Here is a 42,997-nt window from a genome sequence, read left to right as displayed (position 1 = left end):
AGTGTTTCTTTAATTCACGAACTGCCTTAATGGATTGGTTTTTATTGAAAAACTCACCTTTCCAATTATTTTCAGTCAGTTGACCGTTCTGCACCATTTCATTGACGATGTACCAATAAGCATCTTTCCCTTTTTGTTTTCCAACAAAATAGTTGTAAACAAAGCGAGAACATCCAATTGTTTTGTTAATCAGTTCCATTTGCTTTTTACTTGGATAGATTCGGAACTTGTAGGCTTTTTTCACAACCATTAATTTTCCACCTCCTTCATTATGTTGGATGGAAACGAATGGATTACTTTATAGAAAAAAGGTTTTACCACTCGTACCTAAGCTATTATTTATCTCATCAACACGCACTCGAACAGTCGGACAAACGAGATGGCAAGTAAGCCATCCCTTGTCCGAAGAGGATTCATCCCCCACTTACTCATTGGGCTTTACCCTTCTCATTCCTTGAAGATGGGGGTTTTCTCGCCTATTTCAGATAAAAAACCATCATTAAAATAGAGTCATTGTCATTGTTGATGTCTCCCTAAGATGGTTTTACCGCTAACAAATAGAAAAGTTTTAATATGCTGTTTATTTATTTCATACTGTTCATAATAATACATTTATTTTCAATTGTAAATAATTTTTAGTTTATATTGTTTGCTGTATGAAAGTTGTTAACAAAAAAAGAACTCCCCCTTTATGGAAGTTCTGAATATATTTTTAATCGCTTATTAAACTACCGAGATATTTATTCCGTTCTCTCTTTCACACCTACTTTTCTAGTAAACCACCACTTAAGCGATATAGGTACTAGAAGTACAATTATTAGTATTCTAGTTATCTGTAGGGCACTTACAACAGCTGGATCTCCACCTACATTATAAGCGGTTAACACCATTTCAAAGAACCCTCCAGGTGCAATTCCGAGCATAGCTGTTGCATAATCTAGCGAAGTAAAGGCAGCAAGTAATATCCCTAATCCAAATGAAATAGTAATAATCGTAACAGAAAGACCAAAATATACAAACGTATATTTACCACCAATTTTCAAATGGTCAAATAAGATATTTTTCCCTAAGCTTGCGCCAACTGCTACCTGGCCAGCATTCATGACAATTGATGGCACCGAATTTAAATCAATCGGACTAATATTCATAATGGCCGTAACACCAAGGGCACCAATGATAATTCCAGCTGGTATTTTCTTTCTTAAAAAAATGGCAGCGGCAATCGGAATCAGGAACCATAAATAACTACTCCATCCAATGCCTAATATCATATCCCCTGTTACACGTTGGAAACTCCCACCACCGATATTACCAAGAAAATATACCATAAATGGGGGAATAGTAAATAATACCGTAATCAATCGGATAGTCTGAAAAATGACGACTAAAGAAGGATTTGCCTTTAATGACTCGCTGGCAATAGCCATTTCCGAAAGCCCTCCAGGAATACAGGAGAAAACACTAGTTACCTTATCAACATGAATCCATTTTGTTACTAGTGTACCAAGAATTATACAAGCTATGATTAATATACTGGTAGCAACCATGTATGGGAGAAGGTAGGGAATTACCGTTAGTAGTGTTTGCTTTGTGAAATATAAGCCAAAGTATACTCCTAGAATAATAAAACCTGTATCTCGTATAGAATTGGGAATACATAAAGTCCGTTTTGTAAGACCTTGCCATAGCATCACAAATGTCAAGGATCCTAATACCCATGGAAGTGGCGCGTTTACCAAATAAAACAATGAACCACCTAAAACCGCAACAATAGTAGCTTCAATAAGTGAATAATAATCTTTTGAAGACATGGTATGTACAAACCCCTTTGGATGTAATAGTAAACTCTATCTACTAATTTACCATTTAATCTTAAATAGAACTAGATATGCATTTCTCAACTTTCCTCTGTATTAGGTGCTGGTAGAGTTGAGTATGATGCGCCCTTTTCATTTTCAGATGCGACCAATTTCGTATTTGATGCTCCCTTTTCGTTATCAGATGCAACCATTCTCGCATTTGATGCTCCCTTCTCATTATTAGATGAGCCCTATTTCGTATTTGATGCTACCTTCTCATTTTCAGATAGGTCCTATTTTAAATATGATGCTCCCTTCTCGTTATCAGATGCGCCCATCCCTGAATTAGATACTCCCTTTTCAACACCATATGCGCCCACCCCCTCAGCAATATATTGCACGCAATATCTCACAAGAAGTGACAGAAAACCCTATTATCCGATATAATAAAAGAAAAATAGTAAATGAGGTATGCATGATGAATTTAAAGGATTTCTTCATCGGGATGTCACAAAATCAATTTTTAAACAATGCCGCAAAAAAATATGGTTTAAAATTAGGTGCTCAGTCCGTTGTAGCCGGTACCAATATTGAAGAAATGATTCAAAGTGTAAAGGAATTAAACCGTCATGGCATCTCCGCAACAATTGATAACTTAGGAGAATTTGTTACAGAAAAAGAAGAAGCATTAAAAGCGAAGAATCAGATTCTGGAAGTGATTGAAGCTATCCGAGTAAATGAAGTGGATGCACATATTTCATTAAAGCCTACTCAGCTTGGACTGGATATTGATTATGAATTTTGCAAACAAAATCTAGTAGATATTGTATCAAAAGCAAATGAGTATGATATTTTCATTAACTTTGACATGGAGGACTATGGTCACTTAAAGCCTTCCTTTGACCTAATTGATGAGCTTTCTACAGATTTTGATAACATTGGTACAGTTATCCAAGCATACTTTTTTGAGTCCGTTAAATACATTGAAAAATATAAGGATTATCGCCTACGTATAGTGAAAGGTGCTTACAAAGAGCCTGAAACTGTTGCATTCCAGGATAAGAAAGATATTGATCAGAACTTTCTTAAATTAATCGAATATCACTTATTAAGTGGGAAATTTACATCAATCGCAACGCATGATCATCATATTATTAATCATGTAAAGCAATTCGTAAAAGAAAACGACATTCCATTGGACAAGTTTGAATTCCAAATGCTTTACGGCTTCCGTAAAGACATGCAATTGGAATTAGCAAAAGAAGGTTACAACTTCTGTACGTATGTTCCATTCGGAGATGATTGGTATGGTTACTACATGCGTCGTCTTGCAGAGCGTCCTCAAAACATGAACTTAATGGTGAAGCAAGTTTTCAACAAGAAAACCAATACAGTACTTGGGGTTGCAGCAGGTGCATTTATTCTTGGCAGATTAAGTAAACGTAAAAAGAAATAAATAGAAAAATCCTTTAGCCATTTTGCTAGAGGATTTTTTAATAGATTGTAAATGGAGTAGCTTATTCCGTTAGTTTCCCGCATAGATAATTAACTTACCACTTCAACCTTTCCTATTCGGCACTATTTATTCAATGCCATAGAAAATGGAAAAAGAGAAATTATTACTTCTCCTTGGATAGTGCTTTTATGGATCGGTCCCACATTACTACTCCTACTATCTAAGCTTTCACCAGGAGTACGATTATCTCCCACTACAAAATAAGTATTCTTAGGAACCACTACCTCTTCCATATCATTAGAAGCACCCACCCTATATGGTTCGTTCATCATCTCGCCATTTACAACTATCGAACCATCCTGAATCATAATGCGATCATTAGGTAAACCGATTACTCGTTTGACCACATCAAATCCATTATGGTCGCGATAAATAATAATATCATGTCGATCCACAGTATAAAAGAGATTACTTGATAATACTACATTTCCATTTTCTAGTGTCGGGTTCATAGAATCCCCAGAAATAACAATGAAACCAATAACATACCGAAAAACTATAAAGGCGATTACTAAGCAAAAAATAAAGCCGATCCATCCTAACCTGCTATCATTACGTTCCGCTTCACTTTCATTTTTCCTATCTTCCATTACGATACTTGTTTCCAATAGCATCACCTACCAATGGTGAGATTCTTATTCCCCTATCAAAGAGGTTCTTGAACATGTTTCATAGCATTGAATTACAAAATTAATTAGCATCATCCACTTGTAATTCTCCACAATCGATAAGTTGACTAGTATCTTTCTTGCCTAATACAATGTCCATTTCTATTTCTGTCTTTGTTATGAGACAATTTAATTTATCTAGTAATACTTGGTCCGCTTCCATACTAACATCATAATTGGAAATTAATTGATCCGCATAATCTATTAATTCTTGTTTCCGTTTTGTTTTCTCTTCTTCTAGGAATGCTTCATACTGGCTTTCTGCTGATTGAATCGCTTCGTGTATTTCGCTCTTTAGACGAGTTGTCTGCTTTTCTTTTTCCTGAGAAATCGTCCTCTCTATTTCCTCCATAGAAGCGGACTGCTTATCATCAAGCCAATTCTTTAACATATAGGTAATATCCTCGTTAGCAAATACTACCTTCACACTACTTATCATAATAATTAGGACGATTCCAATTCCGATTATTGGTAAATATAATTTGTTGTCTTTCTTCATATATATACCTCCTTAGAAAAACTCGCATTTGCTCGTCCTTTAGCGAATGTATTCTTTGTTTACGTTGGCTGTAAAAGGTTTCTACCTTCCTATCTGCCAATAAAAAGGGATGTCCCGTCCGTCTAACCCTCTCTTTGGAGTGAGACCCAATTCTTGAGACATCCGTATTTTTTAAAAATCTTGCACTCGCTTTTCTTATCCTGGCAGGAAAGGATTTTACTCTTTTCTATCTGCCTTGAAGTTCTTTCTAATTGATACCATTCACTACATCGTCAAGAGCGGCTTTTGCTTGATCTTCCAATTGTTGTGCGTGAGCAATTATAATTTGTTCTTGTTCTTCTACTAATCCATCAAGTAATGATGTTACCGATTCTCTTAAGTCCTCAATAGCCCAATCAATTTGATTTTGTAAATTTCTAACGGTAATTTCTTCTTGCGTATCTAATGCTTGAGCAAGCTGTTCTTGTGCCTGCTGTATAGCTTCTTCTAGCTCTTGTACAGCCTGGTCCCTAGCAGTATTTATATCTGATGTCATGGTCGCCATCGCTTCTTGTCCAATTTCCCCAGTATAAGCGGTTAAATCATTAGTCGCATAATCTAACCCCTCCTGCTGAACACGTTGGATTTCAAAATAACCATCTAGAAATACATTGTAGAACTCTAGCCCGATTCCCGCTAAAATTGCTTGCTCTTCTTCGCTCAACGATTCCAAATGACTTATTTTCGCATTAATGATTTCTGATAAGGACTTACCTGTTTCAAGTTCTCTCGTTAAATCAATATCCATTTGTGCTGTAGCTTTTAATTGTTCATATTCTGCTTGTAATCCTGGGAGCTTGCTTTGACCATATTCTTCTACACTCGCTTCAATATTCTCTACCGTGTTAGAAAACATTCCTTCATACCAGGCACGAAGCTGTGCACCAGCATCCGTATTAGCAAGTGCAATTCCTGATCCTGCAACGATTCCAACCGCAGCTACCCCTACTAATAATTTCTTTTTCAACCCTTTACGTACTTTCATCATTAATCTCCCCTTTTATTCTAAAATAGTTGAATGATTGCTTTTCTGATTCCGAACTAATAATTGACTCAAATAATCGACTACTTCTGCTTCAATCTCTAGACTTAATTCATTACTCTTTTCTTTCGACATCTGTTTATATGGTTCATCTAAAGATATAGTTAGCGCATCGATTGCCGAAAGATAGCTTTCCTTATATTGTTGTACGCGTACCGCCGTCATGTTCGATGTATCTTCATGCAACTCGGTTAGTTTGTCCTTTATCTGATTTAGATGCTGTTCTTGTTGATCCTTTAAATGGTCCGTGATGGCAACTTTCCTTTGGAACATCCTATTTTCTAGGTTATGGATAGCCGTGCTTACGTTCTTTTTGTCAAAAGAGAACGCCCCATATACGGATACTTGAAATGCTGCTATCAAGGAGATCATGACAAGGAAGCTGACTAGTATTTTTTTCATTTATCACCCGACCTTTCTATTAAGAAACTACTATATTTTTATACTCCTATGACTCAATGTCCTTATATTAACAGAAAAATTAGAATAGTGAATCGTTAGAAAATACCATTTACTAGATAGTCTAATAGCTTTATTTAGACTGCCGAAAAATAGAAGATCATGTTGAACATAGCGTAGATCAAGAAAAAATTTGTAATGTTTTCTTGTATATCGAAGAAAAAGGAATATATATTTAGCTTTCCTAATTCGAATGAACTATGCCACTAGCCTAAACTAATAAAATGCTAATAGATAACTTGCCCTAACTCCTTTATAATTGTCTACTTCATTATCCTAGAGCTTATGTCCTATCATGTTATTTTTTGGAATTTTATCGTTGTTATCTCATGTTTTACAGCGTTTTCGACAGAACTTGTATAGCGAACGTTACCATTTTATATAAAGCTGTTAGTAAAATATGGACTAACCGTGTTCAACCACTCCTACATAAGTAATAGTTCCACTTAATAGAGCAAGTCTAATTAACTAGGTAAGAGAGACGTTAAACCACTTCTTTTCACCTAAAAAAATAAAAACTTACCCATTTATGTTTAAATCTATTATTTTCTGACCATCCTTTCTACTAGATTCATAATTTACGAAAGGGATTGAGAGAATATGAGAAAAGTTGTCAATACTATTTGGATGACAGGGTTTATGCTTATGTTATTTTCTTTTATATCCGTAACAAATGCACATGCAGAAAGTGCCGAGAATGACCATGTTAAATTATTTGAAGTTCAAGCAGAGTCCATTATGAGAACCGCTCCTAATCATGATGCTGATGTTATCGGAACATTAGTGGAAGGAGATAGACTAAGAACATTCGAAGAGCAGAATGGATGGGTCAAAACTTTCTTCGATGGGGAGCCTGTTTGGGTATATGGAAAGGAACTTCTATTAATCGAAGAAACGATAGAAGTGGAAAATGATGATAGTTTACTAGAAGACAGTGACACGATAACAGAGGAAGAAAGTGAAATAGAAGAAAAAGAAACAGAAGAAGTGAAGGAGGAATCTGAAGAAAAAGCAAAAGTTAAGGATGACATGAAAGAGACAGCCGAGGAAGATGATACATCCACACAGATAGAGGATAATTTTAATCACTATACACTTGACCATGTCACGGAAACATTAGATTATTTGCCAATGGGATATATTCAACAAAATCACATGCAGATTTCAGAAGACACCATTACCGTTAGAAAACATCAATTAAATGGCTATAACATTTTGATTGATCCAGGCCACGGTGGCAAGGATTCTGGAGCAGTAAATGATGGCGTACGTGAAAAAGATTTGACCCTATCTACTGCAACAAAGCTAGCCAATCACTTAGAAGCAGAAGGGGCAACGGTAAACTTCACTAGAGCAGACGATACGTTTATTACGCTTGAAAATCGAGCGTATCAAAGTAACACCCATGAAACCGATGTATTCATCAGTCTACATTATGATTACTTTAACAATCCAGAGGTAAATGGTATTAATACGTATTACGCTAACACGAATACAAGTAAGGAGCTTTCTGAGAAAATTCATTCCGCATTAGTTGGAGAACTAGATATGACAGACAGAGGGATTAGGCAAGAGGACTATTATGTTCTAAAACATAATCAAAATCCCGCTGTACTGCTGGAACTTGGTTTTATATCAAACCCAAGTGATTTGGAGAAGGTTCAAACCGACGAATACCAAACAGAGGTTGCCGAAGCAATTACAAACGGTTTAGTAGAATATTTTGATGCTCAGAATGAGTGATCTATATCATTGCACTGGATTAGGCGCACGCTTATAATCTCGTGATATAATAATCATTCACCTAGCCCACTTCGGAAATACATTTTCCTATGAGGGCTAGGTGTATTAATCATCTATAAGGTTCTGGATTCTCCTTAATTTCCGCTACTATCACGATACAATTACATAGGGAATGCCAGCTTTTCAAAGCGAAACGCTTCTAGCGCTTCTTCGTCCACTTCATAACCAATACCAGGGGCTGTTGGTACTTTGATTACGCCATTTTCCACTACAACTTCCGGTTTAATAATATCTTTCTTCCAATATCGTGAGGACCCTGCGGTATCCCCTGGTAAAATAAAGTTAGCTAAAGTCGTAATCGCCACATTATGTGCTCGCCCAATACCAGCTTCTAACATTCCGCCACACCACACCGGGATTCCATGTTCCTCACAATAATCATGAATTTTGATTGATTCTGACAAGCCCCCAACACGGCCTACTTTTATATTGATAATTTTGCAGCTTCCTAGTTCAATCGCCTTTTGAGCATCATACAATGAGTGAATACTCTCATCTAAACAAATCGGGGTTTGTAATTCCTTTTGCAGCTTGGCATGGTCGATAATATCATGATGCTGTAGGGGCTGCTCAATCATCATTAAATTCAGATTATCCAACTGCTTCAGCATGTCTATATCATCTAGCGTATAGGCGGAATTTGCATCTGCCATAATGGGTGTATCTGGAAAAGCCTTTCGCACCTCATGAAGCATATCCACATCATGACCAGGCTTAATTTTCAACTTTATCCGCTTATACCCTTGCACAAGAAAATGCTCGATTTTATTCAATAATTCTTTTACACTTGGCTGTATGCCAATACTGATTCCCACATCAATCTCTGTCTTTTGGCCACCGAGAGCTTTTGCTAGCGGTATACCCTGCCGTTTCGCATAAAGGTCCCATATCGCTCCCTCTATAGCAGCCTTAGCCATATTATTGCCACGTAATCGTTCGAATAACGGAAACACCTCATTTGGATGTTCAATTACATTATCTCTTAAAATAGGAATTAAACAGTCTTCCATGATAGCTAAATTAGACTTTATCGTCTCTTCTGTGTACCAAGGAATAGAAAATGCGACCCCTTCTCCGTAACCATGATTCCCGTCTGTATCCACCACTTCTACGATATAGAATTCTTTGTCCTGCATGGTGCCGAAGCTTGTGGCAAATGGATCAATCATTCTCATATTGAGTCGATGGATGATGATGTTTTTTATTGGAATTGTCATGTTACACCCTTCTTCCTAATCATTTTTCAAAGTAATAATAACTGACATGTTCATCTCTAATAAAATCTTTAGCCGTATAACCGTTTGAAAATAATAATTGAAATAGTTCTCTAGTACTCTTGCGCCACCTAATAGCACGTTCTAAATTGGTTGCTTTCATATCTTGAATATTAGCCGGAATGGCAACAAACCACTGTTCACTATCACCATCAAATTCCACATCTGTTCGCCTTGGCTCCATCTCCTGTCCCATTTCCAATAGTAATTGCGAGAAATCAATTGTACCATCGAATGGCTCCTTATCTTTTTGAAAATTCCATTCCATTACCAATCGATCAGAAGCAAGTCCCTTATTTAATCCATCATCCATTGTCCCATAATAATTTTCTTTATAGGCAGTTGCTATCCCACCCAATTTATGTAAATTCAAATAAGCATTGACACTCTCAAGCGGATCATATGTCCAAATCATTTTATCATATCCCTTATCCGCTGCTATCTCTCGTTGCTTACGTTTTATTTTCTCTCCAAGTCCAAACTTACGATATGCTGGAAGAATTCCTAGTTCGTGTGAAACTAAATACACCTCTTGTCCATCAAATCCTGGAAAACTATACTGGAAGCCAATCATATTCCCTTCTAGAAAAGCTCCTATTAGCACACCACCATTACGAAAGGCGGTTAATGTTTGGTGAATCGGAATCGGTGTATCCTGCCAGACGATTTCTTCGATTTTTTGTATTTGATACAGTTCCTCCAATGTTGTTATTTCTCTAATTTCTATCCCCATAGTCTCCCTCCTAACCTTGATACTTTCTTACAGTCCTTCGTAATGCCGTTACTAAGATCTCCACACTTGGCTCGATTGCTTGATAATTAAACGTCATTTGAGGGTGATGTAGCCCTGGATCTAAATCACAGCCAACTGCTAACATGGTTGCTTTTAAAGCTGGTCTCTTAATGGTATAAAAATGAAAATCATCCCCTCCAGTTGTTGTAATCATCGGTACTAAGTGGTCTTTGCCAACTGTCTCCACAATCGCCTCTTCCAATAAATTACTTGCTTCCTCATTGATTACTGCGGCGGCAACACTTGAGCTTATCGATAGATCAATTTTTACTCCATGATAGTTGGAAAGCATATTAGCAATTCGCTCCACTTTCTCCAAGAGCTCCTCCATCGCTTCATTAGTTTGAGCACGCATATCAATAGAAAACGTAGCATTCCCAGGGATAATATTAGTGCTCTCTCCTCCAGCATGGAAGCTCGTCATCTTTACCGAGTGCGGAATCATCGGATCCATATACAGGTTATTCAAATGCTGAAAAAACTCACTCCCCACTTGAATTGCATTAGCGTTAAGATGTGGTCTAGCACCATGGGCATCTTCCCCTGTAATAACGCCATCAATTGACCAAGAAGCCCCATGCCTAATTGCTGGTGAGAACTGACCGTGCTTTAATTCTTGAATTGGCCGCAGATGAAGACCATATAGGAAATCAACATCATCCACCACCCCTTTTTCTACGAGTGTTAACGCACCATCTCCCTTTTCTTCAGCTGGCTGGAATATAAACCGAAACGTTCCTTGAGCCGGAATTCCCTCCTCAAGAAGTGTAAACAGCACACCTAATACAATCGTCATATGAGCATCATGTCCACAGGAATGGTTTGCTTTAAATTCACCGTTAACCTCTTGCCAAAGTGCATCCATGTCAGCCCGTAGTGCTACAACCGGCTTCCCACTACCAATTTCTACTACTAAACCAGTTATTTCTGGGAAGCATTGAATGTTTACCTTCTTATTCGCAAGTAACCCTTTAATATATTCCGTAGTATGAAATTCTTTCCAGCTGACTTCTGGGTTTGCATGTAAATAATCGAAAATCTCTTTTAATATTGGCCTTAGCTTTTTACTAGTTGTCTTCATGATGTCTACAATCCCCCCTATTTCTATCCTATGCCATTATCATCCTTTTTCTATTCCCAAATACGCTTGAGATCAATCTTTTTCTTTTGTTGTAAAGCTTAGAATATAAAAAGAATGGAGTCAATGCGATACCTATGGATAGTGAGCATTAAGAGGCTGGGACAAAAGAATTAACTTAAAGGAAAAACCGAATGATGAGCAAAGACCCCGCTCCGGAAATATACTTCGCGGGCGGCTGCCTGAGCCTCCTCGTGCTTCGCACTTCGGGGTCTCACCGATGCCTTTCCTCCCGCAGGAGTCTACGTATATTTCCGGAGCTAGTATCCTGTATCATTCGGTTTAACATTTAATTCTTTTCGTTTTGTCCCAACCTCATCCTACTCGTGTCAAATCAACACTGGCTCAACTATCTCTCCATCTCTCATCCGAATTAATCGATTACCATATTCAGCCGCTTCTTCGGAATGTGTCACCTGGACAATCGTAATGCCCTTTTCCTGATTAATACGATGGAAAAGCTCCATAATGGCTGTTCCTGTCTTACTATCCAAATTCCCAATTGGTTCATCTGCTAGTATGAGTGCTGGACTTAGGATTAACGCTCGAGCAATGGCAACCCGTTGTTGCTGTCCTCCAGATAATTCTCTTGGTGTATATTTCTTCCGTTCTGAAAGACCAACAATTTCTAATATCTCATCCAGCTGCTCTTTATAATCAGCTGGCTTCTTCTTATCCATCGTAACTGGAAGTAAAATATTTTCTTCTACTGTTAAGTTTTGTACTAAATTATAAAACTGAAACACAAAGCCCATCGTTCTTCTTCGTAGAATACTTTTCTGTTTATCCTTCATTTTATTAATATCTTGATTTTGAATGAACACTTTTCCAGAAGTTGGTTGATCAATCCCTCCAAGTAAATACAATAACGTACTTTTACCAGATCCGGATGGCCCCATTATGGAAACAAAATCGCCTGATTCAATCGAAATCTCAATGTTTTTTAACACTGGGATATCATTTGCTCCCACTTTGAAATTCTTACATAGCTTTTCTGTCCGAACAATACTCTCCAACATCTCCATTAGCCCCCTTGATAACCTTTACTCATATCGCAATTCTTTCATTATATGAAGCTTAAAAACCTTTCGAACTAGTGAGAGAGTTGATATAGCTAATAATATTGCAACCACCCCACATAACATGCCATAAAGTTCGAACGTAAAGTGAAAATCAGTCACCATCCCTATCGCATAAAGGAACTTAGTTAATAAGAAATTTAACGCGAATCCACCAAAAAGCCCAATGACAGCTACGGTTATAAATGTAAGAAGTGTTTCGGCGAATATCATTTTCACTATTTGCCCTTTACTCATACATACAGAATAGAGAATGGCATATTCCTTTTTCCTCTGATTGAAGGAGACCATAAGATTATTGGAAATTCCAAGAATCCCCACCATCATACCTAAACCAATAATAATGGTGATTCCATTAATTAATGTATCAATTGTGGTTTTCTGTGCCTCTATCCTCTCATCAAAAGTCGCAACCTCTAGTGAATAGTTACTATAGTAATCTGCTATGCTCTCTTTTAATTCCTCCGCTACGGTTCCTTCTTCCAACTTCAGCGTTAATTCATAAAAGAGAGGCTCAAAATGATCCTCATAGAGATCAATTGGAATTAAAGCACTATCACGACTTGAGGCGAATCCAGCACTTTCCATTGATCCAGCTACAATAAATGTTACTGGACCAGCATTCTCTAGATTTTCGTAATGCCTATTAATTGGTTGTATTTGTACTGAATCTCCTATATGTAGGTCGTATTTATTCATATAATAATCATCTAAAATAACTGGGTTATCTAAGCCATTTAATCGTTCTTCATCTATTTCGAGATAATTAATCCCATCATAGAATTCACCTATCTCATTAAAATCGTCTACGCCAAATACGCCATAAATACCTTCACTTCCATTAATAGAGGATTTCCCCAAACTTACAGCTTGAAGATAAGCATCAGCTACTCCATCCATTTCCACTATGTCATAAACAAGCGAATCATTACGATCACTAAGTGTAACAACTACATCAAAATCTTTACTTACTGCCTTTGTTACATAATAATTAATTCCTTCACTTGCAATTCCTACCATAATTAATAGTAAAAAAACGACAATAATCATACTGACATTGTTTGCAACAATCTTATTGTTAGCAATATTTTTAATGCCCAGTCCTAATTCTCCCGATCGACTCCTCTTAAAGTATAGAGACAATAACTTTGAAAACCCACTCAACAATAGTGGCATTAACAACACAATGGAAATAAACAATAACAAAATCGATACAATAGAAAGTAGCATATCATCATATTTATTGAATCCATTTATCACAAAAGCAATGAAGAAGAATACGATTCCGAGAATAACCGTCCATCTCGAGCGTTTTTCTAATGTAGACGATGTATTGAAAAGCACATCCTTTAAAGGTTTGGCATTCGTTCTCACTATCCGGAGAATGCTCACTAGTGCTGGGAACATCATTCCGAATACTACCGAAATGATTAAATAGATCATATTATATTCGACTACTGTTTCCATACCATATTCCTTGTACTCATTAAACAGATCTGCTGCAAACGGGAGTAGGAACATAGCTAATATTATCCCTAGCCCCGCGCCAATTACCCCATACATGAAGAACTCCAACATTAATACCCGATTCATCATCCCTTTACTAGCTCCAACACTGCGAAAAGTAGCTAATACAGGCATACGTTCCGTAATAATTAACTTAGAAAGGGATGAAATGACGTATGCACTGATTAACACAATGATAATAATCGCTAGCATCATAACCGTTTGGAAGGTCTGCTCATCCCGCATAATCGTATCTGCAGCACTACTCTTTTGTACGGTGAAGCCTTGATTCGTCTCCGTTAAACTAGTAATTGCTCTGTCCAGTTCCGTATCCGGCACTTCTAATAGAGTACTCGACACCATATCTCCCCCACCGAGTATTTCCGTTACCTGGTCCGGCTGAGCAAGAAGTAGAATGTCTCCCATTTCCGAATAATAAATACCATCTGATTTACTAATAGCAGCTATCGTAAAGTCATAAGAATTACCGCCACTGCTTACGTCTATCCTATCTCCAACCGCTAAATCATATGTAGAACTCGTTTTCTGACTAATCATTACAGAATTCCCCTCAAGTTCCTGGGAACCAGTAAGAATATCTACAATTTGCAGCTCAAGGGCTCCTTGGAGGTCTAAGCCATATAATGTCACTATAATATGTTCATCATTTAAGACTGATTTACCACTTGCTTGTATCATGTCTAAACGATTATCTATATGAATATCTGATAAATCTAGCTTAGTAGACTCATAGAAAGGAATACCATCTTCCGCTTTTTTCGATACAACAACATTAGCAGTTCCATAAGAACCTTGTAACATAGTTGTGTACGTGTTATTGATGATTTCATTTAAACTAAGGCCAATAAATAAGATCAAAGTAGACAGCAAAATTGTAAGAAGCACGATAGCCGACCTTAGCCTCTTCTCCAAAATATTATGTATAATATGCTTTAGAACAATACGCATCGCCCAAGACCTCCGAAGGAATAAAAGTGGTTATTTATCACAATACATAAATACTATCCTAAAGTGTTGACCTAGGCAATGCGAATTTGTAAAATTTACTAAAAAATCACAAAACAAGGAACGCAATTTACCTAATAAGAAAACCGAATAATAAGTAAAGACCGCTCTGGAAAACACATTTGCGGTTAACCAGTATAGGGCGATATCTGCCTGAATACCCTCGCCGTACAGTTTCTTATTAATGTAGGGTATCTTAGGGCCTCTAGGCTGTGCCCAATCAACCTCATCTCTCTTCTACGTATCTTCCAGGAGCATGCTATCATTCGATTTTTCATTAACTATTTTAACTTTGCCCAACCTCAGATACGTTTGTATCTTTTGATGATTTACCTTTGTCCTCATAAAATAACACAATGTCAGGATCAATCTTACCTATCCCTAAATATCTAGCTTTATAATCCTTTAACAAGCTTAAGAAACGTTTACTTAGTAATAAAATAACTACTACGTTTATAAATGTTGGAATGGCTGAAGTTATGTCTGCAAAATACCACACAGCTGCACCTGGCATCCCTATACTCACTGCATAAATGACCATAGCGAGTCCCGGTATCGGGTAAAACCAACTAAAAAAACGTAGACATGCACGCTTGATCTTAGAGTCACGTTTATTAAATAAATGTCTCAATAATATATCGTAATAAATATACCAGCCAGTAGTAGTGGTTACACCAAATAGAACGACAGATACCGCTATAATATAGCGCCCTATTTCCCCTATACCAACCTCGAAAGCAGTTAACGTTAGTTCTGCACCAGACAATCCTGATGACCACACACCGGTCACTATAATTGTCAATGCGGTAATCGTACAAACAACAATGGTATCAACAAAGACTTCAAAAGCACCCCATATACCTTGTTTAACAGGATGGTCTACTTTGGCTGTAGAATGTACCATTGGTGATGTACCCCATCCCGCCTCATTACTGTACACCGAACGAGCCATCCCCATTTGGATAACTTGGGCAACTACAGCACCGGTGAAACCTCCAACAGCCGCTGTTCCTCCAAATGCGCCAGAAAAGATTAATCCGAATGCTTCACCAACTTGACCAATATTACTAACGATAATGAAAAGACCAGAAAGAATAAAAAACAGCACCATAAATGGAACAATCCGAGATGCCACTTTTCCAATATGTTTAATTCCACCATATATGATATAGTAAATAATTACTGTTAAAGTAATCGATGCTGGAATCATTCCGATTCCAAATGTAGAGCTAACAGCCTCCGATACCGTATAATTTTGTAAGGTAAAAAAGAACGTACCGAAAATACCAAAACCAAAGATAACTGCCGGAATCATCCAGAACTTAAAGTTCTTCTCCTCGCCTAGACCTTTCTCCATATAATAGGTTGGTCCACCGTAAGGATCACCATTTTCGTCTGTATTACGATAATGAACAGATAGTGTCACTTCCACCGTTTTAATAATCATCCCGACTAGAGCGCACAGCCACATCCACAATACAGCACCCGGTCCCCCTACAGCAATGGCCGTCGCAACACCACCAATATTACCAACACCAACGGAGCCACCAACAGCTGTACTCACCGCTTCAAAGGAAGAAAGAATGCCCTTCCCCTTTTCTTCCTTGTCCTGCTTTTTAAAAATAGTTCCTAGAGTTGTTTTCAAAATATGAGGTAAATGGACAAATTGGAAGAACTTTGTAGCCAGCGTAAAATATACCCCTACGAATAGGATTGTAATAATCAGTGGTAATCCCCATAAGAAACCGACGACCTTCTCTAAAAAATCTCCCATACCTTTTCCCCCTAAGACTCTAATTTGTTTGGTGCAAGGATTTTTGGTAGTGAATATCCCCACCTATTATGGTCATCTCTATAGCTGTTTCTAAAAGCTCATCTGGGTCATTTATTTCAAAAGGATTAGTTGAATAAACTGTCATATCGGCTAGCTTTCCTCTAGATATCGTTCCCTTTAGTGTTTCTTCATTAGTTGGATATGCCCCCATTTTTGTAAATAGCTTAAACCCATCATACATCGAGAGTTTCTCCTCGGAATTCCATCCCTCATGCCGGTCACCAGGTGCTCTTCTTGTTACAGCTGCATGAATGCCTAACAATGGGTCCATCGGTTCGACCGGTGAATCCGAGCCACCTGCACAAATAACGTTTGCGTTTAATAAAGTTTTCCAAGCATAGGCAAGCTTCATCCGTCTTGAACCTAGTCTTTCCTCCACCCAAGGAAAGTCACCGACAACAAACCTTGGTTGTATATCAGCAATGCGGCTAGGTACTGCTAATCGATTAATTAGATTTTCCCGTAATACTTGTACATGTATCAATCGATCACGGTAAGCTACAGCTGGGAACTGGTCTAAAATGTCCAATATATTTTCTAATGCTTTATCCCCAATCGTGTGAACTGCTATAGGCATGGAAAGATTTCTTGCTTTCCGAACTACATCATATAGTTCATCATTCGTATGCATTGCTTCACCAACATTATGTGGATCATCCGTATAAGGCTCTGATAATAATGCGGTTCTCCTTCCAAATGCTCCATCTGCAAATAGCTTTACTGCTCCAATCGTTAACGTTTCATTTCCGTACCCTGCATACATACCAGATTCCTTCAAATCATCTAAGTAATCATAATCAATTAAAAGGTTACAACGAAGTCCAAGTTTCTCTTGATTTAATAACTCATCAAACATCCGATACGTACGATGAAGCCCTCCTAAATTGTTGGTATCATTTGTATGTACACTGGTTAACCCTTGGCTAATAGCAAGCTTCATCGCCTGGCGCAATGCATCTTTTAAATCATCATAGGAATATTCCGGAATATGAGCCGTAAAAATGTCTGCTGCAGACTCTAGAATAAGCCCTGTCGGCTGCTTCAACGTTTCATCTAGTTCAATTGAACCACCTTGAGGCATTATCATATCACGATGATAATGACAAACCTCCAAGGCTTTACTATTCACTAATGCTGCATGACCACAAACGCGTGGAATATAAAGAGGATTATGTGGAGAAACAGAATCTAGTTCATTAATAGTAGGAATCCCACCATCTATAAATAAATTTTCATCCCACCCTCTCCCAACTAGCCATTCTCCCGGTGAGAGGGTTGCTGTTTTATCTTTGATTTTTTGAAGCATGGAAGTTTTCGAGGTTAACCCGGTCACATCTAAGTTTAATAAATTGATAGCTATCGACGACAGATGTAGGTGGCTATCTATTAATCCTGGGGTAACTGTTTTACCGTCTAAATCCACTACCTTCGTATCAAAACTCCCCCAATATGACGTCATTTCCTCCTTAGTTCCCATATCAATAAATCTACCTTCTTCCACGACAACTGCTTCTACACATGGCTTTACCGGATCAAAGGTATAAAACTTCCCATTGATAAAAATTTTTCTCATTATAACTTCTCCCTTTCAATTAGTCGTTATAATTTTCTTATTTTTATCAATATACAAACAATTACTCGTTTAGTCAATGCGTTATGCTAAAGATAAATCGGTTATCTTTCATTCATTTTTTCTTATATGGGATCTATGATAATATGTAGATGAATTCTAAGTAGCAGGGAGAGAAGCAATCTTGATAGAAGTATATACGGACGGCGCTGCTAGTGGAAATCCTGGCATTAGTGGTGCTGGCATTTATATAAAAGGGCAAAAAAAACAGTATGAATATAGCCTCCCTCTTGGTGTCATGACAAATCATGAAGCTGAGTTTTATGCTGTAATTAAAGCACTAGAGATATGTGAAAAAGAGTTCCCAAATGAAATTCTATCCTTTCGTTCCGATTCCCAAACCGTTGTACAAGTGGTAGACAATGATTTTACCAAAAATAAAACATTCCTCCCTTTACTAGAAACCATTCGGGAAAAAACGGCAAAATTTCCCTATTTCTTCATCAAGTGGATACCAGAAAAAGAGAATGGACATGCGGACCTGTTATCCCGAAAGGCTATTCAAGCACAGCGGTCTTAACTGATCTATTAGCACATTCTCAAAGACAAGCGAAGGAAAAAGGAGTATAGTAGATGTAAAGAATTTTCAACCAATTGAAGGAAATAGCCTAACGAGGCATCTACTCAGTGCTAGAGATAATGTAAAGGATGAAAACGTTAAATGAAGGAGCCAATTAATCATGGAAAGAATACAGCTTGCAGAGGATTTATCTTTTTCTAGAATTATTCACGGTCTATGGCGGTTAGCTGATTGGAACTATAGTGCTGACCAATTAGTAGACTTAATTGAATATTGTATAGACCAAGGGGTCACTACATTTGATCATGCCGATATTTACGGTGGATTTCAATGTGAGGAGCTATTTGGTAATGCACTTGCAATTAAGCCTGGACTTCGACAAAACATTGAGATCGTAACCAAGTGTGGGATTGTCTTTCCCTCTCCTAATCGACCGGAACACAAGTCACATCATTACAACACATCAAAACGCCATATTATCCAATCTGTAGAGAATTCTTTAAAAAATTTCCGAACAGATTATATTGATACGTTATTAATTCACCGACCAGATCCCTTTATGGATCCTGAACAGGTAGCGAGTGCCTTTCATGAATTAAAAGCTTCTGGGAAAGTCAGACACTTTGGGGTATCTAATTTCAAGCGTCATCAGCTTACAATGCTTGAATCTTATTTAGATGTAGAACTTGTGACGAACCAAATTGAACTTTCAGCATACCAGTTAGAGAATTTGGAAGATGGAACGTTAAACCTTTGTCTAGAGAAGCGAATCGCTCCCATGGCATGGTCCCCACTAGCAAGAGGACAAATTTTCACGAATGAAGATGATAAAGCAGTACGGTTACGTAAGGCATTAGAGAAAATCGCTAGTGAAATGGGTAGAAGTAGTATCGATGAAATATTATACGCATGGATATTAAATCATCCCGCTAAGGTAATGCCAATCGTAGGTTCAAGTAAAAAGGAAAGAATTCAAAAAGCAGTGAATGCTTTGAATATAGAATTATCATTAGATCAATGGTTTGAAATTCTTTACGCATCTATGGGGCATGAGGTGCCTTAATGTAGAGATGAAAGCAAAATGACTATCAGATGCATTATCGCATTTGATAGTCATTTTATCTTTCTTGTTTACATAACAAAAGGACTCTAGTGAAAGCTGTACTATCGTTAGCCTAACTGCCTAACTCAACTTCTCAATATCTGTAACCGTAAAATTATTTTTATCCAAGTCCAATCGAATCTTCTCCGCTAATTCTTCATCCACTTCTTTTGGAAGCACAATGCAAACTCTTCTTACATAATTAGAGTTGTTATTTAAAGAAATAACACTTTGTACATTACAATGTCGATTTACAATTCTTAGCATTTTTTGTAGTGCACCAGCATATTCAATTGTACCGATTGTAAAGGAGTAGCTACCATTATGTACTCCCCAAGCATTTTCAAGAACTTGAATAACATTACCATTCGTTAAAATCCCTAAAAAGTCCATGGAGTCATTAACAACTGCTAAATAAGGAAGCTTTTTAATAGAAGAGAATACTTGAAAGAATGGGGCGTCTTCCTTAATGTATCCCTCACGGTCAGATACTAACTCAGATAATGTGCCAACCAAGGAATAATCAAGCTCATATTCTAATAAATCAACCTTATATATATTCCCCACGTATTTCTCTCCCGTTTCATCAAGAACCGGAATACACCGATAACCAGAATCTTCTATGGTCTTCATTACAGATTCTAGGCTATCACTTTCTTTTACAAATACTACATCATTCTTATTAACATAATCATTTTTGACAAGCATTCCTATCCCCCCAAGACTAAAATTAGGGCACTACAAATGAATATAGGCCTTTTATATATTTAACATTATTTTCAGTAAAATAGCAATAACCGAAAAGTCGTTTACACAAAGGTTCATTACCTCACTAGGAATGGACAAGCCCGTGATTCATTCTAACGATGTAAATGAATTACAGTTAAAGCCAACCTAACAAAAATACTGGTAGGATAGTAGTTCTACCTATGTATCGCTACTATTCTACCAGTCTCTTTACCTAATTATTCTTATTCATCTTCTTCAACAAAGTTATATTCCTCAAGTAAATAATCATAATGATCGGCAACCGCCTTATTCTTCTCTTCTGTAATCGTATTTAACTCGACTACCTCTTGATCTAGTGTCATCAATTCTTCTTCTGTCGTATTCTCATCTAGAAGTGCCTCGAAGAATTCTTTTTCTTTCAACACTGTAGCTTCTAAAGAGTTAGCCTGCTCTTGAAGTAATTTATGGTATTCCTTTGTTGCATCATACTCGATCTTTTGTCCATCATAATAGTCGTTAATCTCATTAACTACAGGAATGATTTCATTATCATATAAGTCCATTACTTCCTCTTCCGTTTCCATCACCATCATTTGTTCATATAGACTAGCTAATTTATCCATTAAAGGATGAACCTCATCCACTACTGCATTGTGATACTCTAATACTTCATCTTCTTCTGGTGAACTACATGCTGCTAGAACCATTGCTAATACTAGTCCCATCACTACTAATAATAATCTTTTCATGAAAACTATCCCCTTTATTTTTTACTCTTAAGTCATTTTAAAGTAAATTCTAGAACTGTCAATTAGGCAATTAAACCTAATGAAAACCCATTAGTCATTAAGTCTCATTTCTCATAGTTGTCCATATCAACTTTTTAACAAACCATTCACTCAAAACAGGGAATATGCAATCAGTAAAAATCCATTATTTGGTAATTACATAGTACCTACGATTCATTTTGATAACTTTGTAAAAAATATGGCAACTTCTATATAAAAACATGTCCTCCCTCTCATTGGGAAGAACATGTTTAGCTTAGCTTTATGCTTTCTTACTATGATAATTTACAATAACAATACCAAACGCTACTAATACGATTGCAACGAGGATAAAACTATTCAGCATCTCACCGGAAATAAACATCGCAGACAATACAGCTCCAGAAACAGGAACGATAAACTTATACATACTTAATTCGCCTGCATGATTATATTTCAATAATGAGTACCATAGAGCGAAAGCAACTGATGAAAGAAGAGCCGAATAGATAAATAAACCGAGTCCAAATGAGGTGAATGTCATAGCACCTTCATGTAAGAATGGAAAGCCAACTACTAACATGATTAACCCACCAATGGTTAGCTGCCATCCTGTAATGGCGAACGGGTGAATCCCCGATGCTAGCTCTTTTGCCATAATCGTTGCAATTGCCGCTGTTAATCCGGACAGTATCATATAGCCTTCACCATCCCACTGGAAGCTTATCTGAAATTCTTGCCCCCAGTTTGCGACAACAATTCCTAGAAATCCTGTCAAAAGACCAACGGATTTCTTCCAGCTCATTCGATCACTTCGGTAGTAAAAGTGAGCCAAAATAACGGTGAAAAAGGTTCCCCCAGAAGAAAGGATTGCCCCTTGCATTCCAGAAACATTTGCAAGTCCATTATAAAAGAAAAAGTACTGTAAGGATGTTTGTACAATACCAAGTATCGTTAAGATTAGAAACTGCTTTTTCGTAACCTTTATTCTCTTCCAGTTACTACATAATAAAAATAGTAGTACAATTAATCCGGCTAGTAAAAAGCGCCCACCAGCAAAAACAATTTTTGCTGCTATATCTCCTGGAGCCATTTGCAGCTCCTCATAGCTAATCTTTAATACAGGAAAAGCACTTCCCCATAATATAGAACAAAATACTGCAATCCCTATGACACTCCATTTATGTTGAAAAATCCCTTTCAAGATTTTCATCTCCCATTACTTAGAATATAAAAGTCCAAATACATATCTTATGCCAATTATTAAATGAAGGCAAAGCATACGAATCGGGGCACCTTTTGATAATCAACTTGCGAGATGGTGGTTGCTCTACTTTACGGCAATTTGATATAGTGGTGGAAAATACTGCTAATCGCTGTACAACATTGGGGGAGATTTTTTGAAGAATTTGCTACGCGTTTTCTTGATGGTGCTCATCATTGGCTTAACTGCCTGTCAGAGTAATCAAACAGATGGGATTTATTTTGAAGACTATCAGCTTGAGAAAGCTATCCGTGCTGAGATCAATAAAGTTTCTGGAGACATTTTACAAGAAGATGTACAATCCATTACCGACTTAGATGTATCGAACAAGCGAATTAAATCCTTAGAAGGAATAGAGAATTTAGATTCCGTTACAAAGCTGAATTTACAGAACAATAGTATCGAGGATTTATCGCCACTTCAGGAAATGGCTAGTTTAGAAGAAGTATCTATTGGAGGAAACCCGTATGATGATACGGATGTAAAAAGTCTTCAGGATAAAGATATAACGGTCATTACAAAAGTAGAAGTGGAAGTACGAGGTGAACCAAACGGTCCAGGGGGATATCTTTGGAAGGTTGAACATGGCGATACTACGGTTTACTTACAAGGGACTATCCACACTGTAACCGATAACTTTTTTCCTTTGAATCGTAAAATCGAAGAAGCCTATGCAAAAGCAGATGTAATTGTTCCAGAAGTTGACCTTAATAACATCAGTATGTTTGAAATGCAGGCTATCTATATGGAATATGCCCTATATGAAGATGGCTCGAGCATTCAAGACCATCTATCTACGGATTTATATAAGGAACTTGACCGTGTATATACAGAACTAGGATATTCCATTGACATGTTTGAGCAATTCAAACCGTGGTTTCAATCGAATCTAATCCAGAATTTAATGATGGAAGAGCTTAATTTCACAGATGGCGTCGACTTATATTTTCTAAATCGTGCAGAACAGGATCAGAAGGAAATCGTCGCCCTTGAGACTGCGGAAGATCAATTATCGATATTCGCTAATTTATCTGAGGAATTCCAAGTCCAAATGCTAGAAGAATCCTTGGTCGAAATAGAGGAATTAAATGAACAAATGCTAGAGTTGCTGAACCTATATAAGGAGGGAGACGGCGACAAACTGCTAGACTACTTAACGGTAGAACAAGAAACAACTGCTGAAGAGCAAGCCTACATGGAAGCACTTAATGATGACCGAAACTATAAAATGGCTGACAAAATTGCAACTTTCCTTGAGGAAGATAGCGGTGAAACATACTTCGTCATAGTAGGCACCTTACATCTACTTCAAGAACCCCATATCCTTTCTCTCCTAGAAGAGAAAGGATATACAGTAGAGCAGATATTATAGACGAAGGCTATTTCCGAGAATAGTGCATTAAAAATGAATCTTGGTGCTTGTACGGGAACGGATAGGAAAACCGTTCCCTTTTTCTGTTTTCCTTTTGGGTCACAGAGACTGATTCTCTGTTACCTTTTTTCGCTTCTCTTCCTCTTTTGGGTAACAGAGACTGACTCTCTGTTACCTTTTTTTGCTCCCCTTACTCTTTTGGGTCACAGAGACTGACTCTCTGTTACCTTTTTTTGCTTCTCTTCCTCTTTTGGGTCACAGAGACTGACTCTCTGTTACCTTTTTTTGCTCCCCTTACTCTTTTGGGTCACATAGGGAGGATCTCTTTAATACTGGCAAAAAGGTTTTCTATACCTTACCGTTTAAAAAAAGGGAAGGGCATCTGCTTGGGATTGTATATTTTCTTATACGTAAAATAAAAAATCCGAGCTACTAGGAATTCTCATTTTTCAGTAGTAGTTCGGATTTTTTATTGCTCGTAAGTTTTCACTTTCGTTTGCGCTTCTAAATCATACCAGCTAGCAAACTACTATAGATACTTACCATATTTAAATCATCTGCACCAAATTCCTTGAACCTACTGGGTGCTCTAAGATAGATAGCACCAAGTACACTTCCATTAACCATAATTGGAACAGCTAAAATTGAATCCCAGTCTGGTAAAGCATTAATCTTATTATGCTTATCCTTCACATCCCAAGTAATCGTATAGAGTCCACGTTCCTCCAATATAACCGAATGCAATATATCCTGTTCTATCGAGACTTGCTCTAACCACCCTTCTTCCTGTGCTCTCCTTCCATATACCTTTTCCCCATTAGGCGTATGCAATAAAATATAACCCACCTGTGCCTCTGAGATTTCAATCATTCTTCCTAAAAATTGATAGATTTTTTCCTCCGTAGATAGGTTTTTAACAGAAAGCTGGATGAGCTCCACCATAGCTAAGACATTTCGGGAATCTTTAATATCATCTCCTGTGAGAATGCCTGCTAGCTTATTTTGCGGCTTGGATGTCGTGAGAAAATCCTTATACCAAACTTGGGTATTATTCCGCCCTTTTTCCTTTGCAACATACAAGGCTTGGTCTGCTTTTTCAATTAATGCTTTTACTCGCTGTCCATGAAGCGGATATGTCGCTATTCCAATACTGACGGTTATATCAAACTTATCTCCTAACAGCTGTTGTGCGGCAATTTCCTCACGCACTTTATCTGCAAACACTACTGCTTCTTCCGTTTTAATGTTTGGTAAAATAATAATGAACTCTTCCCCACCGTATCGACCTAAAGTATAAGACTCATCGAGCATATCCATAACGATATGAGATACAGTTCGTAATATTTCATCCCCGATTTGATGGCCATATCGATCATTTACCTGCTTAAATCTATCGAGATCAAACATGACGATACTAAAAGGTTCCCCTGTACGTTTGGATACATCTATTGCCTCTAATAGCGCATCGTCTAAATATTTTCTAGTTAACGTACCTGTCAGTTTATCAATGCTTGCTGAAAGCTTTAACTGATGCTGTTCTAGCATTGTAGCTAAAAAGCCCATCACTTCCTTACATTTTTCTACTCCTGCTTCATTAAAATTATTCACAATCAAATCAGATTCTAAATAGATATAACCTAGAATAGACGGACTAGAATTACCGTGATGCTGAGTGATTGGAATGCACATGATACTTTGTAATCCTTTAGGTAATAAGTCTAATTCCAGCTTTTGTTCCTTAGCACCTAAAATAACAGCCTCTCTTGTATCATGAACGAGATTAATCATATAGCGATTTTGTGGTAGTTCACGATTCCCATCTGTTGTGCTTAGAACTGCTAATTCTTCCTTTTGATTATCCGTAATAATGATTCCCCTCGAAGCAAGTGTTATCCCTGTGAGATAATGTAATAGCATATTAATATTCTTTATTGTATGAGGGCCAACCTTTAGTATCATATCCTGGGCTGTACGAATTTCCTTTGAATATTTCATCATATGCTGTTCGCGAATGTATTCCATATATTCCTCATGTTCCAAAAATACGCTAACATAATCTTTTGCGAGAAATCGATTTAAATCCACTTGAGACAATTGATCTTGCTTACCATTTTCTTTATCCGTTACTATATGTTGCTCTTTAGATATCCAATTGTAAGTTCGTTCTAGACCTATAAACCCTTTGGCATAATGATGATGATTCACATAAGTTAGCTGGTATTGCTTCGGCACACCTTCCACTAACGATTTCACTAACTCGGTACTCTCTAAATAATAATTGGCAGCACCATACCATTTCTTAGCTTTAAAAGCATACTCTCCCAATACCATTAAGATTCTAGCTATTAATTCCCGATTTTCACCCTGTTTCGCTAGCTTCAACCCTTGCTTTAAATAATTTATTGATTTCTTAGAACTATCCTTTGTTCCAAGAAAATAATAATATCTTGCTTTTAAAGCATCCGGTGTTTTATCTGTAAATAATTCCTCCAGCTTCTTACTCAGGTTACTGGTTAGAGAATAATAACCACGTTCACTTAACACAATCAAAGCCGTTGTTATTACTTTTATATTAAACGTAATATGGGGTATTTTTTCTACTAACGCTAGCACATTAGAAATAATCTTCTTTAACTGCTCTTTCGGTGCTTTCCTTAAAAGATGAAGCTTCTGATAGGTGATGGCACTATCAGAATACATGTTGTCACGGCCTTTATTGAACTCCACGACTAATTTTCCAAATTCATCGGCACGCTCGAAGTCACCGATAAAGTGAAATAGATTCATGCTCGTATTATAGTATTCAAATAGATCTAATTCACGAGAACTATCTTCCTTATGTAATGCTTCTATAATGTGATAATATTTAAATGCTCGCTTGTACTCTGCCATTTCTGCAGATATAAAGCATAGTTGATTATAGAGAGTACTTACAAGCCAACTTGCTCGACCCGCTTGTGCTTTTTCAAGCGCATATTTAAAATAATCATATGCTTCAGAAAAATGATATGCGCTAGCATGAATTCTACCTATACTAGTTAACGCTTGAATTTCGGTCTCAAAAATACCATACTTTTCACTAATATCCCTTACCTTTTCAAAATAATTTATTGCCTCATCGAATTCATTTCGAAAGGATGATTGAGAGATAATACCGATATTGTTAATCGCTCCTAAATAGCCTTTCAAATATCCTGCATGCTCTAGAAGCTTCATCGCCTTTTTAAAATAGGCTTTTGCCTTATCATAACGATTATTTTGTGCACTAGAGAACCCTAGTAACAAGTAGGCTCTTCCCGTTATTTTAGGAAAATCATCCCCACTTTCCGCAATAATTTCCTTTAAAATAATATCTGCTTCATCTAAGTGGTTTTGTATATTTAGTAATAATGCGTGCAGTCGCTTGTATTCAAGCCTTGATTCTTTATCCAATATTATAGGGAAGTTTTCATCTATTTTTTGTAAATAGTGCTTTAGATTGTCCACTTTATAAGACGTTGCAAATAGATTTCCTAGCTCTAAATATACTTTTAAAATTAAATCTTGCAAATTATGTTTCTCGGCAATTTCCAATGCATACTCATAGGTTTTTAATGCTTGCTCTGTTTGATTGATTTCAATGCATAGCCCACCTATTTTCAACAGAATTGCTGTTTTTTCATATGGATTTACCATTAACTTCTCCGCTTTTTGAAGATATTGCACTTCCTTTCTAATTTCATGCTGAGCATGGAGTTGCTTAGCAATATCTAGATAATAATCCAGACACTTTTCCCAATTGTGAGCACCTTCATAATGATGAATTAGCTCCTCGATTTTAGTATCCGAGGCTTTTTCCATTAAAGCTGCCGCATGTGCATGCATGGTAATCTTTGTCTTTGCATCAATACTGTCATACACAATCCGCTTTAATACCTTATTATAAATATCAAAAAGAAAACCATAATCCGATACTAATTGATGAACTATTCCTTTTTGAACTAAATGATCGACAGTAGAATGTATGAATACTTCATCTAACTCGAGATACGCACTAATTACGTTTTTAGAGATTGGCTTATTATAGATTGCGATGGTCTCCAGAATTTGTAATGCGATTTTTTCTAAGTCCCGTAATTGGTTTACTAGCACTTGTTCAATACTTTCCGGAATTTCTAATGCATTATAATCTAGCAGAATACTCCACATACCATTATCCTTATTAATTTGAAGAAGCCCTCGACTATACAGATCCTTCATAATTTCCTGTATAAATAATGGGTTTCCAAAAGAACGGGCATATATTTTCTCTGTTAACCTAAGTGGTTTATAAGATAAGGACAGAATTTGCATGATCATTTCTGCTACTTGCTCTTCTGTTAACAGATCTAATCGGATAATACTGGTGTCTAATCGCTTTTTCATTAAATGATAGTTTTCTAGAAAATCCTTCTCCCCATCCTCTCTTAGTTCACCTGATACAATAAACATTAAATTATTTTGATGGGTATTGTTCGTGCTCAAGTAATGTAATAAATTTAATGTGAACCTATCCGCGAGATGAAGGTCGTCTATTAAGAATACCGCTGGCCTCCCTTGTAAGCTTTCATTAATAAAAGCACCTATACGATTTAACAGCCGATATTCGCTATTACCATCTGTTACATAGTCTAATGAGGTTGGCGCTCCACCTTTTTCTAATTCCGGAAAGTACTTTACTAGTTCTGCATGATATTTACGTAAAATAGAATAGTCTGTTTGACTGATTAGCTTTTGCAGAATATCTAGCCATAGGTTTTTACTATTCCCAGTACTTCCTAGGTGAAAACTTGCATATATCGTTACTTTACGTAGTTCTAGTAAATAATGAAGTTCTTGGAGAAAGCGGGTCTTGCCAATCCCATTTTCACCTTGAACAAAGATGATACGTTTGCTCGGCTTATAGCTCATCATATTCTGGACATTATTTAAAACATATGATAATTCTTCATCTCTTCCGATGATACGGGTATGAAAATGAAGCTTATCCAATGCCTCTTGATCAATGATGGAAATATCGGTATCTAGTCTTTCGCTAAGCTCTGTTATCATATCTTGAATAGTTAGATAGGGATAATCCTCTTCTGTCCCTATCATTTTCTTGATAATAGGTAATAGGTTATGTAGCCTATGTCGATCATGAGCAAGATAAGATTGCTCTAAATTTTCTTCGAGTGATTGAAGCGCCTGCTTTGGATTTTCTATGTAAGCTTGTTTGGTTATCATCGCTAATAGAATTAGTCCTAACGCGTACATATCTGTCTCAATATTTGGCTCTATTCCAGCTAATAATTTGGGGGAGTTATAGTATGAATTCTCTAAATCATGATGAGAATACTTTTCTAATTCAATGGTAGCAAGATCTTTTAATTTCGGGAGAAGACGATTCCCTTGTTTGATTGGGTAAATTGCCTTCAAATTTAACGCTCCATAAATAAAACCACTTGTATGTACATAGTGGACTGCCGAACAAATTTCGATGAATTGTTCGATTACCTCATCAATGGAAAACTGCTGTATCAACGAAATGTATGATTCATTCTTTCTATCAAATTCTACGGTGTAAAAAAATGCCTTTTCTGTATAAGGCTTATTATCAACAAAGGTGACGGCGCCGAATTGTTCATTTCGTGCTATTCTTTTACTTGATAAATTCTTTATGGCTATAAATTGCTTCTCAAAAAATTGAATTAACGAACTGGGTGTATATTCCGAGCTTAATAGATTTAATTGAACATAGCGGTTCTCATGGAATAAATCCATAGCTAAATAGATGGATGCGATTCTATTTTGCTCCAAAAGCTCGACAAGTCGATACCGATTATTAATAACTTCCATGGACTTCACCTCGTATTCGTTAAGTTGAAGGGGATACCGTTTAAGTTCTCGCCTATTACGATAAAAAAAGAGAGACTGGGACAAAAGGATTAATCTTAAAGTAAAAACCGAATGATGAGCAAAGACCACGCTCCGGAAATATACTTGCGGTTGCTTCCAGTACAGGGGCGACATCTGCTCGATAAAACCATCGCAGTGTCTACCTTGCACTTTATCACAGCATAAGTGCGACATCTGCTCGAGAGAACCTCGCAGTGTCTTCTTTACCGCCGGGCGGCTGGTGAGCCTCCTCGTGCTACTTCTTTAGGGGTCTCAACCTTGCCCTATCCTCCCCGTTTTCGTCTACGTATATTTCCGGAGCTAGTATCCTGTATCATTCGGTTTTACATTTAGTTCTTTTAGTTATGTCCCGTCCTCAACATAATTCATGCATAAAACCAACAAATTTGTTCATCAGGCTATCATGAGCGATTATACTGGTACTCCCTTAACACCTGAGTCTTATCATTCGAATAGTTTTTAACTAAGGATTTTTGATTATTACTCATGACGAATCTATTCATTATAGTTTGATAATTCAAATGTTATTGATTTTATTATATAATATTTGCCACTAATTCACTATACACGTTCATGACATTTAACTCATCCGCTCCAAATTCTTTTAGCCTAGCAGGTGCTGACATATACATAACACCCTTTACCGTTCCATCAGCCGTTATTGGCATTGCTAGTATAGAATCCCAATCAGGCAATCCATTAACGGGGTTAATCTTCTCTGTTGCTTCCCAATCAATGGTAAACATACCACTTTCCTCTTTTAGGACTGTCGTAATAATCTGCTGATTAAAGGTATGTTCTTTGACCCATTCTTCTTCCTGGGACTTCCTACCATAGGACTTTATAATGGAACTCCCTTCTGTGAGTACAATATATCCATATTGTGCTTCCATAATTTCAACCATTCTACCAAGAAATTGATAGATTTTTTCCTCAACTGTTATAGGAAGGTTGGTTAATTGGATAAGTTCAACTAATGCTAGTACATTTCTCGCATCCCTTATTTCGTCACCAGAAATGATTCCAGTGAGCTTATTCGCTGGTTTCACTTTGTCATCAAAATCCTTTTGCCAAACTTGAGAGTTGTTACGCCCGTTCTCTTTCGCAATGTATAATGCTTGGTCAGCCTTTAGAATAAGCTCACGGACGGTTTGACCGTGTTCAGGATAAGAGGCTAGCCCCATACTTAAGGTTATTTCCTGCTTATCACCTAATAGCTTATGATCTTGAACAGTAGAGCGTAATGCTTCTGCAATTTCCTGTGCATCCGCTATATTGACTGAAGGAAGAATAATAATAAATTCCTCCCCACCATAGCGTCCCAATAAACTGTTCTGATCGAGATTTTCCAATATAATCTGGGAAACTTCCTTTAGAACTTTGTCGCCAATTTGGTGCCCATAACGATCATTAACGCCTTTAAATTTATCCAAATCGAACATAATGATGCTAAATTCATTGCCATTTTTCCTTGTGTAATCTAGGGTGTTTTGTAAAGCATCTTCTAAATACTTTCTTGTTAATGCACCTGTTAATCGATCAATCGAAGCAGTAATCAATAATTGGCGTTTCTCCATAAGTAATGCAAGGAAGTTACTCAGCTCCATACACTTCTCTAAGCATGACGGATTAAAGTTATTCACGATCCGGTCTGTTTCCAAATAAATGTAGCCTAGTAATTGATGACTTTCGCCTACTATTGGTCGTGATTCTACCTTCTTAATTATAGGAATGCATAGAATAGCCTTTATATCATCTTCTAACAATTGATGATCTACCTTATCATGTGTCAGTCTATCTGATAGTAGAACAGGCTTCATCGTGGACCTAACACGATTAAAGATAGCAATATTTCCCGGTATACTAGTACCCTTATCAAGGGAAGAGAGAACCGTTACTTGCTGTCCCTTTTCCTCAGAAAGAATATACCCGTTAGTCGCAAGAAATCGACCAGAAAGAAATTTTACGATTATGGTTAGATTTTTCGATACATCACTGTCTAACTGTTTCAAAAGATCCTCTGGTTGAAAAATCCCATCAGATAACTTTTCCATATAGTTACGACTAATATTACGCATAAACCGATCATTTTCCATAAAGAAATCAATCTGCTCGGTGTTTAAAATAGCTATTAGTTCATCTAAGGAGCTGACCGTATGAACCAACGCCTCTTGCTCTAAAATCTGCTCTTGTTCGGATTGAATCCACCTTTTTATTTCATTAAGTCGATAAAATTCCCTGGAGAAGCTTCGACCATTAATGTAGTCCAATTTATATTCATCTGGAAGCTGCTGAATTAAATCTTTAATCGTTTCAAAAGCTTCTAGATAATAAGCGGCTGCTTCATAATACGCTTTTGAATTAAAGTAATAATTGCCTATATCTGCCTGAATACGAGCGGTTAATTCCTTACTTTTAGAGATTTTCGCTAAATGTAAGCTGCTTTCAAAATAAGTGATGGAACATGACCGATCTAAGTTAAACGCAATGATTCCCTTCGCATGCTCATATATAGCCTTTAATCTATATGGTGTGTCCTCACTAACTAAGTCTTCTACCATAGAAAGTAATTCCGCCGCTTGGTGGTGTTTCCCCTTCCTACTAAGATGCTGGATAGCTTCGCATAGTCGTTCAATGCTACTTGACTTGTTTGTAATTTTGTCAATAACCTTCACAATTTGTTTCACTAAAAAATCATCGAAGTCTTGTTCCGGCTCTCGTAATTGATTGATGAGGACTTGTGCAGTTGCAGTATATTTCATCATATTTTCATGCTCACTATGGAACGCGATTATTTTTTGGGAATAACGCTCTGCTTCTACATAATTACCAAGAGACTGATACAGCTTCGCGCAAGTTTGATAATAACCACCAATGTCAAAGCCCTTATTTGGATTATCCTGTAAGTCCACTTGCAATTTATTGTAATATTCTAAGGCATCCACAAAATTATTTCGCTCTAAACTCACCTGTGTTAAATAATTTAATAGCATATACCTCTCCAGAACGAGATTGTAACGCTCTGCCTTCGTTAACCCTTGGTTAAAGTGTTCAAATGCCGTATTATAATCGAATTGATTGAGATAGGCTTCTGCAATATTGATTAGTGCCAATACTTCACTTGTATAAATGCCATATTCCTCACTCAGCTGTTTAACCTCTAAATGATATTCCATCGCTTTGTCATAATCTTCATAGACCTCTGCATAAAGCGCACCTATATTGTTGAGCGATAATAGCATAGCTCTTGCATTCTGAGCTTCTTCTGACAGTTTACAAGACTCATGATAGGCCTCTAAAGCCTCCTCCGCTTTTCCTAAGTGTACAAAAATAAATCCTAATGTTCTGTATGCATTCCCCTTTATTTCCAAAAATTTGTTACCGCACTCTGCAATTAATTCTTCAAAAAGAGCTGCTGCCTCTACTATTTGATTCTCCTCGGTAAGCAAGATAGCTTGAAGACGTTTCACTTCTAACCTTGCCGCTTCATTAGGATGGCTTGTTAAAATATGTTCTACCTTCTCGATATACTCTCTTACCTTGGCAAGCTGATAGATTGCGTGATTCGCATTTGCTAGATGTAAGTATGCCATTATTAAATGGTCCACATGGTTTTCTTCCAGTGCAAGTCTCTCCGCCTTCTCCAAATACTCAAAAGCTAATCTGGTATCTCCTGTGTCAGTTAATAACGATCCTATCTCAAGATAAAATGCTGTTTGTTCTACAGGATTAACTGTTATATCGAGCGCTTTTCTTAGATTTTCAATTTGCCCTTTCGTATTCCATCTACCCTTCATCAACTTAGCTTTTTCAAGGTAATAGATTCTTGCTTTTTCCTTATTTCTAGCATTTGAAAAATGGAAAATAATTTCATCGAGGTTCTTCTCCAAATCCATTCCGTTCAATTCTGCTAAACTAGTTGCTGCTAGCTGATGCTTCGATATCCTCTCTTGCTGGGAAATTCTATCGTACACAACGTTCTTCAATATCTTGCTGCGAAAATCATATAAGTAAGAGCTATCATCAATTAGCCGCTGCAAGATTCCCTTATTCACCAATTCCTCTAATTGTTCATCCACCATCAGTGTATTTGGTAAGAGCTTCTCTATTATGTGTGTGGCAATTGGCTTAGAAAATATGGAGATACTTGTTAGAATATCCATTTTTTCCGGATCAAGATCCTTCAATTGGTTGACTAATGCATGCTCAATATTATTTGGCAAATCTAAGAGATTATAGTCCTCTGATTCCTCTGGTAAATCAATTTGCCATCTTCCAGTTTCTTCACTTACATAAAGAATTCGACGGCTATACAAGTCTTTTATAATTTCCTTTATAAATAACGGATTACCATAGGACTGACTATAAATTCTGCTTGAGAGTTTTTTAGGTGTAAAGGAAATGGATAGAATGCTTTGAATCATTTCTCCTGTTTGTTGTTCATCTAATTGCTCCATCCGAATGGTTTCTGTATCAGGGCGCCTTTTCATCATATAGATAAATTCAGAAGCGACTGAATTCGGTGAAACCGCTCGATCCTCACATGAAAAAACTAAAGTCAAATTCGTATTCTCTAATACTTCTGTACATAAATAGTTAAACGTATCAATTGTAAATTCATCTGCGAGATGAATATTATCGATAATCATTACCGTTGGCCGATTTTGGATACTTTCATTGATAAAACCTGCAATGCGATTTAGAAGTCGATACTTTGTATGATGTTCATTAGCATAGTTAAGCGAATCGTTATAATTCTGATCCATAAGTTCTGGGAAATACTTAATTAATTCAGTATTATATTTCTCTACTATGGTATTATCTGTCTCCATGATTAATTTTCGTAAAATATCAATCCACATTTCCTTACTATCTGTGGATGTATGACTCAAGCTATAGCTCGCATAAACACTTGCTTTGCTTAGCCCAAGTAAAAAGGTAGCTTCTCGTAGAAAACGAGTTTTCCCTACACCATTGACACCTTGAACGAAAAAGATCCGTTTCCCCGGCTGATAGGCAATCATCTTTTCATACGCTCTCATGACAGTCTTCATTTCATTTTCTCTACCAACAAGCTTAGTATAAAGATTTAACCCATATATTTCTTCTTTCTTTATAATCGAGTAGTTCGTACCCAGTACTGTATTTATATCTACGATTACTTCATAGAGGTTGGTATAAGTATTTTCATTTTCGGTATTTAATAGTTTTTTCACAACAGGAATAAGTTGTTTCACTCGTTTGTCATTCGAGTTCTCAAGCAGCGGGGTGAACTGTTTTTTAGGTTCTTCTATAGTAGGTGTTTTCGTTATGAGTGCGAGTAGAATAACACCTAAAGCATACCTATCTGATTCCGCATCTTCTGGCACTCCTGCTAAGACCTTTGGTGATTGATATACCGGGTATTCTATTCGTTCTGCATGGGTTAATTGTTCCATATGTATGGTAGCGATATCCGTTAGTAGCACTTGAGAGTGTCCTTCCCCCTTCAATACTCGAATAGTATAGGGGTTTAATGCACCATAAACAAACCCCTTTAAATGGAGGGAGTATACTGCTGAGCATATCTCTACAAAACAATCCATAATCTCATCAAATGTCATGTTTTTTGTTGCCTGGAACAAGTCTCCTGTTCTCGGAATATAATCCGAAGTAAAAAAGTATTGCGAGTCTACCTGTCGTTTGTTATCAATATAGAAGACCTTATTAAAGCTATAATTTCGGATAATTGCTTTACTCGTTATACGTTTAATATCCAGGAAACGAGTGATATAAAAGTCGATCAGAGGCTTTGGTAAATATTCATTATTTAATAAGCTTAACAGAATAACTTTGTTTTCTTTGCGCATATCATATGCTGAATAAACCATGACATGCTTCTCTTGTTTAATAAGTTCTTTTAACCTATATCTATTGTTGATGATTTCCATATCCTTCACTCCACTTGAAATATCATACCTGTATTAAGGTTTGACAATTGTAGTTTTTGATATCGTATAAGTGTATACATATTGGGAGCTTCCTTCACTACGATGATTCATTGCATACCATAAGAAAAAGCTATTCAAATATGTGAATAGCCAAAAACTGTTTTGGTAGCCAGGCGATCATCGTCTTTCAACATTAGACCCTTTGCTTTGCGTCCTACTCTTTCGAATAGTTTGCCTTTTTCAACACATCTGGTATTTAATTACTATTACTTATTACCTATTCTACACCAATTCTACAAAAATTCAATAATTTGACAATATATTCATGAATTGTTTTACAATATTATAATTTCTAAAACATCAACTAGTACTTTATACCCGGAAATGGTATCGATTAAACGTATTTCCCCTATTTTCTTGGCAAGGTTTTATGCAAAATTATCGATGAACATCGTTAGAAGATGACCGCTTTCGTTTACTAGTTTTTATATTTGCGTGTTCCTGTATTCCGTCTTCATTGCGCAAAACAACTAGTTCTTTATACCCTGAATAATCACACTTTTATTCCTTCTACTAATATAAAAACCTTTGTATAAAGGATATTATTCCTTTATACAAAGGTTTTAGGATTCTATAATCGTATTCGGCTATAGGATTAATTAGTTTTTCACTGTTGAAGGAAAATATCGGTCCTTCAAGCGAGTGGAGATAAATTCTAGTATAATGGCAATGATTAGAATAAGATATGTGATTAAACCTACTTCTCTAAGGTCATAATAGAAGCCGGATGCCATGAAAAGTTCAAAGCCTATACCGCCTGCTCCAGCTGCTGCTCCCATGGCAACTGCAACGGAGAAGTTAATTTCAAAACGTAAAAATGTCCAAGATAGTAAATAGGTAAAGGTAGATGGAATAATCCCGTGCATGATCGTATGCCACCAATTAGAACCTGTTGCTTTTAATGCTTCTAAAATACCAGGATCTATCTCTTCAAATGCTTCAGAGAATGCTTTCACTAGGTACGCCACAGAGTGGAATAACATCCCCAGAACTGCTGCTTCACTACCAAGTCCTGCTGCAATAGCAAATATTAGCACCCAGAGAACAGTTGGTACTGCGCGAATAAACGCTACTAAAATTCTCACTGTTTTAGACAACCAAGGTTTGGATAGATTTTCTGCTGCCATTAAAGCTAAAAAGAAAGCAATAATTGCGCCTAAAATTGTAGCTAATATCCCTAAACCTAATGTTACACCAACTTGATAGAAGGCTTCTCCCCAACTAAAATGATTTAATGTAGGTTCAAAGAACATTACCCTAAGATTATGTAAGGTTTCCGTTACGGCTCTTTCTATCTGCAAGCCCATATAGTTAAAAAAGAAAAATGCTAGAATAGTTAATATAGTCAGTATCCAAATGGTCCATTTGATAACTAAATCTATCTTGTTTCCGGATTTAATATCAATTTTTCCGCTTTTTGTTCGTTTTATAGTAGAAGGTTTCAAACCTACTTCCATTATAAGATCACCTTCCGTATTTGGTTAGATATCAATTCAATTACAATAACTGAAATAACGATAGTAGCAGTAATTAAGGCAACTACTGGATAGTTCATATTCTTATAATATAAATCAAACAGGTAGCCAATCCCTGTTCCAGTTAGTATTCCAACTAGTGTAGCACTACGTATATTCGTCTTAATCATAAACAATATCCAGCTAAGCATTTGTGGAATGCTTTGTGGTAGGACGGCTTTACTAACGATTTGGAAATAGGTTGCCCCAGTAGCCGTCAATGCTTCTACAGAGCTCTGATTAGTTTCATCAATCGATTCAATAAATGCTCTCGTTAAAAACCCTAGAGTTCCAACAAATAATGCTAGAAAACCAGTCAATGAATTCTGTCCAAATGAAATCAAGAGAATTAAAGACCATGCTACAACAGGTATATTACGAGATAGCGATGCAATGAATCTCGCAAGCATACTGAATATATTATTTGTTTTCGTTGTTTTTGAACCTAGTAAAGCTAAGAATATGGAAAAGAATGCTGCAATTGTCGTTGCGGCAATAGACATGAAAATCGTCTCATTCAGCTTCACTAATATATTTGGTAGCCTCTCAAAAGAATCTTGCGTAATCATTAAATTGGAAAATATCCAAGTGAAAGCAGCAGGAATGGTAGCGATGCTTTCTATAAAGTTAAAATCTGTTATGCTTGAGGACAGATAGGTGATGACAATAATAATGATAAACATTAAGGTTAACTGCATCTTTTTCTTACGTAAAATTTTTACATCCATTGCTATTCCCCTTATACGGTGATTAATTCTTTTGATTCCATTTCATATATATGTTCTATTTTATCTGTTGAAAGTAAAGGACTTGGCCCGTCAAATACTACTTCACCTTGCTTCAAACCAATAATTCGGCTTGCATAGTCTTTAGCAACTTCTACCTGATGCAGATTGACAATACAAGTAATACCAAGCTCCTCCGAAATTTTCTTTAAATGATCCATAATGATTTTTGAAGAGTTAGGATCCAGTGAGGCAATTGGTTCATCACAAAGAATCAGCTTCGGTTCTTGAATAAGTGCACGACAAATACCAACTCGTTGCTGCTGCCCACCACTTAATTGATCACACCGCTTATAAGCATGTTCTGCTATACCTAATTTCTCTAATAGGTCAAACGCATTTTGCTTCTCTTGCTCAGTAAAGCGCCCAAGTATACCTTGTAAAGTAGACTTGTAACCAAATCGTCCATGTAGCACATTTTCAATTACCGTTAATCTCGGAACTAAGTTATAATGCTGAAAAATCATTCCAATGTTCGTACGTAATTTACGCAATTCCTTCTTACTTTGCGCTCCGACATCTTGACCATCAAAAAATACACTTCCTGGATTAATGTCAACCATTCGATTGATACAACGTAATAGTGTCGATTTACCTGCTCCAGAAGGACCAATAATCGAAACAAATTCTCCTGTATTAACTGTAAACTCCACATTCTTTAATACTTGAACTTCTGAATTATAGGATTTGTTTAATTCCTTTAATTCTAACAATGCCATCCATAACACTCCTTATTCTAGTTTATATTGGCGTAATTGAGTGAAAATGTGATAAGAGGCTGGTACAAGCGGCTTATCTTAGAAAACCTGAATCATAAAGGATAGTACGTATACCCCCAATTTGGAGATATACGTACATTCTTCCTAGTAAAGGACCTGGTATTTTTGCATAACTATGAATGTCTACTTGCACTTTACTTGTATATCGTTATTTCCATAGTAGTTCTTTTAGACTTTCAGATAATCCATCTTTTAGCCTTTAGATGAATGATTTACTTAGACAGTTCACGGATTGGATCGAACCAAGCGTCTTCAACTTCTAAGAATCTTTCATTATCTGTTTTAGAGAATAACCCAGACATATCGGAATCCTTTGGTACGAAGATTTGTTCATTATTTGCAATTTCATCTGAAGTAAATGCCTCAATTAATTTATTGATATCTTCTTCATTTAGAACTTCTTTATTAACTGCAAAAGGTGCATTAAGTACTGGTGTAACACTCATTAGAACGAACTCTTTACCAGTAACGGTGTTGAAAGGCTCCTCCGCATCATCTTTAACACGGTAAACCGATCCAATTTGATTTTCTTCTCCTTCAACTAATTCCACATAGTTGTCTACACAAGAATCACAGAAAGCTGCCACATCAGCACTACCATTTAAAAGGTTTACCGCTGACCCTTGGTGAGATCCACCAAATAGCACTTGTGAGAAAAATGGTCCACCCTCCATTAAGTCTTCTGCTGATAAATCTTTATCTTCAAAATGTCCCATAATCGTGTTACTTGGTACGACAAATCCAGAAGTAGAGCTATTGGATACAAATGAGAATTTTTTACCTTCAATTGTATCTAATGAAAATTCACCATTCTCTTTATAATCATCTTGCTCATCAACATTTACAGCTAACCAGCTATGATACTTTGCATCATCTAAAGTACCAGATGCACCACTTGTTACAACAATAGACTCAATTGCATCATTACGCTCTTTTGATTCTATGTATCCTTGAGCACCCATAAATGCTACACCAGCATTATTATTAGCGATAGTTTCAATTGCGATAGCGTAATCTGTTGTTAGATGATGTTTTACTTCTTTTCCAGTTGCATCAGCAATAGCCTCACCAATGGCATCACGAGCAGCTTTTAAATCATTACCAGATTCATTTGGATACCAAACGATATCAATAACATCATAATCCCCTGGCTCTTGTGCATTTCCACTATTACATGCACTTAATACAATAACTAAACCAATAAAAAACAGGACGCTAACGAACTTTTTCATTTTCTTCTTTCTCCTCCTAGTAATAAAAAGATGATATAGATTGGTTGTCTAAACCTGTTATCGGTACCTATTAAACCACAATCTCGTTAACTCATGTTTATATTTACTAACACTTTACGTAATTTTAAGATTATTTACATAATTTTAAAATTCGGTAGGATCTAACATAATATATAACGATTTTACCTATGTCAGTAGAGGAGGAGAGCTCCTTCTGACTTTCCGTATTTCTAAAAATATAAAAAGCAAACCTACTTAACTTAGTAGATTTGCTTTTTCATGTATCCATCTCTATAGTATTTCCATTTAGAAGAATAGCAGGCCTATCGATATTGGAATAAAACTAAAGAACAACACCATTACACAGAATCCCATAATATCACGGACCTTTAATCCAGCAATGGCAAGTAAAGGCAATGCCCAGAATGGTTGGATCATATTTGTCCAAGCGTCACCCCAAGCAACCGCAATCGCAGTCTTTGGTATATCTGCACCTAAATTCATGGCAGCACTCATCATAATATCGCCTTGAATTGCCCATTGTCCACCACCTGATGGAATAAAGAAGTTCAAGATGCCTGCGCTAATAAAGCTTAGCCATGGTAATGTAACTTCATTAGAAATATTAACGAAGAACATGGATAACTGCTCCGATAAACCTGAACTTGTCATCATTCCCATAATACCTGCATAGAACGGGAATTGAATAATTATGCCGCCAGCATTCTTTACAGCACCAGTCACACTATTTAAGAATCGACGTGGTGTACCATGGAATAAAATCCCTAAAAATAGGAAAATAAAGTTGACAATATTAAGGTTTAAATCAAACCCTTTGCTTACAAAATGGTACAAAACAAAGGCTAATCCTAGTATGCCAATAAGTAAGGATATGATTCTACTATTCTCCAAACGTTCCGCTGGCGTGACCGATTTAATTGTCTCTGGTTCTTCCTCTTCTTTTTCCATTACTTTCTGTTGTAAATTTAATAACTCTGGATCGATTTTCCCCACATTTCTAGCAGACTTCATTAGTAATCTATTCAATAATGGCAGGGTCAATAGTAATGTTCCAACGATAAACAAGTTAGGACCACCAAACAATGTTTCGGATACAGGCACAATACCAATTTCCTCTATTAGCATGTGATTATCTGTTGCTATTGACAGTGGAATAGATCCTGACAACCCTCCATGCCATAGTAAAAATCCGCTATAAGCACTAGCCATTAGTAAACGATAATCTGCTGAAGGAACACGTTTTGCAACGTGAATAGCAAGTAATGCTCCAACAACTAGACCAAATCCATAATTAATTAAACATGCAATAGACGCAACTAGTGTTACTAATAACACTGCTTGTCCTGGAGAATTAGCTAACTTACTAATTCTCCCTAGTAATTTTTTCACAATGGGACTATTAGCAAGAATATACCCCGTTACAACAATAAGTGACATCTGCATAGCAAACTCTAATAATCCCCAGAAGCCCCCACCCCAGTATTCCACCATATTAACAGGTGAGCTGCCAGTAAAAATCATCCCAAGTATAAATACAACAAAAGTAAGAATAATTGCAAACAGAAATGCGTCAGGTAAATACCTTCGAACCATTCGGTCGAAAAAATTCGTGATAGCACCTAGCATAAATTTCCCTCCTATATTTTCACTCTAGATTTACAACAATTTATTCGAATAAGTAGGTTTTATTCTAATGCCATTCTTATAGTTTAATCACTTTCATGTAAAAATCCAAGCATCTAGTTGAGGAGGTTGCTAGTAGAACATGTAGATATTTCGTAAGAGGTTCGTATAATGGAGGTCAAAGATGTGATTTTTCTCTTTCGTTTATTTCCTATCTCTCATATAGTTTATAATCATTGTATCCAATTCTTCGCTTACTTTTAGTACTTGTTGACTATTTAAACCAAATTTAGATGTTTCCTCGATTAATATGGCACGTTTGTTGTTAATTTCTTGTAACGATATCTTTTTATGGTCTTTTTTATATTTTTTCATGAATAACCTCCCCGATTGTATATACTAAAGTTATTCTTCACGAAATCAATCTCATATAATATAAGAAATAACGCTACTCTATCTATTCCTCTTTTTTTACTTTACTAATCCAGGTAAATGGACCTAGTATTCACAATAAAAAGCAATACATTATGAATAATGCATTGCTTCCTCATTAATCTATTACAAGGTATACATGGAGGTCACCAACAGCTTGAAAGCCTATCGGTAATCGAATGACCTTATCATACCCTAGAAGCTTTGTTATTCCTTCCATAATCGTTGGAGCAGTTATATCTGTTTTCATCCCATTTTGTCCAATATTAGTCGATAGTCCACCTGCAATTATATTACCTAATTCTCCACTTAGTGAGACAAGCATATCATCCTGAATGGGCATGCCAAACATTGCTTCACCAATTCCACTAAAGACTTGCCTATCACCAGATAAAACTAATTTACCTCTTATATCACCGGTAATACCAATAAATACACCATATTGAAGCTGTAGAGAATTACTAAAAAGCTCAGGCTTTCCTATAGTAGCCTGAATAGGAATTGAATTTCTAACTGCCATGATGGTGCCATTTAATAAGGCAGTGATGACTTGATTTTTTTCATCTGTTATGCTCAAAGCTGCTCCTCCTTCTAGGGTAGGTTTAATGTTTTCTAAAACAAAGTATAGGTATGGGTGATTCTAATAAGACTGTAATCTTAGTATATAGACAATCATACATGAAAATCAATAAATTCCGACAAAATCCGAAAAAAATTATAACAAATAGAGTAGGCGCATGAATCACTCATGCGCCTCTCGCAGTTCCGTACGTGCGGGTCATCGCATACGGCTCCTCCATGATTATTCCCTTTGGGAATGATGTTCATTGTAAATATCAACCAGAG

Annotated in this window: 30 protein-coding genes and 1 riboswitch; of the genes, 5 read left to right on the top strand and 25 right to left on the bottom strand. The window is 36.7% G+C overall.

Annotation, left to right across the window (positions count from 1 at the left end):
• Together AAIB49_RS14275 and AAIB49_RS14270 are read right to left on the bottom strand one after the other, a co-directional pair.
• Positions 1-250: helix-turn-helix domain-containing protein (locus tag AAIB49_RS14275; RefSeq protein ID WP_343458406.1), on the bottom strand; the 250-nt coding region annotated here is incomplete at its 3' end.
• Positions 251-740: 490 nt separating this feature from the next.
• Positions 741-1,811 carry an AbrB family transcriptional regulator gene (locus AAIB49_RS14270; protein WP_343458405.1) on the bottom strand — a complete coding sequence of 357 codons (1,071 nt, stop codon included), beginning with the start codon at positions 1,809-1,811 and terminating at the stop codon, positions 741-743.
• Between the two features lie 466 nt (positions 1,812-2,277).
• On the opposite strand from AAIB49_RS14270, the gene AAIB49_RS14265 reads away from it, so the two are divergent.
• Positions 2,278-3,255, top strand: coding sequence for a proline dehydrogenase family protein (locus AAIB49_RS14265; RefSeq protein WP_343458404.1), 978 nt, complete (start codon positions 2,278-2,280; stop codon positions 3,253-3,255).
• A 122-nt stretch (positions 3,256-3,377) separates the two neighbouring features.
• On the opposite strand, the gene lepB is transcribed toward AAIB49_RS14265, so the two are convergent.
• The 4 genes from lepB to AAIB49_RS14245 form a co-directional block, all read right to left on the bottom strand.
• Positions 3,378-3,923, bottom strand: coding sequence for a signal peptidase I (lepB, locus tag AAIB49_RS14260; RefSeq protein ID WP_343458403.1), 546 nt, complete (start codon positions 3,921-3,923; stop codon positions 3,378-3,380).
• 82 nt (positions 3,924-4,005) lie between these two features.
• Positions 4,006-4,482 (bottom strand): hypothetical protein, encoded by a 477-nt coding sequence (locus AAIB49_RS14255; RefSeq protein WP_343458402.1) that lies wholly within the window; start codon positions 4,480-4,482, stop codon positions 4,006-4,008.
• 247 nt (positions 4,483-4,729) lie between these two features.
• Positions 4,730-5,506: a hypothetical protein gene (locus tag AAIB49_RS14250; protein ID WP_343458401.1), complete on the bottom strand. Its 777-nt coding sequence runs from the start codon at positions 5,504-5,506 to the stop codon at positions 4,730-4,732.
• Positions 5,507-5,521: 15 nt separating this feature from the next.
• The gene (locus tag AAIB49_RS14245) at positions 5,522-5,965 is read right to left on the bottom strand and encodes a hypothetical protein (protein WP_343458400.1); all 444 of its coding nucleotides are present in this window, start codon (positions 5,963-5,965) and stop codon (positions 5,522-5,524) included.
• Positions 5,966-6,622: 657 nt separating this feature from the next.
• Between AAIB49_RS14245 and AAIB49_RS14240 the strand changes: the two genes are divergently transcribed.
• Positions 6,623-7,765, top strand: a complete 1,143-nt coding sequence (locus tag AAIB49_RS14240; protein ID WP_343458399.1) for an N-acetylmuramoyl-L-alanine amidase — start codon at positions 6,623-6,625, stop codon at positions 7,763-7,765.
• A gap of 161 nt (positions 7,766-7,926) precedes the next feature.
• Here AAIB49_RS14240 and menC read toward each other — a convergent pair whose 3' ends face one another.
• The 7 genes from menC to AAIB49_RS14205 form a co-directional block, all read right to left on the bottom strand.
• The gene (menC, locus tag AAIB49_RS14235; protein ID WP_343458398.1) at positions 7,927-9,042 is read right to left on the bottom strand and encodes an o-succinylbenzoate synthase; all 1,116 of its coding nucleotides are present in this window, start codon (positions 9,040-9,042) and stop codon (positions 7,927-7,929) included.
• Positions 9,043-9,061: 19 nt separating this feature from the next.
• Complete coding sequence (locus tag AAIB49_RS14230; protein WP_343458397.1) at positions 9,062-9,832, bottom strand: GNAT family N-acetyltransferase; 771 nt, start codon at positions 9,830-9,832, stop codon at positions 9,062-9,064.
• A 10-nt stretch (positions 9,833-9,842) separates the two neighbouring features.
• Positions 9,843-10,973 (bottom strand): M20 peptidase aminoacylase family protein, encoded by a 1,131-nt coding sequence (locus AAIB49_RS14225; RefSeq protein ID WP_343458396.1) that lies wholly within the window; start codon positions 10,971-10,973, stop codon positions 9,843-9,845.
• 386 nt (positions 10,974-11,359) lie between these two features.
• Complete coding sequence (locus AAIB49_RS14220; RefSeq protein WP_343458395.1) at positions 11,360-12,049, bottom strand: ABC transporter ATP-binding protein; 690 nt, start codon at positions 12,047-12,049, stop codon at positions 11,360-11,362.
• Positions 12,050-12,073: 24 nt separating this feature from the next.
• Positions 12,074-14,584 carry an FtsX-like permease family protein gene (locus AAIB49_RS14215; protein WP_343458393.1) on the bottom strand — a complete coding sequence of 837 codons (2,511 nt, stop codon included), beginning with the start codon at positions 14,582-14,584 and terminating at the stop codon, positions 12,074-12,076.
• Between the two features lie 343 nt (positions 14,585-14,927).
• A complete protein-coding gene (locus tag AAIB49_RS14210; protein WP_343458392.1) occupies positions 14,928-16,415 on the bottom strand; it encodes an alanine/glycine:cation symporter family protein in 1,488 nt (495 codons plus the stop codon).
• A 19-nt stretch (positions 16,416-16,434) separates the two neighbouring features.
• Complete coding sequence (locus tag AAIB49_RS14205; protein WP_343458391.1) at positions 16,435-18,048, bottom strand: amidohydrolase; 1,614 nt, start codon at positions 18,046-18,048, stop codon at positions 16,435-16,437.
• Positions 18,049-18,229: 181 nt separating this feature from the next.
• Between AAIB49_RS14205 and AAIB49_RS14200 the strand changes: the two genes are divergently transcribed.
• Positions 18,230-18,625 carry a ribonuclease HI family protein gene (locus tag AAIB49_RS14200; protein ID WP_343458390.1) on the top strand — a complete coding sequence of 132 codons (396 nt, stop codon included), beginning with the start codon at positions 18,230-18,232 and terminating at the stop codon, positions 18,623-18,625.
• A 160-nt stretch (positions 18,626-18,785) separates the two neighbouring features.
• Entirely contained in the window at positions 18,786-19,688 is a 903-nt protein-coding gene (locus AAIB49_RS14195) for an aldo/keto reductase (protein ID WP_343458389.1), read from the top strand.
• A 120-nt stretch (positions 19,689-19,808) separates the two neighbouring features.
• On the opposite strand, the gene cbpA is transcribed toward AAIB49_RS14195, so the two are convergent.
• The 3 genes from cbpA to AAIB49_RS14180 all read right to left on the bottom strand — a co-directional run bounded on the left by cbpA (position 19,809) and on the right by AAIB49_RS14180 (position 22,427).
• Positions 19,809-20,435 carry a cyclic di-AMP binding protein CbpA gene (gene cbpA, locus AAIB49_RS14190; RefSeq protein ID WP_339213562.1) on the bottom strand — a complete coding sequence of 209 codons (627 nt, stop codon included), beginning with the start codon at positions 20,433-20,435 and terminating at the stop codon, positions 19,809-19,811.
• 263 nt (positions 20,436-20,698) lie between these two features.
• Complete coding sequence (locus AAIB49_RS14185; protein ID WP_339213560.1) at positions 20,699-21,205, bottom strand: hypothetical protein; 507 nt, start codon at positions 21,203-21,205, stop codon at positions 20,699-20,701.
• Positions 21,206-21,506: 301 nt separating this feature from the next.
• Complete coding sequence (locus AAIB49_RS14180; protein ID WP_343458388.1) at positions 21,507-22,427, bottom strand: DMT family transporter; 921 nt, start codon at positions 22,425-22,427, stop codon at positions 21,507-21,509.
• A gap of 196 nt (positions 22,428-22,623) precedes the next feature.
• Here AAIB49_RS14180 and AAIB49_RS14175 point away from each other — a divergent pair, with 196 nt between their 5' ends.
• Positions 22,624-23,859 carry a TraB/GumN family protein gene (locus AAIB49_RS14175; RefSeq protein WP_343458387.1) on the top strand — a complete coding sequence of 412 codons (1,236 nt, stop codon included), beginning with the start codon at positions 22,624-22,626 and terminating at the stop codon, positions 23,857-23,859.
• 504 nt (positions 23,860-24,363) lie between these two features.
• Here the strand turns inward: AAIB49_RS14175 and AAIB49_RS14170 are convergent.
• The 9 genes from AAIB49_RS14170 to AAIB49_RS14130 all read right to left on the bottom strand — a co-directional run bounded on the left by AAIB49_RS14170 (position 24,364) and on the right by AAIB49_RS14130 (position 42,728).
• A complete protein-coding gene (locus AAIB49_RS14170) occupies positions 24,364-29,715 on the bottom strand; it encodes a diguanylate cyclase (RefSeq protein ID WP_343458386.1) in 5,352 nt (1,783 codons plus the stop codon).
• A gap of 596 nt (positions 29,716-30,311) precedes the next feature.
• Entirely contained in the window at positions 30,312-35,705 is a 5,394-nt protein-coding gene (locus tag AAIB49_RS14165) for a diguanylate cyclase (protein WP_343458385.1), read from the bottom strand.
• A gap of 161 nt (positions 35,706-35,866) precedes the next feature.
• A riboswitch (cyclic di-GMP riboswitch) is annotated at positions 35,867-35,951 on the bottom strand.
• Positions 35,952-36,364: 413 nt separating this feature from the next.
• Entirely contained in the window at positions 36,365-37,222 is an 858-nt protein-coding gene (locus AAIB49_RS14160) for an ABC transporter permease subunit (RefSeq protein ID WP_343458384.1), read from the bottom strand.
• Positions 37,222-38,007 (bottom strand): phosphonate ABC transporter, permease protein PhnE, encoded by a 786-nt coding sequence (gene phnE, locus AAIB49_RS14155; RefSeq protein WP_343458383.1) that lies wholly within the window; start codon positions 38,005-38,007, stop codon positions 37,222-37,224. The genes AAIB49_RS14160 and phnE overlap by 1 nt, the downstream gene beginning before the upstream one ends.
• Before the next feature lie 11 nt (positions 38,008-38,018).
• Positions 38,019-38,783 carry a phosphonate ABC transporter ATP-binding protein gene (phnC, locus tag AAIB49_RS14150; protein ID WP_343458382.1) on the bottom strand — a complete coding sequence of 255 codons (765 nt, stop codon included), beginning with the start codon at positions 38,781-38,783 and terminating at the stop codon, positions 38,019-38,021.
• Positions 38,784-39,055: 272 nt separating this feature from the next.
• On the bottom strand, positions 39,056-40,075 hold the full coding sequence (locus AAIB49_RS14145; RefSeq protein ID WP_339213548.1) for a PhnD/SsuA/transferrin family substrate-binding protein: 1,020 nt from the start codon (positions 40,073-40,075) through the stop codon (positions 39,056-39,058).
• 306 nt (positions 40,076-40,381) lie between these two features.
• Positions 40,382-41,722 (bottom strand): short-chain fatty acid transporter, encoded by a 1,341-nt coding sequence (locus AAIB49_RS14140; RefSeq protein ID WP_339213546.1) that lies wholly within the window; start codon positions 41,720-41,722, stop codon positions 40,382-40,384.
• 201 nt (positions 41,723-41,923) lie between these two features.
• Positions 41,924-42,094 (bottom strand): aspartyl-phosphate phosphatase Spo0E family protein, encoded by a 171-nt coding sequence (locus AAIB49_RS14135; RefSeq protein WP_339213544.1) that lies wholly within the window; start codon positions 42,092-42,094, stop codon positions 41,924-41,926.
• A 175-nt stretch (positions 42,095-42,269) separates the two neighbouring features.
• A complete protein-coding gene (locus AAIB49_RS14130; protein WP_339213543.1) occupies positions 42,270-42,728 on the bottom strand; it encodes a chemotaxis protein CheX in 459 nt (152 codons plus the stop codon).
• Positions 42,729-42,997 lie beyond the last annotated feature (269 nt).

Source organism: Ornithinibacillus proteolyticus (assembly GCF_039581225.1).
Classification (GTDB): Bacteria; Bacillota; Bacilli; order Bacillales; family Amphibacillaceae; genus Ornithinibacillus; species Ornithinibacillus massiliensis.
Note: the sequence above shows the minus strand (reverse complement) of the source record. Positions and strands in the feature narration are given on the sequence as shown.

What these genes read in the sequence shown, in the direction of transcription:
- AAIB49_RS14140 (WP_339213546.1), bottom strand. Translation starts at nt 41,722, where the DNA reads ATGCTAGGTGCTATCACGAATTTTTTCGACCGAATGGTTCGAAGGTAT.
- AAIB49_RS14220 (WP_343458395.1), bottom strand. Translation starts at nt 12,049, where the DNA reads ATGTTGGAGAGTATTGTTCGGACAGAAAAGCTATGTAAGAATTTCAAA.
- AAIB49_RS14270 (WP_343458405.1), bottom strand. Translation starts at nt 1,811, where the DNA reads ATGTCTTCAAAAGATTATTATTCACTTATTGAAGCTACTATTGTTGCG.
- AAIB49_RS14245 (WP_343458400.1), bottom strand. Translation starts at nt 5,965, where the DNA reads ATGAAAAAAATACTAGTCAGCTTCCTTGTCATGATCTCCTTGATAGCA.
- AAIB49_RS14230 (WP_343458397.1), bottom strand. Translation starts at nt 9,832, where the DNA reads ATGGGGATAGAAATTAGAGAAATAACAACATTGGAGGAACTGTATCAA.
- AAIB49_RS14145 (WP_339213548.1), bottom strand. Translation starts at nt 40,075, where the DNA reads ATGAAAAAGTTCGTTAGCGTCCTGTTTTTTATTGGTTTAGTTATTGTA.
- AAIB49_RS14135 (WP_339213544.1), bottom strand. Translation starts at nt 42,094, where the DNA reads ATGAAAAAATATAAAAAAGACCATAAAAAGATATCGTTACAAGAAATT.
- AAIB49_RS14185 (WP_339213560.1), bottom strand. Translation starts at nt 21,205, where the DNA reads ATGAAAAGATTATTATTAGTAGTGATGGGACTAGTATTAGCAATGGTT.
- AAIB49_RS14210 (WP_343458392.1), bottom strand. Translation starts at nt 16,415, where the DNA reads ATGGGAGATTTTTTAGAGAAGGTCGTCGGTTTCTTATGGGGATTACCA.
- AAIB49_RS14265 (WP_343458404.1), top strand. Translation starts at nt 2,278, where the DNA reads ATGAATTTAAAGGATTTCTTCATCGGGATGTCACAAAATCAATTTTTA.
- AAIB49_RS14255 (WP_343458402.1), bottom strand. Translation starts at nt 4,482, where the DNA reads ATGAAGAAAGACAACAAATTATATTTACCAATAATCGGAATTGGAATC.
- AAIB49_RS14160 (WP_343458384.1), bottom strand. Translation starts at nt 37,222, where the DNA reads ATGGAAGTAGGTTTGAAACCTTCTACTATAAAACGAACAAAAAGCGGA.
- phnE (WP_343458383.1), bottom strand. Translation starts at nt 38,007, where the DNA reads ATGGATGTAAAAATTTTACGTAAGAAAAAGATGCAGTTAACCTTAATG.
- menC (WP_343458398.1), bottom strand. Translation starts at nt 9,042, where the DNA reads ATGACAATTCCAATAAAAAACATCATCATCCATCGACTCAATATGAGA.
- AAIB49_RS14215 (WP_343458393.1), bottom strand. Translation starts at nt 14,584, where the DNA reads ATGCGTATTGTTCTAAAGCATATTATACATAATATTTTGGAGAAGAGG.
- AAIB49_RS14165 (WP_343458385.1), bottom strand. Translation starts at nt 35,705, where the DNA reads ATGGAAATCATCAACAATAGATATAGGTTAAAAGAACTTATTAAACAA.
- AAIB49_RS14195 (WP_343458389.1), top strand. Translation starts at nt 18,786, where the DNA reads ATGGAAAGAATACAGCTTGCAGAGGATTTATCTTTTTCTAGAATTATT.
- cbpA (WP_339213562.1), bottom strand. Translation starts at nt 20,435, where the DNA reads ATGCTTGTCAAAAATGATTATGTTAATAAGAATGATGTAGTATTTGTA.
- AAIB49_RS14205 (WP_343458391.1), bottom strand. Translation starts at nt 18,048, where the DNA reads ATGAGAAAAATTTTTATCAATGGGAAGTTTTATACCTTTGATCCGGTA.
- AAIB49_RS14250 (WP_343458401.1), bottom strand. Translation starts at nt 5,506, where the DNA reads ATGAAAGTACGTAAAGGGTTGAAAAAGAAATTATTAGTAGGGGTAGCT.
- AAIB49_RS14170 (WP_343458386.1), bottom strand. Translation starts at nt 29,715, where the DNA reads ATGGAAGTTATTAATAATCGGTATCGACTTGTCGAGCTTTTGGAGCAA.
- AAIB49_RS14225 (WP_343458396.1), bottom strand. Translation starts at nt 10,973, where the DNA reads ATGAAGACAACTAGTAAAAAGCTAAGGCCAATATTAAAAGAGATTTTC.
- phnC (WP_343458382.1), bottom strand. Translation starts at nt 38,783, where the DNA reads ATGGCATTGTTAGAATTAAAGGAATTAAACAAATCCTATAATTCAGAA.
- AAIB49_RS14240 (WP_343458399.1), top strand. Translation starts at nt 6,623, where the DNA reads ATGAGAAAAGTTGTCAATACTATTTGGATGACAGGGTTTATGCTTATG.